At 32.7% G+C, this 57671-nt stretch carries 51 protein-coding genes (2 of these 51 only partly in view); 35 read left to right on the plus strand and 16 right to left on the minus strand.

Annotated features, from left to right (window positions below; all coding sequences use genetic code 11):
* The 3 genes from def to ruvX form a co-directional block, all read right to left on the minus strand.
* Positions 1-81 carry the 5' end (the start) of a peptide deformylase gene (gene def, locus DMZ43_RS09440; protein ID WP_129760429.1) on the minus strand. The gene continues 510 nt to the left of window position 1, outside the view, so 81 of the gene's 591 nt are visible here — the first part of the coding sequence; it begins with the start codon at positions 79-81; the stop codon falls past the left edge of the window.
* A gap of 112 nt (positions 82-193) precedes the next feature.
* Positions 194-790 carry a T9SS type A sorting domain-containing protein gene (locus DMZ43_RS09445; protein ID WP_131507731.1) on the minus strand — a complete coding sequence of 199 codons (597 nt, stop codon included), beginning with the start codon at positions 788-790 and terminating at the stop codon, positions 194-196.
* Positions 791-904: 114 nt separating this feature from the next.
* Entirely contained in the window at positions 905-1315 is a 411-nt protein-coding gene (gene ruvX / locus DMZ43_RS09450; protein WP_131507733.1) for a Holliday junction resolvase RuvX, read from the minus strand.
* Positions 1316-1545: 230 nt separating this feature from the next.
* Between ruvX and DMZ43_RS09455 the strand changes: the two genes are divergently transcribed.
* The gene (locus DMZ43_RS09455) at positions 1546-2361 is read left to right on the plus strand and encodes a 2,3,4,5-tetrahydropyridine-2,6-dicarboxylate N-succinyltransferase (RefSeq protein WP_129760426.1); all 816 of its coding nucleotides are present in this window, start codon (positions 1546-1548) and stop codon (positions 2359-2361) included.
* A gap of 50 nt (positions 2362-2411) precedes the next feature.
* Entirely contained in the window at positions 2412-3479 is a 1068-nt protein-coding gene (locus DMZ43_RS09460) for a glycosyltransferase family 9 protein (protein ID WP_131507735.1), read from the plus strand.
* On the opposite strand, the gene DMZ43_RS09465 is transcribed toward DMZ43_RS09460, so the two are convergent.
* A complete protein-coding gene (locus DMZ43_RS09465; RefSeq protein WP_131507737.1) occupies positions 3476-4297 on the minus strand; it encodes a glycosyltransferase family 2 protein in 822 nt (273 codons plus the stop codon). The genes DMZ43_RS09460 and DMZ43_RS09465 overlap by 4 nt on opposite strands.
* Before the next feature lie 145 nt (positions 4298-4442).
* Here DMZ43_RS09465 and DMZ43_RS09470 point away from each other — a divergent pair, with 145 nt between their 5' ends.
* Positions 4443-5204, plus strand: a complete 762-nt coding sequence (locus DMZ43_RS09470) for a glycosyltransferase family 2 protein (protein ID WP_131507739.1) — start codon at positions 4443-4445, stop codon at positions 5202-5204.
* Here the strand turns inward: DMZ43_RS09470 and DMZ43_RS09475 are convergent.
* Positions 5201-5974 (minus strand): lipopolysaccharide kinase InaA family protein, encoded by a 774-nt coding sequence (locus DMZ43_RS09475; protein WP_131507741.1) that lies wholly within the window; start codon positions 5972-5974, stop codon positions 5201-5203. The genes DMZ43_RS09470 and DMZ43_RS09475 overlap by 4 nt on opposite strands.
* Before the next feature lie 103 nt (positions 5975-6077).
* Here DMZ43_RS09475 and DMZ43_RS09480 point away from each other — a divergent pair, with 103 nt between their 5' ends.
* The 7 genes from DMZ43_RS09480 to DMZ43_RS09510 all read left to right on the plus strand — a co-directional run bounded on the left by DMZ43_RS09480 (position 6078) and on the right by DMZ43_RS09510 (position 12495).
* A complete protein-coding gene (locus DMZ43_RS09480; RefSeq protein ID WP_131507743.1) occupies positions 6078-6995 on the plus strand; it encodes a polysaccharide pyruvyl transferase family protein in 918 nt (305 codons plus the stop codon).
* 5 nt (positions 6996-7000) lie between these two features.
* A complete protein-coding gene (locus DMZ43_RS09485; RefSeq protein ID WP_131507745.1) occupies positions 7001-7858 on the plus strand; it encodes a glycosyltransferase in 858 nt (285 codons plus the stop codon).
* Position 7859: 1 nt separating this feature from the next.
* On the plus strand, positions 7860-8420 hold the full coding sequence (locus DMZ43_RS09490; protein WP_131507746.1) for an L-threonylcarbamoyladenylate synthase: 561 nt from the start codon (positions 7860-7862) through the stop codon (positions 8418-8420).
* A 43-nt stretch (positions 8421-8463) separates the two neighbouring features.
* Entirely contained in the window at positions 8464-9882 is a 1419-nt protein-coding gene (locus DMZ43_RS09495) for a CCA tRNA nucleotidyltransferase (protein WP_131507748.1), read from the plus strand.
* Complete coding sequence (locus tag DMZ43_RS09500; RefSeq protein ID WP_131507750.1) at positions 9879-10904, plus strand: heme A synthase; 1026 nt, start codon at positions 9879-9881, stop codon at positions 10902-10904. The genes DMZ43_RS09495 and DMZ43_RS09500 overlap by 4 nt, the downstream gene beginning before the upstream one ends.
* A gap of 31 nt (positions 10905-10935) precedes the next feature.
* On the plus strand, positions 10936-11451 hold the full coding sequence (locus tag DMZ43_RS09505) for a hypothetical protein (RefSeq protein ID WP_131507752.1): 516 nt from the start codon (positions 10936-10938) through the stop codon (positions 11449-11451).
* 78 nt (positions 11452-11529) lie between these two features.
* Complete coding sequence (locus DMZ43_RS09510) at positions 11530-12495, plus strand: hypothetical protein (protein ID WP_131507754.1); 966 nt, start codon at positions 11530-11532, stop codon at positions 12493-12495.
* Between the two features lie 55 nt (positions 12496-12550).
* Here DMZ43_RS09510 and DMZ43_RS09515 read toward each other — a convergent pair whose 3' ends face one another.
* Positions 12551-13627, minus strand: a complete 1077-nt coding sequence (locus tag DMZ43_RS09515; protein ID WP_370450272.1) for a hypothetical protein — start codon at positions 13625-13627, stop codon at positions 12551-12553.
* Positions 13628-13711: 84 nt separating this feature from the next.
* Here DMZ43_RS09515 and DMZ43_RS09520 point away from each other — a divergent pair, with 84 nt between their 5' ends.
* The 8 genes from DMZ43_RS09520 to uvrB all read left to right on the plus strand — a co-directional run bounded on the left by DMZ43_RS09520 (position 13712) and on the right by uvrB (position 31098).
* Positions 13712-14608, plus strand: coding sequence for an ABC transporter ATP-binding protein (locus DMZ43_RS09520; RefSeq protein ID WP_131507756.1), 897 nt, complete (start codon positions 13712-13714; stop codon positions 14606-14608).
* Positions 14609-14637: 29 nt separating this feature from the next.
* On the plus strand, positions 14638-15465 hold the full coding sequence (locus DMZ43_RS09525) for an ABC transporter permease (protein ID WP_129760413.1): 828 nt from the start codon (positions 14638-14640) through the stop codon (positions 15463-15465).
* Positions 15466-15588: 123 nt separating this feature from the next.
* A complete protein-coding gene (locus DMZ43_RS09530; protein ID WP_131507758.1) occupies positions 15589-18990 on the plus strand; it encodes a T9SS type B sorting domain-containing protein in 3402 nt (1133 codons plus the stop codon).
* A 36-nt stretch (positions 18991-19026) separates the two neighbouring features.
* A complete protein-coding gene (locus DMZ43_RS09535; protein ID WP_131507760.1) occupies positions 19027-20811 on the plus strand; it encodes a gliding motility-associated C-terminal domain-containing protein in 1785 nt (594 codons plus the stop codon).
* A 141-nt stretch (positions 20812-20952) separates the two neighbouring features.
* Positions 20953-25776, plus strand: a complete 4824-nt coding sequence (locus tag DMZ43_RS09540) for a T9SS type B sorting domain-containing protein (RefSeq protein WP_131507762.1) — start codon at positions 20953-20955, stop codon at positions 25774-25776.
* Between the two features lie 152 nt (positions 25777-25928).
* Positions 25929-26162, plus strand: coding sequence for an NTF2 fold immunity protein (locus DMZ43_RS09545; protein ID WP_161566747.1), 234 nt, complete (start codon positions 25929-25931; stop codon positions 26160-26162).
* 72 nt (positions 26163-26234) lie between these two features.
* Positions 26235-28577, plus strand: a complete 2343-nt coding sequence (locus DMZ43_RS09550; RefSeq protein WP_131507766.1) for a T9SS type B sorting domain-containing protein — start codon at positions 26235-26237, stop codon at positions 28575-28577.
* A gap of 514 nt (positions 28578-29091) precedes the next feature.
* Complete coding sequence (gene uvrB, locus DMZ43_RS09555; RefSeq protein WP_131507768.1) at positions 29092-31098, plus strand: excinuclease ABC subunit UvrB; 2007 nt, start codon at positions 29092-29094, stop codon at positions 31096-31098.
* A 42-nt stretch (positions 31099-31140) separates the two neighbouring features.
* On the opposite strand, the gene DMZ43_RS09560 is transcribed toward uvrB, so the two are convergent.
* Entirely contained in the window at positions 31141-31542 is a 402-nt protein-coding gene (locus tag DMZ43_RS09560) for a TerB family tellurite resistance protein (protein WP_129761634.1), read from the minus strand.
* Positions 31543-31857: 315 nt separating this feature from the next.
* Between DMZ43_RS09560 and DMZ43_RS09565 the strand changes: the two genes are divergently transcribed.
* Positions 31858-32115, plus strand: a complete 258-nt coding sequence (locus DMZ43_RS09565; RefSeq protein ID WP_129761633.1) for a DUF1456 family protein — start codon at positions 31858-31860, stop codon at positions 32113-32115.
* Between the two features lie 47 nt (positions 32116-32162).
* Here the strand turns inward: DMZ43_RS09565 and sucC are convergent, their stop codons facing one another.
* On the minus strand, positions 32163-33353 hold the full coding sequence (gene sucC / locus DMZ43_RS09570) for an ADP-forming succinate--CoA ligase subunit beta (protein WP_131507770.1): 1191 nt from the start codon (positions 33351-33353) through the stop codon (positions 32163-32165).
* Between the two features lie 237 nt (positions 33354-33590).
* Between sucC and lysA the strand changes: the two genes are divergently transcribed.
* From lysA to DMZ43_RS09650, 16 genes are all read left to right on the plus strand, one after another.
* Positions 33591-34796: a diaminopimelate decarboxylase gene (lysA, locus tag DMZ43_RS09575; protein WP_129761631.1), complete on the plus strand. Its 1206-nt coding sequence runs from the start codon at positions 33591-33593 to the stop codon at positions 34794-34796.
* A gap of 60 nt (positions 34797-34856) precedes the next feature.
* Positions 34857-36212 (plus strand): carboxypeptidase-like regulatory domain-containing protein, encoded by a 1356-nt coding sequence (locus DMZ43_RS09580; RefSeq protein ID WP_131507772.1) that lies wholly within the window; start codon positions 34857-34859, stop codon positions 36210-36212.
* Between the two features lie 71 nt (positions 36213-36283).
* A complete protein-coding gene (locus tag DMZ43_RS09585) occupies positions 36284-38167 on the plus strand; it encodes a sensor histidine kinase (protein ID WP_131507774.1) in 1884 nt (627 codons plus the stop codon).
* Positions 38167-38907, plus strand: coding sequence for a LytTR family DNA-binding domain-containing protein (locus tag DMZ43_RS09590; protein WP_131507776.1), 741 nt, complete (start codon positions 38167-38169; stop codon positions 38905-38907). Before DMZ43_RS09585 ends, DMZ43_RS09590 begins: the two co-directional genes overlap by 1 nt.
* A 149-nt stretch (positions 38908-39056) precedes the next feature.
* On the plus strand, positions 39057-39488 hold the full coding sequence (locus DMZ43_RS09595) for a hypothetical protein (RefSeq protein WP_131507778.1): 432 nt from the start codon (positions 39057-39059) through the stop codon (positions 39486-39488).
* Between the two features lie 17 nt (positions 39489-39505).
* Positions 39506-40282: a hypothetical protein gene (locus DMZ43_RS09600; protein WP_131507780.1), complete on the plus strand. Its 777-nt coding sequence runs from the start codon at positions 39506-39508 to the stop codon at positions 40280-40282.
* 11 nt (positions 40283-40293) lie between these two features.
* Positions 40294-40812: a nuclear transport factor 2 family protein gene (locus DMZ43_RS09605; RefSeq protein ID WP_131507782.1), complete on the plus strand. Its 519-nt coding sequence runs from the start codon at positions 40294-40296 to the stop codon at positions 40810-40812.
* A gap of 151 nt (positions 40813-40963) precedes the next feature.
* On the plus strand, positions 40964-41422 hold the full coding sequence (locus DMZ43_RS09610) for a hypothetical protein (RefSeq protein ID WP_131507784.1): 459 nt from the start codon (positions 40964-40966) through the stop codon (positions 41420-41422).
* The gene (locus DMZ43_RS09615) at positions 41379-41633 is read left to right on the plus strand and encodes a hypothetical protein (protein ID WP_131507786.1); all 255 of its coding nucleotides are present in this window, start codon (positions 41379-41381) and stop codon (positions 41631-41633) included. Before DMZ43_RS09610 ends, DMZ43_RS09615 begins: the two co-directional genes overlap by 44 nt.
* A 31-nt stretch (positions 41634-41664) precedes the next feature.
* Positions 41665-42999 (plus strand): MFS transporter, encoded by a 1335-nt coding sequence (locus DMZ43_RS09620; protein WP_131507788.1) that lies wholly within the window; start codon positions 41665-41667, stop codon positions 42997-42999.
* 193 nt (positions 43000-43192) lie between these two features.
* Positions 43193-44596, plus strand: coding sequence for a VWA domain-containing protein (locus DMZ43_RS09625; RefSeq protein WP_161566748.1), 1404 nt, complete (start codon positions 43193-43195; stop codon positions 44594-44596).
* Positions 44597-44598: 2 nt separating this feature from the next.
* Positions 44599-45570 (plus strand): hypothetical protein, encoded by a 972-nt coding sequence (locus tag DMZ43_RS09630; protein WP_131507792.1) that lies wholly within the window; start codon positions 44599-44601, stop codon positions 45568-45570.
* A 20-nt stretch (positions 45571-45590) separates the two neighbouring features.
* Entirely contained in the window at positions 45591-46835 is a 1245-nt protein-coding gene (locus tag DMZ43_RS09635) for a DUF418 domain-containing protein (protein WP_131507794.1), read from the plus strand.
* The gene (locus DMZ43_RS09640; protein ID WP_131507796.1) at positions 46832-48136 is read left to right on the plus strand and encodes an APC family permease; all 1305 of its coding nucleotides are present in this window, start codon (positions 46832-46834) and stop codon (positions 48134-48136) included. Before DMZ43_RS09635 ends, DMZ43_RS09640 begins: the two co-directional genes overlap by 4 nt.
* Before the next feature lie 134 nt (positions 48137-48270).
* The gene (locus DMZ43_RS09645; RefSeq protein WP_131507798.1) at positions 48271-49758 is read left to right on the plus strand and encodes a PAS domain-containing sensor histidine kinase; all 1488 of its coding nucleotides are present in this window, start codon (positions 48271-48273) and stop codon (positions 49756-49758) included.
* On the plus strand, positions 49745-50158 hold the full coding sequence (locus DMZ43_RS09650) for a response regulator (RefSeq protein WP_131507800.1): 414 nt from the start codon (positions 49745-49747) through the stop codon (positions 50156-50158). Before DMZ43_RS09645 ends, DMZ43_RS09650 begins: the two co-directional genes overlap by 14 nt.
* Here DMZ43_RS09650 and DMZ43_RS09655 read toward each other — a convergent pair.
* From DMZ43_RS09655 to dnaJ, 8 genes are all read right to left on the minus strand, one after another.
* On the minus strand, positions 50155-50730 hold the full coding sequence (locus DMZ43_RS09655) for a DinB family protein (protein ID WP_131507802.1): 576 nt from the start codon (positions 50728-50730) through the stop codon (positions 50155-50157). The two genes, DMZ43_RS09650 and DMZ43_RS09655, sit on opposite strands and share 4 nt — an antisense overlap.
* 5 nt (positions 50731-50735) lie before the next feature.
* On the minus strand, positions 50736-52139 hold the full coding sequence (locus tag DMZ43_RS09660) for a M20/M25/M40 family metallo-hydrolase (RefSeq protein ID WP_131507804.1): 1404 nt from the start codon (positions 52137-52139) through the stop codon (positions 50736-50738).
* Between the two features lie 72 nt (positions 52140-52211).
* Complete coding sequence (locus tag DMZ43_RS09665; RefSeq protein WP_131507806.1) at positions 52212-53093, minus strand: PPK2 family polyphosphate kinase; 882 nt, start codon at positions 53091-53093, stop codon at positions 52212-52214.
* 11 nt (positions 53094-53104) lie between these two features.
* A complete protein-coding gene (locus DMZ43_RS09670; protein ID WP_129761614.1) occupies positions 53105-54268 on the minus strand; it encodes a sigma-54 dependent transcriptional regulator in 1164 nt (387 codons plus the stop codon).
* A 3-nt stretch (positions 54269-54271) separates the two neighbouring features.
* A complete protein-coding gene (locus tag DMZ43_RS09675; protein WP_131507808.1) occupies positions 54272-55105 on the minus strand; it encodes a mechanosensitive ion channel family protein in 834 nt (277 codons plus the stop codon).
* Positions 55106-55109: 4 nt separating this feature from the next.
* On the minus strand, positions 55110-56423 hold the full coding sequence (locus DMZ43_RS09680) for an ABC transporter permease (protein ID WP_131507810.1): 1314 nt from the start codon (positions 56421-56423) through the stop codon (positions 55110-55112).
* A gap of 2 nt (positions 56424-56425) precedes the next feature.
* Positions 56426-57352 (minus strand): ABC transporter ATP-binding protein, encoded by a 927-nt coding sequence (locus DMZ43_RS09685; RefSeq protein ID WP_131507812.1) that lies wholly within the window; start codon positions 57350-57352, stop codon positions 56426-56428.
* Positions 57353-57574: 222 nt separating this feature from the next.
* Positions 57575-57671 carry the 3' end of a molecular chaperone DnaJ gene (gene dnaJ, locus DMZ43_RS09690; RefSeq protein ID WP_129761610.1) on the minus strand. It continues 1028 nt past the right edge of the window, so only the last 97 of its 1125 coding nucleotides appear in the window; its start codon lies beyond the right edge, outside the window; it ends in the stop codon at positions 57575-57577.

The raw sequence follows: 57671 nt of genomic DNA on the forward strand, positions 1-57671 counted from the left end.
AAGATTAGGATAATCTTTGGTAATCTCTTCTGCTTTTTTTCTTAAAACAGAATCGCCATAGGCAACAATAGGTAAAATCATAAATTCTTATTTTCGGATGCAAAAATACAATTCTTATGCCTTTTTTGAAGTTTTTAAGCACAAAAAAACTCCTTACATGGTAAGGAGTTTAATATTTGAGTTTGAATATTTTTTATCTCATTACTACAACCTTCTTTGAAATAGATAGATTGTTAGATGTAATTTGAACCATATAAATACCGTTAGGTAAATTAGAAATACTTAAAGGTTTTACACTTAAATTATCAGTATTTTCAGTTAAAACCAGTTTTCCTGTTACTGAATATATATTAATACTTGCCGAAACATTAGATTGAAACTTTACGTTTAATGTATTTCCACTAGTTACTGGGTTTGGAAACACTCTTAAAGAATTAAAAATTGCTTCAACTTGTTTTATCGATAATGTTTCGTTAGTAAGTGTTCCGTCAGTGTATTCGCAAGTTGCATAACCAAAATCAGCAGTAAAAGTGTTTGGTGGAGCAACTGGGTCTCCAGATGTTAATCCATAAATAGAATACTCGTCATCACAACTAGATAGTGTAAAAACACTAGCTCCTACATTTACAGTAGTTGGTCTGTTCTCACATAGAGAAGTTCCTGAGTCATAAAAGAAATACAATGAAGATCCATTAGAGAATCCTGTTGGAGGGCAAGATTGCGCGTTTACTTTATTAAAACCAAATAGGCCTATTATAAGTAATAAAAATAAATAGTAGTTGTTTTTCATAGTTTGGGGTTTTAAATAATTACCAAGCCAAACATATATCTCAGGAGCAAATGCCTAAAATAATTTAGTTGAAATACCTTAATTTACTGATAAAATACACTTTATGGCACTATTTTATCTCGAATACAGGTAACTTTGAAGTATTATTGTAGCACTAATTTCATCTACTAAGGCTTTATTTTTTCGTTGTTTTTTAGTCAACCCACTATCTATCATGGTTTGAAACGCCATTTTAGAAGTAAAACGTTCATCAACTCTTGTAAATGGTATATCAGGAAAAGTCTTCTTAAGCTTATCAATAAATGGTTTAATAGCTACCTCACTTTCAGAGGCTTCATTATTTAAACGCTTAGGCTCTCCAATAACAAATAGCTCTACAGATTCATTAGAGACATACTCTTTTAAAAAAGCAAACAAGTCCTTAGTTTCAACAGTTGTTAACCCAGAAGCTATAATTTGCAACTCATCAGTTACAGCTATTCCTGTTCTTTTAGTACCAAAATCTATTGCTAAAATTCTTGCCATATTGATTGCAAAGGTAACATAATAAAAAACTCTCCCTTTATAAAAGGAAGAGTTATTAAAATAATTAGCTATTAATTAACTGATGATTTAATTTCCCTCTAACTAAACAAAACCACTCATTAATCATTTTTAAGACACACACAAAACGGATAGGTCACATATTATTTTATTTTTTTCTCTTAAAATTATAGAACTATCTTTGTAGCTAGTTTAAAACTTAAATTATACCAATGACAGAATTACAAACCATTATTGAAAATGCTTGGGAAGACAGAGCACTTTTAAAAGACCAAAACACAATTGACAGCATTAGAAAAGTAGTTAACTTACTAGACGCTGGAGAATTAAGAGTTGCCGAACCTACCGCTAACGGTTGGCAAGTTAACGAATGGGTTAAAAAGGCTGTAGTATTGTATTTCCCTATTCAACAAATGGAAACGCTAGAAGTTGGTATTTTTGAGTATCATGATAAAATTCCTTTAAAACGCAACTACGCTGAAAAAGGTATAAGAGTAGTACCACATGCTGTAGCAAGACATGGTGCTTATATTTCATCAGGCACTATATTAATGCCTAGTTATGTAAACATTGGTGCTTATGTTGATGAAGGCACTATGGTTGACACCTGGGCAACAGTGGGTAGTTGCGCTCAAATAGGAAAAAACGTTCACCTTTCGGGTGGTGTTGGTATTGGTGGAGTTTTAGAACCTTTACAAGCTGCTCCTGTAATTATTGAAGATGGTGCATTTATTGGTAGTCGTTGTATAGTTGTTGAAGGTGTTCGTGTTGAAAAAGAAGCTGTACTTGGTGCTAATGTTGTTCTTACAATGAGTACAAAAATTATTGACGTTACAGGAGATGAACCTGTTGAAATGAAAGGTATTGTGCCAGCACGTTCAGTTGTTATTCCTGGAAGTTATACCAAAAAATTTGCTGCTGGCGAATACCAAGTGCCATGTGCATTGATAATTGGTAAGCGTAAAGAAAGTACTGACAAGAAAACTTCTCTTAATGATGCTTTAAGAGAATACGACGTTGCTGTGTAAATTTAAACTGAGTTAGTGTTTCTGCTAATGATTTTTAGAAAACTTAAAGTTTGAAAGTTTTAATCATTCAACAAAAAATGATAGGTGATGTTTTGGCAACAAGCATTTTGTTTGAGGCTATAAAGCAAAAATATCCTAATGCTGAAGTGCATTATGTTATTAACTCCCATACCTATCCTGTTGTTGAAAACCATCCTTTTATTGATAAGTTTCATTTTTTCACACCCGAACTTGAAAAAAGCAAGCTAAAACTATATCAATTTGCGAAACAGCTAAAAAAGGAACATTATGATGCTGTAATAGATGTTTACTCTAAAATATCTAGTAATATCATAAGTTATTTTACGAAAGCTAAAATCAGAATTTCATTAGACAAAGGTCCTAACGCATTAATTTACAATCATCTTTTTAAAAATAAATTGAAAGCCGATACTAATGCAGGATTAGCTATAGAAAACAGACTGCAATTATTAGCGCCTTTAGGAATTGACCCTTTACATATTGTTAGACCAAAAATTCACCTTACTGATTCTGAAAAGCAAAACGCTAAAGCCTTTTTACTTGGCCATGATATTAGTTTAGAGAAACCTTTATACATGATAGGTGTTTTGGGAAGTGGTAGCTCCAAAACATATCCTCTTGAGTATATGGCAAAAACGTTAGATACTATTGTTAATGAGCAACCTGAAGCTCAACTATTATTTAATTATATCCCTAAGCAAGAAGCTGAAGCCAAAGCTATTTATGAGTTGTGCAATGCACAAACCCAAACGCAAATCTATTTTGAAGTGTTTGGAAAAAGCTTGAGAGATTTTTTAGCAATAACATCTCATTGCGATGCTTTAATAGGTAACGAAGGTGGTGCAATTAACATGGCCAAAGCGTTACAAATTCCAACGTTTACTATATTTTCTCCATGGATAAAAAAAGAAGCTTGGAATATGTTTGACGATGGTAAAACCCATGTTTCGGTTCACTTAAAAGATTATAATCAAGAGCCTTATTTAAACATAAAACATCCTAAGGAATTAAAATCTAAAGCTGCAGAATTATACTCTCAATTTAAACCAACGTATTTTGATGAGGAATTAAAAACGTTTTTAAAACGTTTAAACTAACCTTTCTTAATTCCGTACTCTGTCCACTTTAAGTTTTCCTTTTTCACTTTAGCTCTAATAGCTAAATTACGGTCTAGCGACTCTTGTGTTTTATAACCTCTAGCATGATCTAAATGTAAACAAATAGCTTTGTAGCGTATTTGTTTTGTTTTAATTCCATTATTAACTAGGCGTTCTCCCAATTCTCTATCAGGCCCACCATACTGCATACGTTCGTCATAACCGTTAATGGCAATTAAATCGGTTTTCCAAGCAGAAGAATTACAGTTATTAAATGTTGCTCCTGTTGGTGTTATCTTATCCATAAAATCAGCATATCCATTTTTAGCAGAAAGCTTCAACTTGTTTTTCCAGTTAAGTTCTCCTTGAGATTTTAACCATTTTACTTCAAAACAACGTTTTGATTTAATATCATCTTCAGCTATGGTTTCGCTAATATCCATTGGTAATTTGCAATAACCACCAGATAAGAAATACCCTTCTTCAGCAAATTTAGCATGCGTTTCTACAAAGTCTTCTCTTGGAATACAATCACCATCAGTAAATAGGATATACTCGTTTTTTGCCATTACAATGGCTTCATTTAATATTTTTTGGCGTCTATATCCTTTATCTTCATGCCATGCATGAGTGATTTCTACAGGATAATCTGCTTTAAACCTATCAATAAGCTCTTTGGTTTCATTAGTAGAGCCATCATCAGCAATTATAATATCAAAATCCTTATAGGTTTGCACACTATAACCATAAAGTACTTTCTCTAACCAATCGGTTTTATTGTACGTAGCGATTATAACTGTTATTTTAGGAAATGCCATTTAATTGGGTTTTTCTTGTGTAATTAATTGGTGCAAATATAAGCAAATAGTATACATTATATTTTGAAAAAGGGGTTTTAAAACTATTGATATGGCTATTGAATAATTACAAAATACGTACTTTTACAACATCAATATTTTTTAAATGATAAAACTATCTGGTGTAATAATTACGTTTAACGAAGAACGCAAAATTGAAGAATGTCTTCAATCGTTAAGCAATGTAGTTGATGAAATAGTAGTTGTAGATTCGTTTTCGACTGATAACACTAAAGCTATTTGCGAAAAATTTAACGTAAGATTTATTGAACAGAAGTTTTTAGGCTATATCGAACAAAAAAACTTTGCTATTGCGCAAGCAAAACATGACTACATTGTTTCTCTTGATGGTGACGAAGCCCTATCTGATAAGTTGCAACAATCTATTTTAGATGTAAAATCGAATTGGAAATATGATGGATATTACAGCAACCGTTTAAATTGTTTTTGTGGTCAATGGATAAAGTACACAACATGGTATCCTGATAAAAAATTGCGTGTTTTTGACCGAAGAAAAGCAAAATGGTCTGGTATTAATCCGCATGATAGAATTGCTCTAACCGATAAAAACAATAAGGCAGGTTTTTTAAAAGGAGACATACTGCATTGGAATTATGACACCTACTCTGAGTACAATAAAAAAGTAGAATTATTTACCTCAATTTCGGCTGAAGCCTATTATAAATTAGGAAAAAAAGCACCTTTATATAAAATACTTTTTAATCCAACTTGGGCATTTTTTCAATCTTACTTTTTAAAACTTGGATTCTTAGATGGATTTAATGGTTTTTTCATTTCAGTACAAACCGCCAATACGCGTTTTTTAAAGTATTCAAAACTACGTAGCCTATACAAGCAAAATCGTTAGCGTTTTTTCTTCCTCCAAAAAAAGTATTTCTTTTTAAAAGCTTCTTTCTTTTTAAACCCTGAAGAAAATTTTTGAGAATAAAAGTACATGCGTTCTCTAACTTCATCACTAGGCTTATTCATTAATTTAGCATACTCATCACTTATTATATCTAACATATAATCTTTTGGAGACAAGCGTGCAAAATTAGCTAAACGTTCTTGATAGTTTAATGCTTTAAAATCCATTCGGTTAAGGTCTACTAAATAAAACTCATAACCAGAATTGGTCTTTTTTATAAGTGTATTTCCTGGAGAATGATCTAAAAAATGAATTCCCTTTTCGTGCAAGTCATAGGTAAATTGAGTAAATTGTCTTAATATGTTTTCGTAATCCTCATATTTAGGCTCATCAATAAGTTTTCTTATAGTGAAATCATATTTTAACTGCTCACTAATGTAATAGCTTCTTCCAAATGTAAAAATAGATTTATACTCTACAAATGCTACTGGAGTTGGTGTTAAAACACCCATTTTAAGCAAACGCTTCGCGTATAAAAAAGAACGTTCAGCTTTACTTTTTCTAAAAAAACGATAGACAATTTGGTTAACTACATTAGGGTTTTTAAAGGACTTAATATTGTACTCTGCATTATCAATTGTTATCTTTTTAATTTTATTTCTAGAACCGTAACCTATTAATTTCCCTTCGTGGTCAAAATTATCAATTGCCTTAAGAACTTTTTCCTTATTCAATTTTGAGTTATCTGCCAATACTATTGTAATTCCCATAAACCTGCTCAATAATTTCGTATTTTTATATAAGAGTATAAAAGTAACATATAATCATAAAGTGTTTAATACTTTTATATAATTTATTTACTTTGCCAATTGTATGAGCTACCTTAATTTTTTCAAGAAAAAACTATCACACTTTGAGAGAGCGCGCAATAAAAAAGAAGTTATTGAGCGAATAGTTTCCAATCCGTATCAACACAATAACGATGTTGTTAACCTACATAGATTAGACCCAAACAATGTTGGCGACTTTTACTGTGCACCTCATCATTACTTTGATGAACTAAAAGGAAAAGCTCTCGATTTGTTTGATTACAAAAATAACGACGATAGCGTTAGAGACAATTGGCACAAGACTATTTGTGATAATGCTCTTATTATTGGAGGAGGTGGATTGCTAAACCGACCAGGTTTTAACATGCACATGAATATGCTTGAAAAACTATCTCAAACTGATAAAAAAATTGTGTTTTGGGGAGTTGGTCATAATAGCAAAAGCTCAAAACTTTACGGAAAACAAATTAAATACAATATTACACCTAGCAATTATGGTTTAGTAGGTGTTAGAGATTATGGCAGGACTGAGGAATGGGTACCTTGTGTAAGTTGTATGCATCCTATTTTTGATACTTCGTTTGATGAAACTAGAGAAATTGGCATTGTTTTTCATCAAAAAACACTCAGAAACAAAAAGGTTATTTCAAAATTTTCAGACTTTGAAAGTATAGCAAACAACTCCACTTTTGAAGCAATGGTTGAGTTTATAGCTTCATCAAACATAGTTTTGACCGATAGCTACCATGCTATGTATTGGGCAATGTTGTTCAATAAAAAAGTTATGGTGTTTCCTAATTCAACCAAGTTTTACGATTTTAAATACCAACCTGTTATTTCAACCTTTTCAAACTATAAAGACGATTTAAACAAACTTCAATCCTATGATGAAGTTCTAGAAGAATGTCGAACAGTTAATAATGCATTTGCTGAAAAAGCATTTAATTACTTAAACTTATAATTCCAATGTTTGAGCATTTCTTAATCACAAGATTTAACCTTACTAATCCTGATTGGACCACAACAAAAAACAATGAGTTATTGCTCAATGACTCTTGGATGGAACAACGCATATGGTTGTTTAAAAGTTTTTGTCTACCATCAGTTGTTAATCAAACCAACAAAAACTTTACTTGGTTAATTTTTGCTGATACAGCAACAAAATCTGATTATAAAACTATACTGAATGATTTGGTTAAAGACCATGACTTTATTCGATTGGAATATATTGATGGTATGGCAAAATTTCAAAGTTCAATAAACGCTATAGTTTCTAAAATGTCGCAAGGCAAAAATCATATCATTTCAACCAGAATTGACAATGACGATGCTATACACAAAGATTTTATTAGTGAAATTCAAAGCCAATTTAATTCACAAAAATATCTTGTTATTGATGTTATTAAAGGGTACTCCTTACAAATAAAACCTCAAATAATGCTCGGAAAAAAGGAGCATATTTTCAATCCTTTTTTAAGCTTAATTGAAGAAAACAACAACCCTAAAACCATTTGGCATAATAGTCATACCGATTGGAAAAATGAAACACGCATTAAGTACTATACAAAAAAGCGCTTGTGGATAGCTATCATACACGACAAAAACAAAATAAACAACTTTAATGGTTATGGGAATATAAGCTGGAAAAACCTATCAAAGGAGTTTATTCTTTCTGATGAAATGAGCAACACTATATTAAATAATGCCATTGATAAAAGCCAATGGAGAAAATTGAGCTTAAAAAACCGCATTATCGTAAAGTACAAAGTGTTAAGCAAAATTTTCAAAAAGAGTATTGGCGTTTATAAACTAAAATCTAAGTAACATGACTGATGAAATTAACTCAGCACTAAAAGTTTTAAAACAAGGAGGTATTATCCTTTATCCTACAGATACGGTTTGGGGAATTGGTTGCGATGCTACCAATTACGAGGCAGTTGAAAAAGTTTTTAAACTTAAACAACGTACCGAAAGTAAGGCTATGATTTGTTTGGTTAACGATTTTAAGATGCTCAATCAATATATCGAAGATGTACCAGAAGTAGCTTATGATATTTTAAAATACGCTGCAAAACCTACTACAATTATTTATGACAGACCATTACGTGTTGCTGAAAATTTAATTCCAAAAGACAACACACTAGCCATAAGAGTTGTTCGTAAAGGGTTTGCCAATGCATTGGTTAAAAAACTTAGAAGACCTATTGTTTCAACATCTGCTAATATTAGTGGACAACCTACACCAAAATCGTTTAAAGAAATAAGCGAAGACATTTTAAAAGGTGTGGACTATGTTGTAAATTTGCAAAATGTAAAATCAGCATCAAAACCATCTGCAATTATTAAATTAAGTAACGATGGTGCTGTAGAAGTTATAAGAAAATAATTTTCTACAAATAACAGCATTTGGTGTTTGAGATTATATGAGTATGAATTACAAGCAAGCACTTCAACACCCAATATTCGAGATTGTTTCCCAATCGGCTAAAGAACTTAATTTAGATAGCTACGTTATTGGTGGTTATGTACGAGATTTTCTACTTAAAAGAGATTCAAAAAAAGATATTGACATTGTAGCTATTGGAAGCGGAATAGAACTTGCTAAACAAGTTGCTAAAAACCTTCCTAACAACCCAAAAGTACAGGTTTTTAAAACCTATGGTACTGCCATGTTGCGTTATGACGATATTGAAGTTGAATTTGTAGGAGCTCGTAAAGAAAGTTATAACGAAGACAGTAGAAATCCTGTTGTTGAAAATGGTACCTTGCAAGACGACCAAAATCGTCGTGATTTTACCATTAATGCTTTAGCGCTTAATTTAAATAAAGAACATTTTGGTGAATTACTAGATCCTTTTAATGGTGTAACCGATTTAGAGAAGAAGTGTATAAAAACACCTTTAGATCCTGATATTACTTATAGTGACGACCCTTTAAGAATGATGCGTGCCATACGTTTTGCAACTCAATTAGATTTTGAAATTGAAAAAAAATCTTTGCAAGCCATTTCTAAAAACAGTCATAGAATACAAATTATAACCAACGAGCGCATTACTGTTGAGCTGAACAAAATTTTGGAAAGCAAAACACCTTCTATCGGTTTTTTACTTTTAGAAAAAACAGGATTGTTAGAGCGTATTCTACCTGAACTAACCGCTTTAAAAGGCATTGACGAAGTTGAAGGACAACGTCATAAAGATAATTTTTACCACACTCTAGAGGTTGTTGATAATATTAGCAAATATACCGACAACCTATGGTTACGTTGGGCTGCATTATTACACGACATAGGAAAAGCACCTACCAAACGCTTTAGTAAAAAAGTGGGTTGGACTTTTCATGGTCACGAGTTTGAAGGTTCAAAAATGGTGTATCATTTATTTAAAAGACTTAAAATGCCATTAAATGACAAAATGAAATTTGTTCAAAAAATGGTATTAATGAGCTCTAGACCTATTGTGTTGGCAAATGAAGAAGTTACCGATTCGGCAGTACGTCGTTTGGTATTTGATGCTGGTGATTATGTAGACGATTTAATGACGCTTTGTGAAGCTGATATTACTACCAAAAACCCTAAAAAGTTTAAAAAATATCACAACAATTTTAAAATTGTTCGTCAAAAGATAGTTGAAGTTGAAGAACGCGACCATATAAGAAATTTTCAACCTCCTATTTCAGGAGAAGAAATCATGCAAACTTTCAACTTAAAGCCTTCTAAAGAAATAGGAATGATTAAAGAAACCATTAAAGAAGCTATTCTTGATGGTAAAATTCCTAATGAATATGAAGCAGCTTATCAATTAATGTTAGATAGAGGTGTACAGTTAGGTTTAACAATTCAAAAATGAAAACACATTTCAATACTATAGCAAAAGTAACCTTAGTCCTAACCTATTTAGTTATAATAGCAGGAGCTGTTGTACGTATGACAGGTAGCGGAATGGGTTGTCCTGATTGGCCTAAATGTTTTGGATACTACATTCCTCCTACTGAAAAGGTTCAACTAGAATGGCATGCTAACCACGATTACAAAAAAGGTCAAGTTATTATTGTTGACGAAACCTTACAAGTGGCTAAAAGTAGCTTTACATCTTCCAATGAGTTTATAAAAACCAATTGGGACACCTATACAAAACATGATTATGCAGTATTTAATCCAACACACACATGGGTTGAATACATTAATAGATTATTTGGTGCACTTGCAGGTTTAGCAACTTTAGTCATGGCATTTGCATCTTTAAAGTATTGGAAACGCAACAAAAGCATTACGCTCCTATCGTTTTTTACTGTTTTTGCAATGGGCTTTCAAGCTTGGTTAGGAAAAACCGTAGTCGATTCAAACTTAGCGCCTTTAAAAATTACTATTCACATGGTAATGGCATTAGCAATAGTAGCTGTAATGCTCTACATAATCTTTAAAACCAAACAAAGTAACACATCCTTTACATTCAACATACAATTTAAAAACGCATTAATTGTAGCGTTAGCTTTAACTTGTATTCAGGTAGTTTTAGGAACTCAGGTAAGAGAATTTGTAGACCATCAAATAAAAGCTCTAGGAGAAGGCAATGCCTCTAATTGGTTAAACAATCCTACCACAAGTTTTTATATTCACAGGTCATTTTCTATACTTGTATTATTAGTTAATGGCTACTTATTGTTACTACTTAAAAAACACCAATTGCATTACAAAAAAGTATATTGGGTATTAGGTATTTTATTGGTTGAAATTGCTTCAGGAATTGCCATGGCAAACTTTAGCTTTCCATTTGGTTCCCAAACCTTACACCTTATATTAGCTAGTATATTATTCGGAATTCAATTCTACTTAATATTAGAAGCTACAAACGCTAAAAACAAAGCCTAAACTTTGTAACTTTGCACATTATTGAACATTTATGATTTACAGATTTAGAATAATACTTGACAACGATACAGAAGACGACGTATTTCGTGATTTAGAAATTCGTGAAGATGACACACTAGAAGACCTTCATAACATTATAACCCAATCTTTTGGTTTTGATGGCTCTGAAATGGCTTCTTTTTACCTAAGTAACGATACTTGGGAACAAGGTGAAGAAATCTCTTTGTTTGATATGAGCGATGGTGTAAACCCAGTAAAATTAATGAACACAACATTAATTAACGATGTGGTACACGAAGCGCAAACCAAATTGATTTACGTCTATGACTTTTTGAGTATGTGGACCTTTTTTGTAGAGCTTGCTGAAATAGTTGATGAAGCTGAAGGTTTTGACTACCCTAACCTTATGTTTGTACATGGACAAATCCCTGACCAAGCACCTGACAAAAACTTTGAAGCTGAGGATTTTGATGACTTTAATGAGTTTGATGACGACCTTGATATTGACGACTACGAGAGTCTAGATTTTGATGAAAACTGGAATTAATTTTCCAATTTCCTAAATTTTTTACGCAACCATTCTGTTACTTTTTCATCTAAAGAGTATAACTCTAAATCATTTATTATGAAAAAGCAACCTATTTTTAAATTAGTATTACTAGTATGTATTGGTGTATTGGCACTTAACTGTACCAATGATGATGACAACCAAAACAACATTCCTGCTGATACCTACACATCACTCTCTAGTTTAGTTGAAGCTTTAAAAGAAGAACCTCAATCTCATGACATTACAGACCCATCTGTTGCTACAGTAATTACTGGAGACGATGGTACAATATTCAACATTGGACCAAATGCATTTACTGATGATGATAACAATGTTATTACTACTCCTGTTGTAGCTAAATTAACAGAGTATCTTACATTAGATAAAATGTTTCTTAACAATGCGCAAACCTCAAGCAACGGTCAGTTATTGATTACTGGAGGAAGTTTTAACTTAACCTTTGAAGATGAAAACGGAAACCCTGTAAATGCAAATCCGTTTAACATTCAAGCACAAATGACTATCCAAACAGACACTACTGGTTTAGGATTAACTAATATGGATTACTACGTAGGATCTGTCGTTACACAAGATGGTAGAGAAGTTGTAAACTGGGATTTAAACCAACAAAACGAAAACTGGTTTAATGATGGTTATTTTAATATTCTTGGACTAGAACAAGGTCTATCAAACTGTGATGTACTTTATGATATGGCTGGTGAAACGGCAACTCAGTTTGAAGTTTCAGTGTCTGATGTTACTGATTACTCTCAAACTACAGTATGGATGTTTATTGAAGACTTTCCTTCAGTTGTTATGATTACAAGTTTAAATGATGCTGAAACAGCTTTAGAAACTTATGCTGGCTCAATTCCTCTTGGTTTAAATGCAACTTTACTTGCAATTACTATTGATGAAAACAGCTATTTAAAGTTCGGTAGTTTACCTATTACCGTTGAAGGTGATGACACTTTTAACGTTACTGTTGACTATGGTACAACTGAAGAACTTACACAATTGGTAAGCTCTATTGTAAACTAATATAAGTATTGAAAAACATAAATTTAAAAGCATCCTCTTTGGGATGCTTTTTTTGTTAGAAAAAGTTTTTCATGTTCATTCCTTGATAGTTTCGTTTTACAAAGGCTAGAGCATTTTTCATAATGTCTCCCATTGTTTTACTCTTCTTAAATTCAATATCTAGTGTATAATCATAAATTTGCTCTCGAAGCAGTTTTATATGCTCAGGAATTGATATTGTGTCGTCTTGCATACAATCTAGCAACTCCACTATTCTATCATGATAACTAATCATTCGACGTGCAACAATTGAGCGTTCTTCAATTTTATACTGCTCAATAGATTCTTTTTGAATTTTCTCGCGCACCAACTCTACCATTTTAAAATTCTCTTTAAAAAATTGAGGCCTGTACACATTAAACTTACCTTCATAACTCTGTTGGTCAAAATCGATAGCTCTAATTTTAAAAACCACATGATCAAAATCGTGTGTTGGTACAATTACATAGTTGTATGATCTCATATCACCAAGTAATCTAATCATACAACGTTCGTTAAACTTTACAAACTCTTTAGCTATTTGCGATTTTTCAGAAGCAGTACATTCTGGCAACATGTTTTTAATAAACTCATCACCAGGAATACCAGCAATATGCTCTTCTATCAATGTGTTTTTATAAACTAAAAAGTTAAGGTTATAAGGAGAAAGCATATGCTCAAACTCTAGTCCATACACCCGAGAAGCATCGGCTTTTTTCACATAAAAATAGGTGTAGTTATCGTTGAGTATATTTCTAATTTTTACTCTAAAAGGCTTTGAGTTCCCGAAGGTGCAAAAATCAATAGCATCAACACTTAGGTACTTAAAAATACTTTCATTACCATCAGAAATTAAAATAGAATACACTCGCTTTAAGCTCAAATCTATTTCTTCGCGTTCAAACTCGTTATAGTACACACGAATCCAAAGTGTGTCTTCGTCATTCTTATCATAAACCACTACCGAACCTTGAAAACGCAATAGGTCTTCATAAAAAATAGGTAAGCGAATATTCCTGTTATAGTCTTGTAAATAGTTATGTAACTTACTATTTATTGGGTAAGATGGTTTCTTTTTCGATATCTTTAAGTCGTCCATAGCATTTAAAATCATTACTAATTTAATGTTTTATAAAATACTATGTAACAATAAGCGGTAATACTCGTCATATTTTTAACTAATCAATCATATTATATTTTGGAACAAATATTAACAATCAACAATCTCACCAAGAAATTTGGCTATTTAACTGCTGTAAAAGACCTTTCTTTTACCATAAATAAAGGTAATGTTTACGGAATTTTAGGACCTAACGGAAGTGGAAAATCAACCACTCTAGGTATTGTACTTAACGTAGTTAATAGAACTTCAGGACAATTTAGCTGGTTTGATGGTAAAACATCTACACACGAAGCACTTAAAAAAGTAGGCGCTATTATTGAGCGTCCTAATTTTTACCCTTATATGACTGCACAACAAAACCTAAAACTGGTGTGTAAAATTAAAGGTGTTGACTATGCAAAAATTGACGAAAAGCTTGAAATTGTTGGTTTACTAGACAGAAAAGACCATAAATTTAGAACCTACTCTTTGGGTATGAAGCAACGTTTGGCAATCGCATCAGCATTGTTAAACGATCCTGAAATATTAATACTAGATGAACCTACTAACGGTCTTGACCCTCAAGGAATTCATCAAATTAGAGAGATTATAAAAAAAATTGCTGCTAATGGTACTACAATTCTTTTAGCATCTCACCTTTTAGATGAAGTTGAAAAAGTGTGCTCTCATGTAGTAGTACTTAGAAAAGGTGAAAAACTATACTCTGGTCGTGTTGACGAAATGATTAACAGTCATGGCTTTTTTGAGTTGAAGACAGATAAAGAAGATGAATTGGTTAAACTACTTGAAAGCGATACTTCTTTTGGTAAACTAAAGATTGATAACGGATTAATTACTGCGTTTTTAAACCAACCAATGGATGCCTCGTCCTTTAACAAACTCATGTTTGAAAAAGGAATTGTGTTATCACACTTGGTAAAACGTAAAGAAAGTTTGGAAGAACAGTTCTTACAATTAACAGACAACAACTAATCAAAATCAATCAAAAAAACACAGTATCCATGTTACGACTTATAAATTTAGAATTACAGAAACTTTGGCTAAACCGAACAAGCAAAGTATTAATTTTTGTATCGTTCATCCTGCCATTTACAGTACTCGTATTATCTTCAATTAAAATAAACTTTTTCGGATTTTTCACTTTAGAATTAGGTGAACTTGGAATCTTTAATTTCCCTATCATTTGGCACATTACCACATTTTTTGCATCGCAATTCAAGTTTTTCTTTGCAATAGTTGTGGTAAGTATGATAGGTAATGAATACAGCAACAAAACCATAAAACAAAACCTTATTGATGGACTCAGTAAAAAAGAGTTTATCTTATCAAAGTTCTACACTATTGTATTCTTTTCTCTAGTAGCAACATTACTTATTGGTTTAGCGTCGTTTTGTATAGGTATGTACTACTCTAGCTATACTGAAGCATCTATTGTTTTTAGAGAAACTGAATTTTTACTCGCTTATTTTGTAAAGTTAGTAGGATTCTTTAGTCTATGTTTATTCTTTGGTATGCTAGTAAAACGCTCAGCTTTTGCTTTAGGGTTTTTATTTGTACTCTATATTGTTGAATGGTTAATTTTTTGGGGAGCTTATGAAGTTTTAGGAACAGCAGATTCAGCATTTAAAGTAAAAAACTTTTTACCGCTAGAGTCTATGTACAAACTTATTGACCAACCTGTACAGCGTATAGTAATGACAAAGTTTCCTGAAAAAACAGAAATCGCTTATGACTATGCAGTGCATTGGTATGAAATTGTTACTGTAATAGGTTGGACTGCTCTATTTGTCTTTTTATCGTACAGATTATTAAAAAAGCGAGATTTGTAATATCTTTAGTGATTCAGTATTTGTATATACTTCTTGTTAACTTAACTTTAAATTTCTAAAGTTTTAATAGGATTTTCAGTTTTTAACTTGTTGTATATACAAACGCTTTATCACTAATATTTCATGAAAAAGAACATCTTATTACTCTGCTTTAGCATTTACTGTACATTAAATATGTACTCCCAAAACGAAGCTGCAAATTGGTATTTTGGAAAAAATGCAGGTTTAAGATTTAACACAACTACTGGTACTGTTACAGCTATTACCGATGGACAATTAAACACTTTAGAAGGTTGTACATCCATTTCTGATACTGATGGTAATTTACTGTTTTACTCTGATGGTAGAACCATTTGGAATGCCAATCATATACCAATGCCCAACGCAAGTGAAGCATTTGGAACAGGACTTAAAGGTGACGACTCTAGTACGTCTTCTGGATTGATAGTACCAAAACCTCAAGATTTAAATCAGTACTATATTTTTACTGTTGATGAACCTCATCATTTTAATTCATCAGCATTTCCTAACCAACAAGATGGAGATGGTGTAAATGATGGTTTAATGTATTCTTTAGTTGATATGACTTTAGAAGGAGGTTTAGGTGATGTCGATCCTTTAGAAAAAAACGTTCCTCTAATTACCTATGACACTACAAACCAAACCGAATCTGAATTTAAATGTTCTGAAAAAATAACCGCTGTAAAAGCTGATGATTGCTTCTCCTTTTGGGTAATTACTCATTTTGTAGATAAATTTTATGCTTTTAAAGTAGACCAAAATGGTGTTGACACTACTCCAGTAGTATCCACTGTAGGGCCTGTAGTTCCTGCCGAAGGTTATAGAAGAAATGCTTTAGGTTACTTAAAAGCGTCTCCTGATGGTACAAAACTAGCAGTGGCACATCATGGATTTGCTACTGTACTTCAAGGCGAAACAGGTGGTGGTGTTTACTTATTCGATTTTGATAATGACACAGGTGTGGTTTCTAACCCACTAACACTTTTTGGTCAAGAAAATAATGATAGTCCTTATGGTGTTGAGTTTTCGGCTGAAAATAGAAAAGTATATGCAACCATTAGCGATGGTATTGCTGGTAATGGCTCTAGCCATGTATTACAATGGGATCTTGAAAGCACAGATATTCCTGGTTCAATGACAGTTATTCATTCGTCAAATTCTTTTAGTGCTGGCGCATTACAACTTGGGTTAGATAAAAGAATTTATAGAGCTCAAGTCAGTTTTGCTAATATAAATGGAACTGGAAGACATATTGGAGTGATTCAAAACCCTGAAGCTGATGGAAACGCAGCTGGTTATAACGAAACAGGTGTTTTACTAGATATTAATGGCAGCTTTCAGAACTTAAGTCGCATAGGCTTGCCACCTTTTATTCAATCGCTTTTTAATAGTCAAATAGATATTATCCAAAATGGAATAAGCACTACAGAACTTTTACTCTGCGATGGTGATAGTTACACGCTTATTGCCGAAGATATTGCTGGAGCAACCTATAATTGGTCTAAAGATGGTGTACCGCTTACCGAGACCACTTTTGAGCTTTTTGTAGATACACCAGGTTTTTATGAAGTATTTATTGAACCTAACAATGGTGAATGCCCTATTGAAGGTGAAGCTATTGTAAGCTATCATGACATTCCGTTTGCAAGCCAACCAGATGATATGGTGATGTGTGACATTACTGAAACCTCAACTTTTGACTTCACACAACAAGATGCACAAGCATTAGATACACAAGATGCTACTGAATATAATGTACACTATTATGCTTCTCAAGAAGATGCTGATAATAATGAAAATGAAATTATAGGTGTGTACAACAACACTTCTAATCCGCAAGAAATTTTTGTCCGTGTTGATAATGCATCTAATCCTAATTGTTATGCAACCTCTTCGTTTTTTATAGAAGTATTTATTACACCACAAATAGAAACTTTAGAAGATATTACAGTTTGTGATGAAGATTTTGGAGGAAATGTAATGGATGGTATAACAACTTTCGATTTATCAACATTGTACACTGACATTTATGGTAGTCAAGATCCAGCTTTATACACCATAACATTTCATTCCTCGCAATTAGATGCTGACGACAACTCAGACGCTTTAAATACAGACTACACTAACACAACGCCTTACAGTGAAACTATTTTTGTTAGAATTGAAAATAACATCAATCCTGATTGTTACAGTACTGGAAGTTTTACTTTTATGGTAAACGATGCTCCAGAAGCTGTTAATTCAACCATAATCCAATGTGACGAAGATGGTATTCCTGAAGGATTTACAATCTTTAATATTAATCAGATTTTTGATGATATTACTGCTGGAGCAGCAAACCGAACTATAAATTACTATCTTTCAATGAATGATGCTCAAGGCAATACAAATGAAATTGATGGTAATGCGTTTGAAAACTTTTTCAACCCTCAATTGGTATACGCCAAAGTAACCGATGAAATTACTGGTTGCTATAACATTGCTGAAGTTACATTAGAAGTCAGCACAACTTCAGCAAACAACACTACAATAGAGGCATGTGATGACGATGGAACTGAAGATGGTTTTTATGCTTTTTCATTAAACGATGCCAATGATGCTGTCTTAAGTGGTTTACCTGATGACTTGGAACTTAACTATTACGAAACCTATGAAGATGCGTTGCTAGAAACAAATGTACTATCAAATACATTTACTAATACTATAGCTTATTCTCAAACAATTTATGCTAGAGTTGAAAATTCAAATGCTTGCTATGGAATAAGTGAAGTAGAATTGGTGGTTTTTGAACTTCCAAATATTGAAACCGAAGCTGAAACTATATATTGTCTTAATTTTTACCCTGAAACCATAACATTAACAGGTGGTCTTATTGATGATTTACCTAATAATTATTACTACGAGTGGTCAACAGGTGAAACCACCACTACAATTGAAGTTAACGAACCTGGAACTTATACTGTACGTGTTATAAATACTGATGGATGTTATAAAGATAGAACCATTACTGTACTACCATCAAACATTGCTTCTTTTGACAATATAGAAGTTATTGATGCCACACAAAACAACATGGTTACTGTTTTTGTATCTGGTGAAGGCGATTATGAATATGCAATAGATAATCCTGAAGGTCCTTACCAAGACAGCAATGTATTTGATAATGTAGCTGCTGGTTTACATACCATATATGTAAGAGATAAAAACGAATGTGGTATTGTAGATGAGCTTATTTCGGTAATAGGGTTTCCAAAGTTTTTCACACCAAATAATGATGGTTACCACGATTATTGGCAAGTTTATGGTCTTTCAGAAGAATTTCAGCCTCAAAGTGTTATTTATATTTTTGATCGTTATGGTAAATTGTTGAAAGAGCTAGACCCTGTTAGTCCTGGTTGGGACGGAACATATAATGGGTTTCCTTTGCCTTCAAGCGATTATTGGTTTCATGTTACCTTAGAGGATGGAAGAGTGTTTAAAAGCCATTTCACTTTAAAACGTTAAATCCGATTGAGCCAGTTAATGTTCAAAAAAGTCATGATGATAAGGGTAACCCAACTCATATTACTTTTCTTTCTTTTTTATAATCCTACTACTGTTTTGGGTCAAGATGTTGAGCTGTACCAACAGTTCAATGGTAGGTACGATTACACTGCAATAGGAAACACATTAAACTTAGCTGAAAATGGAACAGGAGCTGATTGTATAATTTCAACAGAATCTTCAGCTACTTTATCTTTAAACGCAAATCAAACTATTGTTGCTGCTTACTTGTATTGGGCTGGTTCAGATACTGGTGATTTTAATGTATCTCTAAATAACAATCCTGTTACTGCTGAACGCACTTTTAGTGACGCTTTAGATGCCAACAGACTGTTTTTTGCTGCATTTGCTGATGTAACTACTTTAGTACAAAGTATTGGTTCTGATGAGTATACTTTGTCAGATTTAGACATACAATCTATAATTTCACCATATTGTCCTACAGGAACTAACTTCGCAGGTTGGGCAATTACTATTATTTATGAAGACGATAATCTACCTTTGAACCAATTGAATGTGTATGATGGTTTACAAAGTGTACCTGATATATTAACTATTACTTTAGACAACCTAAATGTATTGGATAATGAAAATGCCAAAATTGGTTTCATTGCTTGGGAAGGTGACCGCTCATTAGCTGTTAATGAAAAACTAACTATTAATGGAAATATTATAGGAAATCCGCCACTCAATCCTATCAATAATGCTTTTAATGGTACGAACAGTTTTACTGGAGCGTCAGACCTATACAATATGGATATTGATGTTTACAATATTCAAAACAACATATCTATTGGTGATACTTCGGCAACTATTCAACTTACGTCTGGTCAGGATTTTGTTATGATAAACAACATCATTACGGTTTTAAACAGTCAGCTACCTGATGCAACAATAAGTCTTGACAATTATATCGTGGAATGTGGCAATAGAAACATTGAAATTGAATACACTGTAAATAATTTCAACAGTACAGACGTACTTCCCAACAACACTCCTATTACATTTTATGCTAACGGAATAGTTGTTGGGCAAACCACAACCTTAAATACTATTGAAATTAACGAATCGGAAACCAACTCCATAGTTTTGACCATTCCTGAAACGGTTGGAGAGGATTTTATTTTAACGCTTTCAGTAGATGATATTGGTGACAACTCAGGTATTGTAATTGAAATCAATGAAAATAATAACATGTTTGAGCAAACCATCAATTTACTTGTTGCTCCTCCTATTGAAACTTTGCCTGAAACCTTGCTCTGCGACGAAGGGTTTAATTCAGCAACATTTAATCTCAATGAAATTTTTCAGCAATCAACAAACATTAATGATAATGTAGCGTTTTACACTAGTCTTTCAGATTTACAAAACCAAGAGAACGAAATTTTTGACCCAACAGCTTACAACAATACTACAAATCCTGAAACTATTTATGCCAGAGTTGAAAGCGACCCTTGTTATGATAGTTACCAATTTAATATACTAGTAGAAAACTGTCCACCATACATTCCTGATGGGTTTTCACCAAATAATGATGGTCCTAACGATTGGTTTAATATACAAGGTCTGTATGATATTTTTGAAAATCACAAACTACTCATCTACAATCGTTATGGCACTTTAATATTTGAAGGAGATAATTCCAAACCTTGGGATGGAAAAGCAAACAGAGGAATTAATAATTTAGGTAAACTATTACCTGTCGGCACATATTACTATGTGCTTCATTTAAACGACCCAAACTACAAATCTATGGCAGGTTGGGTCTATTTGAACTACTAAATGTTAATATTTTGTGTATTTCGTCGTATTTTTTTGCATTTCATCCTTGATTGATTTAGTTTTCACAGCAAAATAAAAGAATCACTATTCAACATGTCCCAAAACCATGTGTCGCTGTGAGTAAAACTTAACCTATTGATAATGAAAACCATCAAAATTTCCCTCCTTGTATTTGCATGTTTTTTATGTAACCAAGTATTCTCTCAACAAATTACTGTTGATAATACACTAACTGAACAACAACTTATTGAAAACACCCTTACTGAAGGTTGTGTAGAGATTACTAATATCAATTCGCAAGTTAATGGTAGCGTGAATGGATTTGGAAGTTTTGGTTATTTTGAAAGTGCGTCTTCAAACTTTCCTTTTGAAAATGGAATTATTCTTTCAACAGGTAATGCAGCTTCTGCAGGAAACACACAAAACAACGACATACTTAATGAAGGTGAAGACAATTGGCTTACCGATACCGATCTTGAAACCGCTTTAGGAATTACTGGGACATTAAACGCAACTTCTATTGAATTTGATTTTATTTCAATTTCAAACCAAGTGCAATTCAATTATATTTTAGCATCCGAAGAATATTTTGGTAATTTCCCATGTGAATATTCTGATGGGTTTGCATTTCTTATTAGAGAAGCAGGAACCAATGATCCTTACACAAATATTGCAGTAATTCCTGGAACATCTACTCCTGTCAACACAAACACTATCCATGATGAAATTGCTGGGTTTTGTGCTGCTGAAAATGACGAGTATTTTGAAGGCTATAGTATTGGAGATACAAACTTCAATGGTCGAACTACTGTAATGACTGCTACTGCAACTATTACGCCTTATGTACAATATCATATAAAAATGATTATTGCCGACCAAACTGATGAAAACTATGATTCAGCTGTTTTTATTGAAGGAAACAGTTTTGATGCTGTTGTAGATTTAGGTGAAGACATTTCAACTTGTGCTGAATCTTTAACCCTTAATGGAGATATCCAAAATGCTCAGGCTACTTACAGTTGGTATTTAAACAACACCTTAATTAATGGTGAAACTCAACCTGAACTTCATGTAACGCAATCTGGAACCTATACAGTTCAAATTGAAATTCCTATTTCAAACACAACTTGTATTATGGAAGATAGTGTTGACATTAGTTTAAGCTCTACACAATCTGCCGATCCAATTTCAGATTATGAAATTTGTGATGATTTAAGTGGTGATGGTATTGAAACTTTTGATTTATCAACTAAAGACGCTGAAGTTTTAGCATCTGTACCAAACTCAACCTACAATTACTCGTATCATTTAACAAATGATGACGCCATAAACAATACAAATGCTATTACAACACCTATACAAAACACCTCTAACCCACAAACTATTTTTGTAAGAATTGAAGATGTCAATAACGGTTGTTTAGCTTTTAGTACGTTCAACTTAATAGTTAACGAACTTCCTAATATTACAACTCCTACAGATTTAGATGTTTGTGATGATGATACTGCTGATGGTTTAACTTTAATTGATTTAAGTGAAAAGGATGATGAAATTACTTCCGGACAAACTATTCTTGATGTTACCTATCACTTTACACAAGCCGATGCTGACTCAGGAGCAAATCCAATTGCTTTACCATATAGCAATACCAGTCAAACAGAACAGTTATTTGTAAGAGTTACTAATTCGCAAACGGGTTGTGCATCAACTACAACATTAACTTTTAATGTGTTGGATAATCCTGTTATCAATACCGAAGACCTTTACATTGATGCCTGCGACCCAGAACATGATGGTTTTGCAACTTTTGACCTCAACACAATAACTGACGAGGTTTTAAATGGAATTACTGGAGTTTCAACTTCATTCCATGAAACATACGAAGATGCATTAACATTAAGTAATCCAATAGCAAACCCTACTAGTTACGACAATACTACGTTTGAAGAACAAACATTATATATAAGTGTTGTAGATGATGTTTCAGGATGTATTTCGGTTGCACCTTTTGAAATTCATGCAAACCTTTTACTAACAGGAACTACAATTAGAAATTTTTCGTTGTGCGACCAAGATAATGATGGTGAAGAAGCTTTCGACTTAGAAAATATAGCTATTTCCATTATCAATGACATCCCAAACGTAACAGTATCTTTTTATGAAACTGAAAGCGACAGAGACAATCAAATAAATGAAATAGATGTTACTGTTGCGTATGTACCTGATGAAATTCCGCATACATTATATATCGCATTACATAGCGACACTTGCACTGAATATGAAGACATTGAACTTAATCTAAACCCAATTATCGAATTCAACTCTATTGGAAGTGTTAATTATTGTGATGACGACCAAGATGGTTTCACACTTGTTGATCTTTCTATTTTTGACAGTATGGTTACTGAAGGACAATCGGGTTTTACAGTAAGCTATTACGAATCTGAAAATGATGCCAATGCCAATATAAATGTATTGCCAACTATGTACAGTAACATTTCTAATCCGCAAACACTTTACACTAGGATTAGATATGACCAAACTGGTTGTGCTGATGTTAACTCGTTTGAGTTAAATATTATTCCTGCTCCTATTACAACAACACCAAGTGATGTTGTAATTTGTGACGACAATCAAGATGGTATTTACATCATAGATTTAAATTCTAAAATTTCTGAATTGGTTTCAGATACAGCAAACAGAACATTTTCGTTCCACACCAGCTTATCTGATGCTGAAGCTAGTGCCAACGCAATTACTAACCCTGTAGCATACCCAAGTAATACTCAAACAATTTTCGCAAGGGTTGAAAATGCTACAACAGGATGCCATACTATTGAGTCTTTTGAAGTTATTGTAAACACACTTCCTACTTTTATAAACATAAGCAACTATAGTATTTGTGAGCAAAACAGCGACGGTTTTGGTGATTTTACATTCAATACAAAAGATGCTGAAATTCTCAACGGACAAGCAGGTAAAGACGTGCTTTATTTTGAATCACAAAACGATGCAGACAACCGCACAAACGCGATTGATAAAACTGTAGCTTATCAAAACTTAAGCAACCCACAAACCATTTTTGTAAGGATTGAAAACACAACAGATCAAGATTGTTATGGCACTGCATCATTTACTATTGAAATGGGAAGCAATCCAGAGTTCAATGCACCAACCGATTGGTTTGTTTGTGACGATATTTCAAATGATGGCAGCGAAGTATTCGATCTAAACGAAAAAATAACTGAAATCTCACAAGGCATTCCTGAGAATTTAGACATTACATTTTACACCTCTTTGGTAGATTCTGAAAATGGTACAAACCCTATCGCTTTAAACTATGCCAATACTTCAAATCCGCAAACTATTTATGTGAGAATTAATAATGGTACAATTTGTAATTCATTAACCGCTTTTGAGGTAAATGTTATTCCTGCTCCTGAAGCTAGTCCTTCAGAACCATTAGTGTCCTGTGATGTGGATTATGATGGTATCGTAACTTTTGATTTAACCGATGCAGAAGTTGATATTTTTGATGTAAGACAAGACGATATTGTTATTGCTTACTACGAAACGATTAACGATTTAGAAAACGAAACCAACCCAATTGCAGACCCTGAAAACTATAACAACATTTCAAACCCACAAACCGTTTATGTAAGAATTACAAATACGGTTTCTAACTGCTATTTAGGATTACCGTTAGAGCTAATTGTAAACCTACCTCCTACTATAAACGATTTTGAGTCAGTTAGTATTTGTGATAATGTAGACAACTACTACAATCTTAATGAAGTGAATACTTTAATAACTTCTGAAACTGATGCTGCAATCACCTATTACCTAAATACTAATGATGCCTTAACCGCAAATAATGCAATCGCAACAGACTACACGTATCAAACCGACAATGACACAATACACATTAGAATTGAAAATAGTACAACAGGTTGCTTTACTACCTATGCTTTTCAATTAGAGGTAAACCCATTACCTGTTGCATATCAACCAAGTGATTTGGAAGATTGCGACGATGATTTTGACGGATTTTTAACCTATGATTTATCACAACAAAACGCTACAATTTTAGGAACACAAAGTCCTAATAACTTTACTGTAACATATCACAACAGTGAAGCCGATGCAAATACAGGAGACAACAGTTTACCAGACTTGTATGATGCTATTGATGGAGAAATCATTTACGTGAGAGTTGAAAACAATACAACAGGATGTTACATAACCACTCAATTTACAACTCATGTTTATGCAAGACCTATTGTTGATATTGATGACCAAACCTTGTGCTTAAACAATTCTCCTTTATACGTAAGTGCTGAAACAAATAATCCTGGAGACGAATACATTTGGTCCACAAACCAAACCACTCCAGATATTGAAATTACTGAAATTGGTTCGTACTGGGTTACTGTAATCACGCCTTTTGGATGCTCTACAACCAGTGAGTTTGAAGTCATAGAATCTGAAACTGCAATTATAGAGTTTACTGAAACTTTAGATTTTTCTGACCCAAATTCTATTACTATTAATGTAAGCGGAATTGGTGACTATCTGTATATTTTAGATAATGGTGTACCACAAGAATCTAACTTTTTCAACAATGTTACTTTAGGATACCATACCATTACTGTAATGGATATTAATGGTTGTGCTGAAGCTACTAGAGAAGTTGTAGTGGTTGATGCACCTAAATTCTTCACACCAAATAACGATGGTTATTTTGATACTTGGCATATATCTGGTATAGAAACCTTACCTGGTTCCATAGTATATATTTACGACCGTTATGGCAAACTTATTAAGCAATTAACCTCAAACTCTGCTGGATGGAATGGTTTTTATAATGGAAACCGAATGCCTACAAGCGACTACTGGTTTGTTGCTAAAATAATAAGTGATGATGGAGAGTTTGAAGTTAAAGGACATTTTACGTTGAAGATATAATTTCTATATCTTTGATTTCGAAATAAATTTGAAATCAAATGAAACGAACTTTGTTTTTGATTTCTCTACTTTTCCTAAACTGTTCTAGTCATAAAAAAGATTCAAAACTCGAGCATGTAACATTTCCTTTAGTAGAAAGATATGGAATTGACTTGATAAGATCGGAAGAATTAGCCTCAAAAATTGCCGAAGCTATTTGGACAGAAAAGTATATAAATGATGACATTCAGTTATACAAACCATTTACTGTAAAATTAATTAATGATGGTAAAATTTGGGAAGTCATTGGAAATAGTCCTTTAAAAGGAAATGTCCACAAAAGAGAATATCATATGCTAATCAACAAAAACACCGGTGAAGTCTTGAGAAACTATGTGATTAAGTAATGCTTTTCTTTAACATTTCTTCAACGAAATACATTAAAGCATTATGTATCTTTGCAATCGGAAAAATTGCAAATGAACAAAGTAGTTATTATAGTATTGTTGTGTATGTGTACGTTTACCTATGGCCAAAACATTCAGGTAGACAGTCAAACTTATACACCTCAACAACTCATTGAAGACATTCTAATTGACAGCAACTGTATTGATAACGTTGTGGTGACCAATGTTTCTGGTGGCGATTTTGGAAACACCGACCAAAGTTACGGCTATTTCGATGCTGCTGGAACAACTTTTCCCTTACAAAGTGGTATTGTGCTTAGTACAGGACGTTTATCAAATGTACCTGGACCTAACACTTCATTAAGTGATGATGATGCTCCAAACTGGCTTGGAGATTCTGACCTTGAAAATGCATTAAACGAGTCTAACACTACTAATGCTACTATTATTGAATTTGAATTTTCTTCAGTAGCTTCACAAGTAAGTTTTAGATACTTATTTGCTTCAGAAGAATACCAAGAAGGCAACTCTAATACCTGTCAGTATTCTGATTTGTTTGGGTTTTTAATCAAACCTGCAAACCAACAACAATATACTAACATTGCTCTAATACCTAACACGCAAACGCCTGTAAAAGTAACTACAGTACATTCAGGAATTCCTGGAAGTTGCGCTCCTATTAACGAAACGTATTTTGGAAGTTGGAATGGTGCTAACACACCTATTAATTTTAATGGTCAAACTACTGTTTTAACTGCAACTGCTAACATAGTTCCTAATGAAACGTATCATGTAAAACTTGTCATTGCCGACGAGCAAAACTACAGGTACGACTCTGCTGTATTTTTAGAAGCTGGAAGTTTTGAGCTTTCAACAAACTTAGGTCCTGACAGATTATTAGCCAACAACAATGCTGTTTGCGAAGGAGAAACCTTAGAATTAAATGCTTACCAAAATGGACAAAACACCTACGAGTGGTATAGAGATGGTGTATTAGTTCAAGGTGCTCAAACAGGTTGTGGAACCTGTGGAACATATACTGTTTCTCAACCAGGTACATACACAGTAGAAGTAGGATTGGCTAATAGTTGTATTTCTTATGGTGAAGTGGTTGTTGAATACTCACCCAACCCAATAGTTTTTGATTCGGTATTAATTGAATGTGACCAAAATCAAGATGGTATTACTTATTACAACTTGTTTGATGCCTCACAAGATGTTACTAATAATGACGCTTCACTTCTTGTTACTAATTTTTACCTTTCGGAAAATGACGCGCTCAATGAGGTCAACGAAATACCAAATGCTAGCAATTTTCAAAATAGTAATCCTTTTCAAACAGTTTATGCTCGTGTAGAAAATGAAAACCGATGCTCTAACATTGCTGCTGTAGAATTACAAATATCCAATAACACCTTATCTATACCTAATGCCGAAGCTTGTGATGGCGAAATTATTGATGGCTTTGGAGAATTTGATTTAACCGAAATTTCAACCTCCTTTGAAGATCAAATTCCAACTGGAGCAACAGTTCAATACTACGAAACTGAAGCTGATGCCTTTAGTGAAACCAATGCGTTGAGCTCTCCTTATCAAAATAGCACAGCATACAATCAAACGCTTTTTGTTAAAGTAACAACAGCCAACAACCAATGTTATAGCATTGACACTGTAGCTTTAGAAGTACTTTATACGCCTACTCTTTTAGAAGACGAAACGTTTATTTACTGTCTCAACACCTATCCTGAAACTTTAACATTATATGGAGGTGTTCTTAACGATTCTCCAAGTAATTACTATTATGAATGGTTATTTAATGGAAATTCAACAACAGTAAATACCTCTTTTAACAACATTAACGAAGTTGGCACCTACACTGTTATTGTAACTGACCCTAATGGATGCTTTGCATCAAGAACCATTACGGTTGAAGCTTCAAATATAGCTACCATAGAAAATATTACTATTGAAGAAGGCACATTTAACAACACAATATCTGTAACCGTTAGTGGTGAAGGCATGTATGAATATGCTTTAGATAATGGTGCTTATCAAGACGAATCTGTATTTTATGATGTTCTTCCTGGATTTCACACCGTTTATGTTAAAGACAAAAATGATTGTGGAGTTGCTGAACAACTTATTTCAGTACTTGGTTTTCCTAAATTTTTCTCACCAAATGGTGATACCATAAAAGACACATGGAAAGTATATGGAACCAATGAGCAATTTAACCGAGGTATTGATATAAAAATATTTAATCGCTATGGTAAGTTATTAGCTTCAAGAAATCACCTTACTAATGGTTGGGATGGTACTTTTAAAGGTAAGGCTTTACCAAGTGACGACTATTGGTATCTTGTGACTTTACCTGACGGAAGAACTTACCGAGGACATTTTGCATTGCTTAGGTAGTTTCGTATTATAATTAATGTCAACATAAGTAGAAATGATAATGCTGAAACAAAAACACATCTACTTTTCAATAGTCATTAGTGGAATAATAAATGCTATAATTGGAGGAATATTAATTTATTACTCATTTATAGGACACTCAGATTAATCTCTGGAGCATTAATACCTTTAGCTGCCTTATCATTTTATGGAGATGGTTACTCAAAGTACAAAAATTTCGAGATTACAATTGATCTCTTAAAAAAAGTTTTTAAGCCAACTATTAAAATTATCTATAATTTTTTGGTATTAAATATTATTTTAATGAGTTGGGTTGGATTTTTAAATAGTGAAATCCCTATGAATTCTGAAAATTTATTATTTCTTATAATTATCCTATTAATTTTTGTTTTACCAAATTTAGTCCTTCAAATTGGATTTTATAATTATTTAAAAAAGAGGTTAAGTAAAACTAATTCTTAAAATAACTTAACTTTAAACTTTACAAAGCACAAACAGCATTACTTCTAAGAATATGAAATTTAAAGTCAAATCAGAATTTAAACCTACAGGAGACCAACCCAAAGCTATAAAACAATTAGCTACTGGTATAGAAAGTAATGAAAAATACCAAACGCTTCTTGGTGTTACAGGTTCAGGTAAGACATTTACTGTTGCCAATGTTGTTCAAGAAGTGCAAAGACCAACTTTGGTTTTAGCGCATAACAAAACATTAGCAGCACAATTATACAGTGAGTTCAAGCAGTTTTTTCCTGACAATGCTGTAGAGTATTTTGTGTCTTATTATGACTACTACCAACCAGAAGCTTACATTCCTGTATCTGGTGTTTACATTGAAAAGGACTTATCAATAAACGAAGAAATTGAGAAGATGCGTTTAAGTACAACCTCTTCTCTGCTGTCTGGTCGTAGAGATGTTTTGGTAGTTGCTTCAGTGTCTTGCTTGTATGGTATTGGAAACCCTATTGAATTTCAAAAGAATGTAATTTCTATTGAAGTTGACCAAACTATTTCCCGAACCAAACTGCTACATCAACTTGTGCAAAGTTTGTATTCGCGTACTGAAGCCGATTTTAACCATGGTAATTTCAGAATAAAAGGTGATACAGTAGATATTTTCCCTGGTTATGCAGATAATGCATTCAGAATTCATTTCTTTGGAGACGAAATTGAAGAGATTGAAGCGTTCAACCCAATGAGTAATGAAATTATTGAACGTTATGAAAAGCTCAACATCTATCCTGCAAATATGTTTGTAACCTCTCCTGAAGTCTTACAAAATGCAATAAAAGACATTCAAGATGATTTAGTAAAACAACATGATTATTTCAAAGAAATTGGCAAACATTTGGAAGCTAAACGTCTTAAAGAACGTACCGAATTTGACCTTGAAATGATTCGCGAACTTGGGTATTGCTCAGGTATTGAAAACTATTCGAGATACCTAGATGGTAGAGCTCCAGGAACGCGACCGTTCTGTTTGCTAGATTATTTCCCTGATGATTTTCTTATGGTTGTAGATGAAAGTCATGTAACCATATCGCAAGTGCATGCTATGTATGGAGGTGACAGAAGCCGAAAAGAAAACCTGGTTGAATACGGTTTTAGGTTGCCTGCAGCTATGGATAATAGACCTTTAAAGTTTGAAGAATTTGAAGCTTTACAAAACCAGGTAATTTACGTAAGTGCAACTCCTGCAGATTATGAACTTCAAAAAACTGACGGTATTTATGTAGAGCAAGTGATTAGACCTACAGGTCTTTTAGACCCTGAAATTGAAGTTAGACCGAGTTTAAATCAAATTGATGATTTAATAGAAGAAATTCAGCAACGTGTTGAAAAAGATGAGCGCACACTAGTTACTACACTTACCAAACGTATGGCTGAAGAGCTTACCAAATATCTGGAGCGCATACAAATTCGTTGTCGTTACATTCATAGTGATGTAGATACTTTGGAACGTGTTGAGATTATGCAAGATTTAAGAAAAGGCTTGTTTGATGTACTTGTAGGTGTCAACTTGCTTCGTGAAGGGTTAGATTTACCTGAAGTGTCTTTAGTTGCTATTTTAGATGCTGATAAAGAAGGTTTTTTACGTTCAGCACGTTCATTAACCCAAACTGTTGGTAGAGCTGCGCGTAATCTTAACGGTAAAGCCATTATGTATGCTGATAAAATTACCAATAGTATGCAAAAAACCATTGATGAAACTAATTACAGACGTGAAAAACAAATTGCTTATAACACAGCTAACAATATTACACCAAAAGCGTTAAACAAAAGTTTGGATAATGCCTTAGCAAAAAACTCAGTGAGTACTTATAGCTATGAATTAGAAGCTTTAAAAGCTGCAGAACCTGAAAGTGAATATTTAACAAAAGGTGAATTAGAAAAGAAAATACGCGAAAAACGCAAATCAATGGAACAAGCTGCCAAAGCCTTAGACTTTATTGTTGCTGCTCAATTAAGGGATGAAATTAAAGTCTATCAAGAGAAGTTAGAAAAACTAAAAGTAAAGTGATTTGTGTTTAACATCTAGAACAACTGCTAACTGCTTACAAATCTAATTATATTGTACTTTAAAGATGTCAATTAAAAAATCTGGTGGTACAATTTTGTTTGGGAAACTTTCCATTAAATCCAACACTCTATTTATAGATTCATGGCTTAAACCCATCCTCAATCCAAAATTATGTAACCTTACAAGTTCTTTTGAAGTAAATTCCTTATCCAAATTCATTAACAACACCAATCTATGGAATTGTACAATGCGTTCGCTGTGCGATTTTAAATGCACATAATGTACTGGAGACTTAAATAAATAATCAAAATCTTCTTTAGATATTTCTAATTGTTTAGCAATGCCTAAAAGAAAATTGTATTCAATGGATTTAATATTCTCATCTTTCATAGCGAATGCTATCATCTCGGATAACAGACTCAACTTTTCAACACGATTTATCATACCTGAGGGAGTAATTATTACTTTTTATAAAGTTAAATAGATAAATACTTTTATTGTCGTAGATATTTCGTCGCTTATCGAAAAAAAAGATGTCATTCATCGTAGTTTTCTTACGTTCGTACATTTATTTGATTTAAAATATTGAAAATCAACACATTAACAATACATGCGCATTTCGTCGATTTTATAGACTTAAAAAAACAAGTTCGATGAAATGCACATTAGGAAATCGTTAAATTTATTGTACTTTGGTTTTTTATTAATGCTTTCAAAAAATTCAGAGAAAAATCACCCTCTCAATTAAGTTAACAGACTATGACAAACAACGATATATTTAAAAAATTACGAGTAGCTCATAAATTAAGAGACGATGAAATTGTTGAAATTTTAGCTTTGGTTGATTTTAGAATTTCAAAAAGTGAACTTGGTGCTTTTTTCAGAAAAGAAGACCATCCTAAATATATGGAATGTGGCGACCAAATTTTACGTAACTTTTTAAATGGCCTTATCATTCATTTACGTGGTCCGATGCCTAAAAAGGAAAATTCAAATAAACCACAAAAAAAGAGTTGAAACTTTAAAGCTTCAACTCTCTTATCTATTTTGTATTTATAATATCCTTAAGCCAGTACCTGCTGTACTTTATCTGCAGCTTCCTGGAACTCAGTAGCACTTAGTACATCTAATCCTGAATTATCAATTAATTCTTTAGCGATATCAGCATTAGTACCTTGTAAACGTACAATAATTGGCACGTTTATAGTTCCCATGTTTTTATAGGCATCAATGACACCTTGTGCAACACGATCACAACGAACAATACCACCAAAGATGTTAATTAAAATAGCTTTTACATTAGGATCTTTTAAGATAATTTTAAACGCAGCCTCTACACGAGCAGCATCAGCAGTACCACCAACATCTAAGAAGTTAGCTGGCTCTCCACCTGCTTGCTTAATTAAATCCATAGTTGCCATTGCTAAACCAGCTCCATTTACCATACAACCAACGTTTCCGTCAAGGTCAACATAGTTAAGTCCAACTTCTTTAGCTTCAACTTCAATAGGGTTTTCTTCGCGTAAATCTCTTAAATCTATATAGTCTTTGTGACGGTAAAGTGCATTGTCATCAATAGTCACTTTAGCATCAACAGCCATAATTTTGTCATCACTTGTTTTTAAAACAGGATTAATCTCAAAAAGAGAAGAATCAGACTTTACATAAGCAGTATATAATGAAGAAACAAATTTTGTCATTTCTTTAAAAGCTACTCCACTCAACCCTAAGTTAAATGCAATACGTCTTGCTTGAAAAGGCATTAAACCTACAGCAGGATCAACTTCTTCATGAAAAATTAAGTGTGGTGTTTCTTCAGCAACAGTTTCTATATCCATTCCACCTTCAGTAGAATACATAATCATATTTTTACCTGTACCACGATTTAAAAGCACAGACATGTAAAACTCGTCTGGTTCACTATCACCTGGATAATACACATCCTCAGCAACTAACACTTGGTGTACTTTTTTACCCTCAGCAGAAGTTTGAGGTGTAACCAAATTCATTCCTATGATTTGACCTGCTATACTTTCTACTTCTTGAAGATTTTTGGCTAGTTTAACTCCTCCTCCTTTTCCGCGTCCACCTGCATGAACTTGAGCTTTTATAACATGCCAACCTGTTCCAGTTTCTTCAGTTAATTGCTTAGCAGCTGCTACTGCTTCTTGAGCGTTTTGGGCTACAATACCACGTTGTACGCGAACTCCAAAACCTGCTAATATGTCTTTTCCTTGATATTCGTGTAAATTCATAATTCGCTATAAAGTTTAAGTGGCACAAATGTAATTAATAGAGATTACTTACCCTAATATTTACTCGATAATTGAAATTTTAATCCTCGAAAAAAACACAGCCACAAAAGTCTTTTATTCTAGACAAAAATTATTTGTTAATTATTTAACACAATGTTTAAATTGTGTGATATTTTAAATCTTAAATTTCAATTTAAAGGGAATAAAATACCTTTGGAAAAAATTTGCACCAATATAATGTTAGAAAAGCAACTACTTAATATCGCTCAAGAATTCGGGAGTCCTGTTTATGTATATGATTCTGAAAAAATAACATCTCAATACAAGAGATTAACCAATGCTTTTAATAAAGTAAAACATCTTAAAATCAATTATGCTGCTAAAGCATTGTCAAACATTTCAGTATTAAAATTATTAAAAGGATTAGGTTCAGGACTCGATACTGTTTCTATTCAAGAAGTTCAATTAGGTTTAGCTGCTGGTTTTTCACCTGAGACTATTATTTATACGCCTAATGGTGTATCATTAGAAGAAATTGAAACTGCAGCAAAACTTGGTGTGCAAATAAATATTGACAACCTTTCTATTTTAGAGCAGTTTGGGACAAAGTACCCTAAAGTTCCTGTTTGCATTAGAATAAATCCGCATGTCATGGCTGGCGGAAACACTAACATTTCTGTTGGACATATTGATAGTAAATTTGGTATTTCCATTCACCAAATTCCGCATATACTTCGTATTGTAGAAAACACCAAAATGACTATTAATGGTATACACATGCACACAGGTAGTGATATTTTGGATATTGATGTGTTTTTATATGCCAGCGAAATATTATTTGACACTGCTAAGCATTTTAAAAACTTAGAATTTTTAGATTTTGGTTCAGGATTTAAAGTTCCTTATAAAGAAGGTGATATTGAAACCAACATTGAAGAGTTTGGTAAAAAACTGACGAAACGATTTAATACATTTTGCAAAGAATATGGTAAAGAGCTCACTTTAGCTTTTGAACCAGGAAAATTTTTAGTGAGTGAAGCTGGTTACTTTTTAGCTAAAGTAAATGTTGTAAAACAAACTACCTCAACGGTTTTTGCTCAAATAGATTCTGGCTTTAATCATTTAATAAGGCCAATGCTTTATGGTTCTCAGCACGAAATAGTCAACATTTCGAACCCAAAAGGAAGAGAACGCTTTTACTCGGTTGTAGGCTACATTTGTGAAACCGACACCTTTGCCAATAACCGACGAATAAATGAAATTGCTGAAGGTGATATTCTTGCGTTTAAAAACGCTGGAGCCTACTGCTACTCTATGTCTTCAAACTACAACTCACGTTATCGTCCTGCTGAAGTATTATGGCACAAAGGACAAGCGCAATTGATTAGAAAACGAGAAACTTTTGAGGATATTTTAAAAAATCAGGTAGAGATAGACATTTAATTTTTATTGACTGCATTTAAAATCTATATTTTTTAATTTTATTGCAAACTATACTATAATTTGCAAAAAATTGCTCTAATACTGTTTTTGTTATCTCTTTCAGTACATGGTCAAACCATTGAAGGTGTAGTTTTAGATTTTGACACAAAAACTCCATTAGAAAGTGTTAGTGTTATTTTTAAAGATAGAAAAACAGGAACTGCAACTAATTCTTCAGGAAAGTTTAGGTTAAAACTCAAAGCCAAACCTTCAAACAAAGACAGCATCACCTTTTCAGCGATTGGTTATTCTACAATAAAAGTGAGTGTTGAAGATTTTCATAAAAACCAAAGCACCATACTTTTAAAGAGCAAAATAGAAGCTCTGGATAAAGTTACAGTCACTTCAAACATAAAATTAAAACCTAAAATATCTTATGAAAAGATTGAACCTTTAAGTAAAGGTGTTTATGCTTCTAGCTCTATAATTATCAATAACAATGTATATATAGTTGGTGGTGATGTATCACATATTGAAGATATAAACAAAAGAGTATTTAAACAGGTAAGTGAAATACCTGAAGCTAGCCTTAGTGATTTTTTAAAGGCATTGAGAAGTAATTATACTTGGGAAAAATACACTGATAACATTCAAGTTTATAATCTTGATAACGAAACATTGACTACTCTACCTTCACAACTCCAAGAAAGAGCATATCATAAAATAGTTTCAGTTAATGATTCCATATATGTTTTAGGAGGAAAAAGTCTTTCAATAAATAGAAAGCGTGAATACCTAAAAAACACAATTGAGGTTATTGATTTAAACACCAGAAAAATTATTGAAGATGAAACTTTTCCGCATCAAGCAATAAATTTTACTGCAATTGCCTATGACAGAAATATAGTAATAATGGGAGGCTCAACTAAACTTAAAAAAAATGGAGACAAAATTTTTACTAATGAATCTCATATATACAACTTAGATTCTGGTCTTTGGTATGAATTGAAAAACCTCACAAAGCCTAAAGAAACACAAGGCATCATCATTGGAAACACAATTTACTTAATTGGCGGATTCAATGGTAAAGCATTAAAAGAAATTGAATCTTATAACTTAACCTTTGGAGAATGGACTCATGAAGCTGATTTATTTTTTGGTATTGAAAGACCTTCTCTCTGTAATTCCAACGACACAATTTATATTTTTGACGACGACAATATATTTACTTACAACACTACCGCAAAGACTCTAAAACAGTTTAAAATAGATTTACATTTAAAGGAATCTGAAATGCATTATTACAAAAATGCACTTTATATTTTTGGAGGCTATCATGTAGATGAATTTTCAAAAGTACCTTCAAAAAAAGTGTATAAAATTAGTCTAAAAGCATTTTCATCTACAAAACCTATTGAAACTAAGATTTTCAAATAAAAGCTTTATATTTCTTTTTTTATTACCTTTAGCTTACCCTAAAGTCTTAATTAATAGCTTATTTAAGGCTTATGAAACAACTAACCATTTTTTTTGCATTACTATTTGCAATCACCTGTTCTGCACAACATTCTAATTCTCAAAAATTAGATTCGCTGCTCAATTGGTTAGATAATCACATCCATAATTCAAAAGATTCTACGCATATTTCAAAAAATGCGCATAAAGCCATTGCACTATCAAATACTACCAAAAATTCTGATGCGCTTGCCAAATCATACAGCTTTTTAATCACCTATCATAAAGACTATTCTAAACTAGATTCAGCTTTTATTTATCTTGAAAAAGCTAAAGACATCTATACTCAACAAGAAAACAATAATGCTTTAGCCAATGTATATCTAAAACACAAAGAACTTTTAATGGTAAAAGCTGATTATGCTCAGGCAACAAAAAAAACCTATGAAGCTCTGGAGTTATATGAGAAAACAAACAATAAAAAAGGGATTGCTCAATGCTATGCAGCTATTTGCGACCTAAAATATTACGAACGTAGTTATGCTGAAGGAGTTGAATGGTGTGACAAAGCCATTGCTATATTAGAACAGCTTGACGATGCAAAAGTTGAACTAGCTGAAACCTATCGTTTTAAGGCTTTTGATCAATTATTTTCTACTTCAAACCTAGAAGAAGCACTTGAAAGCATTAACACTTCAATTGACTTATACAAGGAATTGAACGAATACGGAATTCCTATGATGGCTTCCGTAAATTGGCGAGGAAATATTTACAAATACATGGAACGCTACGATGAAGCCATTGCAGATTATCAAGCTAATTATGACAATTCAACCAAGCTAGGTTTAGAGCGTTATCTCATCCCATCACTTGCAAATACTGGTCATGTATATTATATGCAAGGTAGATATCAAGAAGCATTACCCTATAATCTCAAAGCCATTGAGCTTATAAAAAAAACAGGTAGAGTTAGAAATCTTTGGGAAAACTATATGCATGTATCTAACATTTACGAGTCATTAGGCAACTACGAATCCGCATTGCATTACCATCATTTATATGCTCAAACTTTAGAAGAATTTAAAGACAATGTCATTTTTGGGTTAGAATCTGAAGCTCAAGCAAAATATGAAACTGGTCAAAAAAATGCGACTATCTATTTTCAAGACGAAAAAATCGCGCAACAAAAGCGCACACAAATACTCTACATTATACTTGCTAGTTTATTAGCATTTATTCTCTTTGGGTTGTTTTACAATTACCGAAAACGTCAAAAGCGAAATCAAGAACTTCAAATCTTAAATAAAGAACTCGACACCAAAAACAAACAAAACGAATTACTACTCAGAGAAATTCACCATCGTGTAAAAAACAATCTCGAGATGGTTAAAAGTCTCATCAGTTTACAATCTGCTCAATTACATGATTCTGAAACTAAAGAAGCTATGATAGCAAGTCAAAACAGAGTACAATCTATGGGAATTATCCATCAAAAACTCTATCAAGGCGAAAATTTAGGAGCCATAGAAATGAAAGACTATTTTATAAACTTAGGCGACGGTATTTTAGACTCTTTTAATGCTGAAAATAAAGTAAAAATAGAATGTGCTATGGAAAATCTAGAACTAGACGTAGACACAGCTGTACCTATTGGCCTTATAGTAAACGAACTACTCACAAATGCAATAAAATATGCTTTTCCTGATGATGCAAAAGGGATTATAAACATTAGTCTTAAAAAAGATAACGACACTACGCTTACATTAAAAGTCAAAGACAATGGCATTGGCAAAGTAAAAAATGCACCAGCAAAAGGCACAGGATTTGGCTCACAGCTTATTCAATTATTAACGCTTCAGCTTAATGGAAAAATGCAAGAAATCATTGATAAAGGAACAGCGGTTTTATTTCAATTCAAACTTAATACATCAACCTAATGTCGCAACCATCAAAAATATTAATTGTAGAAGACGAAATGGTTATTGGAGCTAATATTTCGTTACAACTCTCATCTTTGGGTTATGAAATTACTGGTGTTATTCCTCGTGGTGAAGAAGCTATTATTAATGTAAAACAAGACACTCCTGATATTATTTTAATGGATATTAATTTAAAAGGAGCTCTCGATGGCGTAGAAACCGTAAAACTGATTCAAAAAGAGTTTGATATCCCAATCATTTACCTAACGGCAAATGCTGATGACATCCACTTTAACAAAGCAAAAGCTACCAATCCTCATGCGTTTATATCAAAACCTTTTAAAAAACTAGACCTTCAGCATGCTATTGAACTTGTAATTGCTAAACAAGACCTTAAACAAAACACTACAAAAACTGTAGAAGACAACCCTTCTCCTTTTATTTTAAGCGATTCTATATTTGTGCGCCATCATGAAAAAATGGTAAAGGTGGATATTAAAGACATTCTTTACATAGAAGCCGAACGCAACTATTGTAGGATTCACTCCAAAAGCAAAGAGTACCTATTGGTTATCACTTTAAAGGATTTAGATGAAAAACTTCCAGAAATGCATTTTTTACGTATTCACAGATCATTTATCATTAATATTTCGCACATAGATGAAGTTGCCACAAACCATGTGGTTATTGCTAAAAAAGCGATTCCTGTTAGTAAAACTTTAAAAGAAGAATTACTAAAAAGACTACATACTATTTAATTTTTTCTGCTTAGAAAACTATAACCTACCCTTCGGACAGTATTTATATCCATTCGTCCTAAACCACTTCTTTCAATCATTGATTATTAGTTATTTAGATACCAAATCAAAAATAAATCACTATTAATTAACCATTAAAACTATTAATCATGAAAATTTTAAAAACTACGTTAGTATTAGCTTTATTATTAATACTTGCACCAACAAACGCAAGTGCTCAAGACAATACTGTATTTACAGTTACCACTTGGAAAATTACAATTCCAGAAAATGGCTCACAAGCCGAATTAGCTTCATTATTAGAAGAGTTCCAAAAAAAGGTTGTTCTGCCTAATGACAAAATCATAAGCGAGCGTGCAATGAGACATCTTTCAGGTAGCGATTCTAGAGATTTAGTATTCGTTACAGAGTATGCCAACTGGAATGATGTTGAAGCTGCAAGTGTAAAGCAAGGAGAGTTAATTAATTCTGCTTGGAAAACTGAAAATGATAGAGATGCATTTTTCAAAAAGTTTGATAAATACTTTTTAATGCATACAGACGAACTGTTTTCAGGGTTACCTCAATTAGACAAAAAATAATTCAAACACTATTAATCATGAAAATTTTAAAGACAATCAGTGCCTCAAACACATTGAAATCTAAACTATTGCTTTTGGCTCTACTTGTACTGCCTTTAGTAACAGTAGCTCAAGTACAAGCTTATCTTGTTCATGAAGACCAAGTTAAACCTTCAAAGCACAATGACTATATTGAAGTTTCTAAAGAGTTTAAAGCGCTTTGTGAAAAGCATAATTTTTCAGAATCCTGGAGTGTTGCACAAATGGATGATGGTACATTTTTAACTATTACTCCTGTTGAAAAATTTGCAGATTTAGATGAAGATCCAATGGAAGATTTTGCTAAAACCGTAGGTGAAGAAAAATTCACCTCTTACTTTGAGCGTTTTAACGAATGCTACGACAAACACGGTAGCTACATTACATTACTAAATGAAAACCTGTCTTACATGCCAGATGGGATGAGTACAACTCAAGAAGGGCAAAACTACCGAAGATGGATTTTTATGGATGTTGCAGCCAAAAACGTAAGTAAAACCAGAGAAGCAATAAAAGCTATTAAAGATTTGTTTGCACAAAAAAATTCCAAAATGCACTATCGCATTTACCAAAACGGTTTTGGGCATGTTGGAGATAGATTTGTTGTGGTTATTTCAGCTAAAAGCGCTTTGGATTATGAACAAGTTTCTGAAGACAATTGGAAACTCTTAGGTGAAGAAGCTAGACCGCTTTTTGACAATTTAAATAGTCTTATTTCAAGTTACAGTGAAATATCTGGCTGGATGCGACCTGATTTAAGCTACAGTAAACAATAAAACCTAAACCAATGAAAAAGCTATTTATTTTAAGTATTGTACTCGTTTTATTTACAGCTTGCCAAGAACAAAGCAAACGCTACACACAACAGTCGCCTGAAATTGAAACAGTAAAAAAAGCGATACAGCAATACAATGCCAAGAATTATGATACCAGCTTTTATGCTGACACTTGTAAAACTTACTTCAACTCTGATAAGTTTATGACTGTAGAAGAAACCATGTCGTTTCATAAAGCTAATGAAAATTACTACTCTAGCAGAGGGTTTACCGACAATGATCCAGAATATGAAATGGTAGTAACTGACGATGGCGAAACTTGGGTAAACTGTTGGCTAGAATGGAAAGGTACAATGAAAGAAACTGGTAAAGAAATTACAATGCCTGTTCATCTTACCTATAGATTTGCTGATGGTAAAATTGTAAGACAATTAGGTTACTGGGATCCAACAGAGGTTATCTTAGAACTTCAAGCTATTGAAGCTAGTAAAAAAGAATTGTCGAAAGAAGAAGCTGAAGCTTCTAAATAACCAACTCACAAAAAGGTAGATTTTAGTTTTGGTGGAGATGACTAAATTAATGGTTATAAGTAAAACATCTTTAAAGTTTAGTGTTAAATATTTATAGAGCTGATCTTATAACCATTGCATCTACCTTAAATAATACAAAATCACAAAAATCATGGGTAAAATAATTCTATACTCAGCTTTACTGTTACTATCAAACTTTGGGTTTTCTCAATCAACAATAAACAATAAAGACTTAAACTCCATAACACAGTATTACAACTCGTTACAAGAAAACAAACAAACATCAATTCATTTACAAACTCTAGAACAGTTAATGAGTTGGGAGTTTTTGAGAACTGAGACTGAAAACCTAAATAACAGAAACTTTATAACGCTAGAAGCTGTTTTAATCAACCAATGGACACAAATTGAAATCACTAATCTAGAGTTAAAAATTGTTAGTGAAAATAAAATAATAGCTTCAGGTATTTTATCAGGTCGTCAACCAACAGAATGCGATTACATCTCTACAAGTTTTGAACATCTTTGGATTAAAAAAAGTAGAACATTAAACCAAATAACCCAACATGAAAATAGTAGGTATCATAGGTGGTTCAGGATACATAGATGACAATGTTGTATCCCTATTTTTAAATCAAAATTTTGATGTGAAAATTTCAACTTTAGACATAAAAAAGAAAGAAAACTATCATCATTTAATGGAACTAGAACATGCTGAAAACCTTCATGTATGTGAATTGGACACTTCAATAAAATCTGAATTGAAAAATTTTACCAAAGATTGTGATGTGGTGATATTCATAGATCCTACCAACATTTAATCTAGGGTTTTTAACTGTTAATACCTGAAGAATGAAATCACAAAATATAAAACCACATAAAACCCTAAGTAACAATGTCATTACGAGATATGTTTCGTTTTCGATATTGTATTTGGCGCAGGGCATTCCAGAAGGCATTACATTTTATGCCATACCTGCTTGGTTAGCTATGAATGGAAAATCTCCAGCTGAAATTGCCACTTTTATAAGTATTGCTTTAATTCCATGGAGTTTTAAAATAGTGGTTGCACCTCTAATGGATCGTTACACATTTTTAAGCATGGGCAGAAAACGACCTTGGGTAATTTTAGGGCAATTAGGGTTAATCTTAAGTTTTTTGGCTTATGGTATTGTACCTGACCCTCTTAATAACATAACAGGACTTATGGTTGCAGGATTCTGCGTCAACTTTTTTGGTGCTTTTCAAGATGTTGCAACCGATGGTATGGCTATAGATATGGTTCCTGTCAAAGAACAAGCAAGGGCTAATGGGCTTATGTGGGGAACGAAGATAATAGGTACTTCCCTATCATTACTAGTTGGTACATTCTTGATTAATACTATTGGGTTTTCATTAGCTATCTCTTCAGTAGCTATTACTGTAGCATTAATAATTTTAGTTCCTATTTTCATAAAAGAGCGACCTGGTGAAAAACTACTACCATGGACTAAAGGCAAAATATCTTCAGAATCTCTAAATAAACAAAGTAGAAATTGGAAACAACTATTGAATAACTTACTTAAAGTGGTAAAACAACCTACAAGTATGTTGTTTTTAATTGCTGTATTTGTAGTCAGCAATTTGTTTGGTGTGGTAGATGCCTTATTTCCGATTTTTACGGTACAGGAGTTAGGTTGGACTAACACGAGTTTTTCTCAAGTTTTCTCAACAGTCAATATTATTTCTGGTATTGTTGGGATGCTTATTGGTGGTTATTTGGTGGATAAACATGGAAAATTAAAAATGATTAACCACTATCTTATTTTGATAATCATTTCAATACTTATCTTTTCTTTCTTAGTAAATTCATGGAGTAGTAAAATAGTTGTTTATGGTTTTATGTTTCTTTACGGTTGTTTATATGTTTCTTTAACCATAGCTATTTTTGCTGCAGCAATGCATCTTTGCTGGAAAACCGTAGCAGCCAGTCAATTTACTTTATACATGACTATTTCCAACTTAGGAAGATCTACAGGTGCTGCTCTATTGGGAATGCTTAAATCTTATTTTAGTTGGGAAGTTCTATTTTTACTAATCACTCTTATCCCATTACTTACTATTGTAATTTTGAAATTCACCAACTTTAAAAAACATCAAGAAAAAGTAAAAAGCTTTAAAAACATAAACATTAGTTATAGCGATTAAACATAAATTGATTTTATTCAAAAGTTAAAACTAATCAAACAAAACACTATATTTATAAACAATTGTTCCTCAAGTCTTTTGATTAATAGCACTCATTTAAAAGACTTTTATGCTTATTTTAAAACGCAACAATTTAACCCGTTCCCATTTTACTTTTAAGAGATTCATCTACTTCTTATTAAATTTTTTAAAAATGAAACGTTTAGTTATTCTTTTCTCTTTGTTTGGATTCGTTATTCAAACCTATTCACAAGAACAAAAAGCTCCTTCGCCAATTTTATTTATTTACGACGCAAGTGGTTCAATGTGGGGACAACTTGATGGAAAAACCAAAAAAGAAATTGCTTCCGAAGTAATGTCAACAACCGTAAACAACCTACCCGAAAACCAACATGTTGGGCTTATTGCTTATGGACATAGAACCAAAGGTGACTGTGACGATATTGAGTACATGGCAGACATAACCAATACTTCTAAATCAAAAATCACTGAAACTGTAAAAACTATTAATCCCTTAGGGAAAACACCATTAGCACGATCTGCAACTTTAGCTATAAACTCTTTAAAAGAAAACAATGTAAAAGCCACTATAATCTTAGTGACCGATGGAATTGAGTCGTGTGATGGCAATCTCTGTGATATTGTAGCACAAGCTAAAGCAAGTGGCATTGATTTTAAATTGCACATTGTTGGTTTTGGTTTAAAAGAAAATGAAACCGAACAGCTTAAATGTGCTGCTGATGCTGGAGGCGGAAGGTATTATGACGCTTCAAACGCTAGTGCATTAGGAGAAGGTCTTACTGAAGCAACATCAGCAACAGTAGATAAACCCGAAGGCAATTTTTCTATTTATGCAACAAAAAACGGAGAACCTGTAGATGCATGGGTAAAAGCAACAGAAGCTGGAACCAATGAAGCTGTTGATGGATCAAGAACTTATCGAGATTCCGCTTGGGTACATTTACCTCCTGGAAAATACGACATTGCCATTAGACCTCTTGAAGGTTTAGACATTCCTGGAACTTCAATTACAGTTGAGATCAAAGAAGGGGAAACAAAACACGAAACAATCAGTTTTGATGGAGGCACACTAGAAGTTACAGCTACTAATAATGGCGAAGGTTGGGATGCTGTGGTAAAAATGTTTGACTCAAATGGGAAAGTAGCCTCTAATACTCGAACTTATGGTCGTTCTAAAACCATGGAAGTACCAGCTGGAAAATATAAAGTTACTTTTCAGGGCCTTGTAATGAAAGGTATCAACACCTACTTTGAGATAGATAATGTTGAAGTAAAATCGAACACCACAACTCCAATAACCCATAATTTTGACACTGGAAAAGTGATGGTTGGTGTACAAACTTCAAGTGGCGAATTAATTGATGCTACTGTTAACTTCCATGAAGTAGATGCCAATAAAAATGTGGCAGCCTCAAGAACCTATACATCTAGCAGTAGCAACCCTAGAGAATTTTTATTAAGCACAGGAACTTATAAAGTTAAAGTTGTAACCCTTGGAGTGCATAAAGGAAAAACCGAAACATTTACAATTGAAGTGAAAAAAGGCGAAACTGTTACTAAAACAATAACCTATTAATTATGGCACATCAAGCGGTTAAACCTTATAGCTTATTAATGTATTTTTTATCAATAATTGCCTTTTTCTTTTTAGGGTTAATTTATGCAGGTATTACCGAAGCTGGTAAAGGACAAATGCTAGCTGGTGGTGCAATTGTATTGGGTTATGGTGTTATTGGAGCCTTTATTGGGTTACTCTTATCAATACTTACAGCTATAAAATCTAAACGAAATCTAATCATTAAAATCAATATTTTTTTAACGCTCATTGTTATTGCCTCATTTACATATTTCACAATAAAATACCAAAAACGACAACAAGAGAAATTAAAAGATGAGCTCCCTAAAAAGGAACAACCTACTACTCCAACTTTAGATGCTAAACCTATGGCGATGTTAACACGCACAAACGTTGAAAAACAACTTAAAAATGAAATGGGTTTAGGTATGTTCTCTCCTAACTTTTATGAGCACAAAACGCTCTATTTCTATGGAAATTTAACTCATAGGAAATCTGTTCAAGAACATATACCTGTTGATAGCATAACATTTAAACAACGAGAATATGGAGGTTTTGATATAGCAACTGCTCCTTCTTGGTTAATGCCAGAGCATTTGAAACTGGATTATGACATGCTGTATTTCAAAGTAAAATCCATATCACATGATTTTATTGAAGTAGTTGTAAATACTAGAATCAACCAAACTGCTTTTGTAGACAGATACGCTGGAAAACTTCAATATTGGCCAGAGTTTTTATTGGGTGTTCATAGTGTTGAGTTTCGAGAACCTTCTGCCTATAAAGTATATATAAAACCTTTAGAGCATGCTGAAACAGTAACTATACCATATAGCTTTATGCGACCTATAAAAATTCAAAATGAATGGTTGTATGTTGAATTACAAGATAATAATTATAAAACCCTAGGAACTGGTTGGATTCGATGGCGGAAAGATGATAATCTTTTAATAAAATACTCTCTTCTTAATTAAAAATTTAAAAAACTAACCTTATGCAAAACCAAACCATTAACCCTGTTGTAAAAAATAATCGCATAGAATATTTAGATATTCTAAGAGGCATCGCTATTATGTTTATTTTCACTGCAAATATTCCGTTTTTTTCTGGACTTTGGTTTGTCAATGCAGATAGCAACTTAAGAGAAATAAATTGGGCTACCGATGAAATTTTCAACTATATAATGTATGTGCTTGTAGATGGAAAATTCTATTCTATTTTCTCATTACTTTTTGGCATAGGTTGTACTATCCAGTTTAACAATGTCACTTCACACAACAAGGCATTTGCTCGTTTTTTTAGGAGACGTATGTTTTGGCTCTTAGTGTTTGGATTAATACACTTGTTTCTTTTATGGCCTGGTGATATTTTAACACTCTATGCGCTTTTGGGCTTTTTCTTGATTTGGTTTATTAAAAAATCAAATAAAACACTTTTAGTTACTGCCATAATCTTAATTTTAGCCCCTATTGTAAATTGGGCATTTATATACTTTACTGGAATATTTTATCCTGGAACTTACTTTCAACTAAGTACAAATATATATCAACATTTTGGAATGCCAGTTATAGAAATGAATGGCCACTTACAACCTAACATTGTAGCTTTTTTAACCAACACAAACCTTCCTGATTTTTTTAAAATGAGTTTAGGAAATGCATTTATTAGGATAGGTATGATTTTAGAAGAAGGTCGCATTTTTAAAGTTTTTGGTATTTTCTTAATAGGCATTTGGGCTGGAAGAAAAATTTTAAATGAAAATTTATTAAACAATATTCCATTTTTAAGGAAGAGCTTACTTATTGGAATTCTACTAGGTTTACCAATGAACTTCATAAGAGGTTATATAGAATTTTTTAGCGTAAAAAATGTGTCACTAGAAATCTTACATATACTAACTTATGCCTTTGGCACTGTACCATTAGCTATGGCTTTTGCTGCAGGAATTGCTTTACTATGCAAAAGAAAAGTAAGTTTTTTAAACTGGTTTAAGCCTGTTGGAAAAATGGCATTAACATGCTACCTCACACAAACCATTATTTCAATAATTATTTTTTACGGTTTTGGATTCAATCAAACTGGAAAATATGGTTTTACTATTGTGATGCTAATTGCCTTAACTATTTTTGTTCTTCAAGTTATTCTTAGCAAACTATGGCTTAACTATTTTAAATTTGGCCCAATGGAATGGATTTGGAGACAATTAACTTATGGTAAAAAACTAACACTTAAAAGATGATAAAAAAAGATGAAGGTTTAAAACGCTCCATTGGTGTTTTTGGACTATCTGCCAATATAATGAACATCATGATTGGAGCTGGAATTTTTGCTCTTCCTGCTGTAATTGCTGGCATTATGGGTTCAGCAAGTATTTTTTCTTACATCTTTTGTGGAATTCTTATTGCATTAATAGTACTCTGTTTTGCTGAAGCAGGAAGTAAAGTAAATAATACTGGAGGTCCTTACACATACATTGAAACCGCTTTTGGTGATTATGCAGGTTTTCTTGCAGGTATTTTTGCTTCAGGTAGTAATATACTTGCATCTGCAGCAGTAGCTAATGCGCTATTAAATATTATAGCAACATTCAATCCTTTGTTTGAATTAACTTCTTACAGAGTTCTTTCGTTACTTATAGTATATGTATTACTGGTTACAATTAATGTAAGAGGTATAAAACAAGGTATTGGTTTGGTGAAAATCAACACACTTTTAAAAGTTATTCCTTTAATTATTTTAGTGGTTTTAGGGTTTAAAAACATATCAGTGTCTAATTTGCATATTGAGACATTACCTACCTTAGGTCAACTTGGTGAGTCCTCATTAATTCTCTTTTTTGCTTTTTTAGGTTGTGAAACTGGGTTAATTGTTGGTGGAGAAATTAAGAATCCTAAACGTACAATACCTCGTTCAATTTTTTTAAGCATAGGCTCTGTAGTAGTATTATATATTCTTATTCAAACGGTGTCGCAAGGTGTTCTTGGAACTGATTTAGTAAACCACAAAGCAACACCTCTAGCTGAAACCGCAAAAATATCAATGGGAACATTTGGTTATGTTTTACTTACCATTGGAGCCGCTGTTTCAATGTTTGGTATGGTTAGTGGCGACTTGCTAAACTCACCAAGAGTAATGTATGCTTTAGCTAGAGATAAAGTTATTCCTATAAAACCACTAGCTAAAATCCACCCTAAATTTGCTACACCATACATTGCAATTATTGTACATGGTTTTTTGGTGTTTTTATTTGCATCTACAGGAAGTTTTGAACAACTTGTAATTATTGCTACTAGCTCTATTCTTTTACTTTACTTGGGTGTAGCACTTTCAGTTATAAAACTTAGGAAAACTAAAAAATCTGAGGCTGGTGAATTTAAAATTCCTGGTGGACTAACTGTTCCAATTCTATCAATTGGCATTATTATATATTTCTTATCTAATCTTTCTAATAAAGAAATGATAGCTACAGTTGTTTTTATAGGTTTACTAAGTGCTATTTTCTTTGTTATAAGATTTATTAAACGTAAAAAGACCGATTAAATGTTTAAGAAGCATACTCAAACATTGTTAAGTAATCAAAATCATTAAGTTATTAGTAACGGTATAATTGCAAATTTCATTTCAAATTGTATATTTGAATTATCCCAATAATACCTTAAAACTAATAGCTATATATGCAATTCAATGTAAACGACTCTCAGCAAGTTCTCGATTTTATTCAGAAAGCTGCAAAAATTGGTACATGGCAAGTATTACTAGAACCTTATGAAATTCAATGGAGTGATATAACTAGAGAAATTCATGATGTTGGAAAATCCTATAATATAGAACTTGAAAAAGCACTAGATTTTTACAAAGAAGGCTACTCTAGAGATAAAATAACTTACTATTTCAATAGATGTATTGAGCAAGGAGAACCTTATGACGTAGAATTAGAACTTGTAAGTGCTAAAGGTCGAGAAAAATGGGTTCGCGCTATTGGTTTTCCTGTATTAGAGAATGAAAAATGCGTAAAAGTTCAAGGACTATTTCAAGACATTACTGAGAAAAATAAAACTCAAAAAAAGGTTGCACTTAGAGAACAACAGTTTAGAAAAACTTTTGACAGTGCCTCCATTGGAATGGCTATTGTAAGTTTAGAGGGTAAATTCATTAGGGTAAACCAAAGCTTAAGAAACATACTAGGTTATACTACTGATGAGTTTAAAACTTTTAATTTTAAAGATATAACTCACAAAGATGACACTACTTTAGGAGATAAAAAATTTGCAAAATTATTAAGTAATGAAATCTCAAATTTTCAGATAGAAAAAAGATATCTTCATAAAAATGGAAGTATAATTTGGGCTAGTCTTAATGTATCTTTAGTTAGTAATGAAGATGACACACCTCTTCACCTAGTCGCTCAAATAAATGATATTACTAAACGAAAAGAATCTGAGAAAAAAGTTAACACCCTTTTAGAAATCACTAAAGACCAAAATTCAAGGTTATTAAACTTTGCTCACATAGTTTCGCATAATTTGCGTTCACATTCTGGTAACTTAGAAATGTTACTAGACTTGATGAAACACGAAGAACCTGAAGCTACAGATAATAGCTATTTTCCTCTAGTTGACACTGCAGTTAATAATTTAAGTGAAACTGTGGAAAACCTTAACCAAGTTGCTATTTTAAACACAAAACTGCATGAAGATTTAACACCAACCAATCTTTATGAAGCCATAAACAAAACAAAAGAAAGCTTAAAAGCACACATCTTAGAAAATGATGGAAGCATAATCAATAATGTACCAAAACATCTTATCATTGATACTGTACCTGCTTATTTAGACAGTATTCTTTTAAATTTTATAAGTAATAGTATAAAGTATAAAAAGCCTGATGTTGCTCCAAAAATTAATATTAGTACTAGTTTTACTGACGATAACCAATATCTTATTTTAAAAATTGAAGACAATGGAATGGGTATCGATTTAAACAGACACAGAAAAAAATTATTTGGGATGTACAAAACCTTTCACAAACACAAAGATTCTAGAGGTCTTGGGTTATTTATAACCAAAAATCAGGTAGAAGCTATAGGTGGAAAAATAGAAGTTGAAAGTGAAGTAGGTATTGGTACAACATTTTTACTACATTTAAAACATGAAATCAATTAACACCCTATACATAATAGACGACGATCCTATTTTTGTTTTTACAACAAAAAAGATGTTCGATAAGGAAAAAATCTGTCAAAACATTTTAGTATTTCCTAATGGAGAAGATGCCATAAATCATTTAACGCCATTAATTGATGCTAATAATGAAGAAGAACTTCCCGAACTTATTTTACTGGATTTGAATATGCCTATTATGGATGGATGGCAGTTTCTTGATGAGTTTGTAAAACACAAAACCAAAAAGAAAATTATCATTTTTATTGTTAGTTCCTCAATTGATCCTAACGATATTCAAAAGGCTAATGAGTACCAAAACGTTTCAAACTACATTATTAAACCTATTACTCGCGAAAAAATAAAACATATAGCTAGTGAAATTACAGCCTTAGTAAACTAATTACTTTTCACAGTACCTGTAAAATGATTAATATCAGAATTTATTGGGTTTCCTGAAGTTCTTCTATAAGATGCTATTTGTCCTGAATGCCATATTGCATCGGCAATTGGGCCATTAATAGCATTCCAAAAAGGATTTTCTCTTTCTCCAAAAACAATGACAAATTTTGATACATCATCACTAGCTCTTAAAATATCAGCAGCTGTTTTTAAATTGATTAATGTTTGTTTACGTTTTTCTTCAAAACTTAATTGTGAGGTGTCTTTTTTATCATATGGTTGATGTAAAGCTGCACTTAAAATCACATAAGAAAGTGTTAAAACATGATCAACGGTTTCTCCTGTAGAGCGTGAGCCACCAATAGGTTTATAACTTAAATCCTCTTCTGTCAATCCATCTGTAGCCCAATAAAACCTAAACCCTAAACCATCTATCATTCTTGCGGCTACAGTTCCTGCTGTGTAAGTATCTGAATATTCAGGGATTTCGTAATAAGGTAAATTATCATCATTATTTTGAGCCACAATGGATAGCGTAAAAAATAAGGATAACGCTGAACATACTTTTTTCATACCTATTAATCTTTTAACTGTTGTTCTGTAGTTATTGTTTCAGTACCATATTTATCAAACAAATATACCAAAGCAGTCATTGTTGCAGCACCAAGCTCTAGCTCTCTTTTATTAACATGCTCAAAAGTATCATTAGCTGCATGATGGTGATCAAAATAACGTTGAGAATCTGGTCTTAAACCTGCTAATACAATATTATCATCTTTTAAAGGTCCAATGTCTGCTCCACTTCCTCCTTTTTCAAAATAATGAATTAAGTAGGGCTTAAAGAGTTCTTTCCAACCTAAAACTTTATTATAAACCGCATCACTGCAATCAAAAGTAAATCCTCTAGGTGTAAATCCACCCGAATCACTTTCTAAAGCAAAAACGTGCTTCTCGCCTTTTGCCTTTGCAACTTCAGCATATTTTCGTCCTCCTCTAAGTCCGTTTTCTTCATTCATAAACAACACCACACGAATACTACGCTTTGGTTTTATACCACTTTCTTTTAACAGTCGTAACACATCCATAGATTGCACACAACCTGCTCCATCATCGTGAGAACCATCACCTAAATCCCATGAATCTAAATGACCACCAACAATAATATATTCGTTAGGAAATTCACTACCTGTAATTTCTCCAATAACATTATAAGACTGCACATCTTTTAATTGTTGACAATGCTGACTGAAGTAAAACTTAATATCTTTATTTAAACCTAGCATATTACTAAGCAACTCAGCATCGTTAGTGCTTATTGCTGCTGAAGGAATACGTTGTGAGTTAGGTAAATCGCCATAACTCATGCTTCCTGTATGCGGATAATCGTCTAACCTTAAATTAACTGAACGTACAATTACACCAACAGCTCCAAACTTTCCTGCTTCTCTTGCTCCAGCATATCTTTGGTCTACACAACCTCCATAAGCTTCAAAAGTATTGATTAAGTCGGCTTGCATTGGTCTATTAAAAAATACGATCTTACCTTCTATTTTTTCTTTGCCTAGAGTCTCTAATTCATCCAAACTTTTAACTTCAACTACATTAGCTTTTATGCCTCCACTTGGAGTTGCTATCGAGCCTCCTAATGCACAAATATTTACACTGGTAGTCTTTCCTGGAGAGGTTTCAATATATGCAAACTCAGGCGCGCCTCTTACCCATCTTGGTACCATAACTGGTTGCAACCATACTTTGTCTAAACCTAATTTTTCTAGTTCTTCTTTAGTATATTCAACTGCTTTTTCAGCATTTAAAGAACCTGAAAGTCGACCTCCAATTTGGTTGGATAAATGGTCTAACCATTCGTAGCTTTTTCCGTTGGTTAATGATGTTGAGTATATTTTTTTAATGTTATCAGCATCTTCTTGTGCAGTTACTGAAATGGATACAAGAATACTGAGTAGAAATAAAATGTTTCTCATAGATGGTTAATGTTTTAAAAAGCTAAAGATAAGTTTTAAATGACATTAAACTCTAAAAGAAAACTTAAAAACTTATTCATTTTCTAATTGCTGTTTGTAAATATGAAGGTTTTCTTTTACGTCATCATCTAATTCAGGCTCCTTGATATCGTCATACTGCTTCAGTGTATTGTATAAAATTTTGGCTACAATATAACGTGCTGTAGGTTTATCATCAGCAGGAATAGTGTACCAAGGTGCATGTGCTTTAGACGTTCTATTAATAGCATCTTCATAGCACTCTTGGTAGTTGTCCCAAAGTTTGCGCTCTTTTAAATCGCCTGGAGAAAATTTCCAGTTCTTTTCTTGTTTTTCCAACCTACGAAGTAATCGGTTTTTCTGTTCTTCTTTTGATAGGTGTAAAAAGAATTTGAAGATAATGGTTCCATTATCAGCAATGTGCTTTTCAAAATTATTGATTTGCTCAAAACGTTTATCCCAAAAGGCTTCGTTAACATCCTCTACCGAATGAACATCAGGCAAGTTTTCATTTAAAATATAATTAGGATGCACTCTTGTTACCAATACATTTTCGTAATGCGTACGATTAAAAACTCCAAACTTTCCACGAGCAGGTAAAGCAATGTAATGCCTCCAAAGGTAATCGTGTTTAAGCTCTAATTCGGTTGGAACTTTAAAGCTATGCACCACAACACCTCTTGCGTTTAACTCCTTAAAAACCTCGCGTATCATACTGTCTTTTCCTGCTGTATCCATACCTTGAATACAAATTAAAACAGCATATTTACCATGCGCATACATTGCATTTTGAATATCAGCAAGGTCTTCGCACACCTCTTCCATTTCATCTTCAATCTTATCTTTATCTGCTTCAAGGTCATAGGTAGTACTTACATTTTTTAAAGAAATGTTTTGAGTTACCTTAAAATCGTTAATATCAATGTTCTTTTTCATACGGTTAGGTTTTATTTTGAAGCAAACAACTTCACGTCATTTTCGCTCACTATTTTTTCTCCAAGAATAATTAAACGTTCTACTACGTTTCTTAACTCTCTAATGTTACCTGTCCAATCATATTCTTGTAACAGTTTTATAGCCTTATCAGAGAACTCCTTTTTGGTTGAACCTTGTTCTGTTGCTATTTTATTGGCAAAGAAATCTACCAATAACGGAATGTCTTCTCTCCTATCATTTAAGGCAGGAACTTGAATTAATATTACCGCTAACCTATGATACAAATCTTCTCTAAACTTTCCGTCAGCGATTTCCTTTTTCAAGTCTTTGTTAGTTGCAGCAACAACTCTTACATCTACTTTTATGTCTTTATCGTTACCTACACGCTGAATTTTATTTTCCTGTAATGCTCTAAGAACTTTAGCTTGAGCAGACAAACTCATATCACCAATTTCATCAAGAAAAATAGTACCTCCATTAGCTGCTTCAAACTTACCTGCTCTGTCTTTAACAGCACTAGTAAACGCACCTTTTACATGGCCAAATAATTCACTCTCGATAAGTTCTGACGGAATTGCAGCACAGTTTACCTCAATTAAAGGACCTTTAGAACGATCACTTTTTTGATGTAACCAATGCGCTACGAGCTCTTTTCCTGTTCCGTTTGGTCCAGTAATAAGTACACGAGCGTCTGTAGCAGACACTTTTTCTATCATTTCTTTAATATGAAGAATCGCCTTACTCTCACCTATCATCTCGTAGTTTTTGCTCACTTTCTTTTTAAGTCTAGTGTTCTCAACTACAAGTTCTTTTCTATCTAAAGCAATACGAACAGTATTCAGCAACCTATTAAGATCTGGTGGTTTTGAAATATAATCAAACGCACCAAGTCGCATTGTATTTACAGCAGTATCAAGATCTCCATGACCAGAAATCATAACCATAGGAGTTTCAGGTTTTAACTTTTTAACAGCTTCTAAAACCTCAACACCATCCATTTTTGGCATTTTTATATCGCAAAGTACTAAGTCAAAATCGTCTTTTTTAATCTTTTCAATTCCAACAAGACCATCTTCAGCTTCAAAAACCTCATAAGTATCATTTTCTTCTGAAAGTATTTTAACCAATACTCTTCTAATAGCTGCTTCGTCTTCTATAATTAATATTTTAGGCATGTTTTATTCTTTAGGTTTTGATATAATGTGAATATCTCTTTGCGGAAATGGTATAGATATATTATGCTCTCTAAATAATCGGTCAATTTCAAAACGAATATCGCTTCTAGGAAATTGACCTTTAAAACTATCATTAAGCGTAAAAACCACTTTAAAGTTAAGCGAACTATCGCCAAAATCGGTAAAAACAACAGCTGTTTCTGGTTCACTTAAAGTATCAGGATGCGAATTTGCAGCTTGTAACAACAGCTTTTTAACCAACTGTACATCACTTCCATAAGCAACACCAACTGACACACTATCTCTAGTTATAGTTCCGTTTTGAGTCCAATTGTATAAAGTATTGGTTAAGTACAAGTGATTAGGAATAATTAACACTTTATTATCTATAGTTACTGCTCGAGTTGTTCTTAATTTAATTTCTTCTACACGTCCTACTTTTCCATCTATTTCAATAATGTCTCCAACGTGTACTGTTTGATCTATAAGTATAAAAACACCTGAAATAATATCTTGAAACAGGGTTTGTAGCGCAAGACCAATACCAATTAAAAGTGCTGCAGATGCTGCAAAAATACCAGTAACATTTACACCTAAAGTATGCAGCGTTATTAGCATTATTACAACATATATAAACCATCTTCCGTAGGAAAAAACTACTTTAAATTTTTGCTTGTCAGAATACGGTAGATTTCTGGTAATTAGCTTACGAATAAGTCTTAATATTACACTTGCAATAACCAAGACTACAACCAATATAATAACATCCATGATGCTTATGGAGATATTATCAGTAATCTTGTAAGATTCTTTTAAAGCTTTTAAAAAATCTTTCATGCAATTAGTATTTCAACCATTTATAAAGCTCTTTGTAGCTTGGTTTTTTACCATACATTAAAATACCTACTCTGTAAATTTTTGCTGCAAACCAAACCGTAAACATAAATGTACCAATTAATAATGCCAATGACAACAGTTGTTGCCAAATTGGTACTCCAAAAGGAATACGCATAAGCATAACCACAGGAGAGGTTAACGGAATAAATGAGAATACTGTTGAAACGGTTCCGTGTGGATCTTCAATTACTGTGAATACACCAACATATACTGCCAAAATTAAAGGCATTAAAATAGGCATCATAAACTGTTGTGTATCTGTTTCGTTATCTACTGCTGCTCCAATAGCTGCATATAGAGAACTGTACAGTAAATAGCCTCCAACAAAGAAAAAGATGAATGCGAGTATAAGGTTAGCTATTGGTAAGTTTTGAAATGCTGCAAAAGCAAGTTTGAGTTGCGATTCAAACTCAGGACTTTCCATAGCTTGTTGCATTAGCTGTTGTTGAGAGGATTGCATCTCACTGAAATCAATTCCGAAAATTGTAGAGACAATAAGCATCATTAAACCTCCTAAAATCACCCAAATTACAAATTGAGTAATTCCTGCTAAGGATGTTCCAATAATCTTACCCATCATAAGCTGAATAGGCTTTACTGAAGAAATGATGACTTCAATTATTCTACTGGTTTTTTCCTCGATTACGCTTCTCATAATCATGTTTCCATAAATAATGATAAACATGAACAGTAAGTAACCAGCTATACCACCAAAAGCTAATTTTAATACATTATCAATTTTTGAAGTGGTTTCTCCTGAAAAGCTTTCCTGCGAAATATCAACACTTGTTTTTGAAGATTTTATCTTCTCTAAGTCTACTCCATCTCTTTCCAATTTTATATCCTGAAATTTCTTTTCGAGTTTGTTTTCTAAAGAAGATATTACAGTTAAAGATGGTGTGTCTTCTGAGTAAAACGTAACATTGTTATAAAACTGAGTGGTATCTGCACTTTTGGTGATGTACAATAAACCATAAGTTTCATTAGTTTTTACGTTTTCTTTAGCGGCTTCAAGAGTAGTATTAGTTAAAACTTTGTAAGTGGTATGTTCTGTATCTTTAAAAATATCGCTTACCAGTCCTGACTCGTCTAAAATTGCAATAGTACGTTCTTTATTATTGTTAAGCTGAGTCAAATAAGCCACCACAGCAATAAGAGCAATCATAATCAACGGACTTAAAATTGTCATGATTATGAATGATTTATTCTTAACTTTTGTAAGGTATTCTCTTTTTATTATAAGTGATAAATGATTCATTCTTAATTATTTTTTACAGTTTGAATAAAAATATCATTAGCACTTGGCACAACTTCAACAAAGTGGTGAACTTCTGCTTTAGATGTTAAAAACGATAGTAGATCGTTAGAGGTGTCGTTTGTGTTCAGTTTAATGTTCAGCTTTAAATCATCATTAAGATTTTTAAACGTAGCTGGAAACACTTCAAACTTATCTTTTATTAATTTAGTCACCTCATCAATGTTATCTGTTTGTAGCCCAACCTCAAAAGTATTGGTTTTAAACTGACGCTTAATATCTGTTAATTTACCATCCAATATTTTATTAGACTCGTGTATTAACGCAATGTGGTCGCACAACTCTTCAACCGATTCCATTCGATGTGTTGAGAAGATAACAGTTGCTCCTTCATCTCTCAATTGTAAAATCTCGTCTTTAATCAAGTTGGCATTTATAGGGTCAAAGCCTGAAAATGGTTCATCAAAAATCAACAGTTTAGGTTGATGCAAAACCGTGACTATAAATTGAATTTTTTGAGCTTGTCCTTTACTGAGTTCTTGTATTTTTTTATTCCACCAATCACCAATATCTAATTTATCAAACCAGTATTTTAGACGCTCTTTAGCAACAGATTTTGATAATCCTTTCAGTTGTGCCAAGTATAATGCTTGTTCACCGACTTTCATGGATTTGTATAGTCCACGTTCTTCAGGTAAATAACCAATATCCTGAATATGGTGAGGTTGTAATGCATCTCCATCTAACATTACGCTACCTTCATCTGGCATTGTAATTTGATTGATAATTCTAATAAGTGTTGTTTTCCCTGCTCCATTAGGTCCAAGAAGACCAAATATACTTCCTGTAGGTACAGAAATGGAAACATTGTTTAGTGCTTTAAAGTTTCCAAAACTTTTAGAAACAGAATTAGCCACTAATAAATTGCTCATATATGTTGTTTTGTGAAATATATTTATTTGTTGCGTAAAGATATTAAATGTTACACAAGTAGCCTTTTTATAGGCATTTAAATATCAACAATTGTGTCTAAAAAACAAAACCCACCCTTAAAAAATTAAGGATGGGAAAAAATTGCTATGAAAAAGAAAAATTACCACTAAAGTTAATTAGTGATATTCAAATATAGTGTTTTTTATTAAATTAAGAGTTTTTTAAGAAAACATATCTTTAACTTTTTCAAAAAATGACTTGTCACTGCTTTCTGGTTTTGGAGCAAAGTGTTCATCTTCTCTCATGTTTTCAAAAAAT

It is taken from the genome of Meridianimaribacter sp. CL38 (genome assembly GCF_004328055.1).
GTDB classification, from domain to species: Bacteria; Bacteroidota; Bacteroidia; order Flavobacteriales; family Flavobacteriaceae; genus Gaetbulibacter_B; species Gaetbulibacter_B jejuensis.

Excerpts from the sequence above, each read along its gene's own strand:
- DMZ43_RS09445 (WP_131507731.1), bottom strand. The coding sequence starts at position 790 with ATGAAAAACAACTACTATTTATTTTTATTACTTATAATAGGCCTATTT.
- ruvX (WP_131507733.1), bottom strand. The coding sequence starts at position 1,315 with ATGGCAAGAATTTTAGCAATAGATTTTGGTACTAAAAGAACAGGAATA.
- DMZ43_RS09455 (WP_129760426.1), top strand. The coding sequence starts at position 1,546 with ATGACAGAATTACAAACCATTATTGAAAATGCTTGGGAAGACAGAGCA.
- DMZ43_RS09465 (WP_131507737.1), bottom strand. The coding sequence starts at position 4,297 with ATGGCATTTCCTAAAATAACAGTTATAATCGCTACGTACAATAAAACC.
- DMZ43_RS09470 (WP_131507739.1), top strand. The coding sequence starts at position 4,443 with ATGATAAAACTATCTGGTGTAATAATTACGTTTAACGAAGAACGCAAA.
- DMZ43_RS09475 (WP_131507741.1), bottom strand. The coding sequence starts at position 5,974 with ATGGGAATTACAATAGTATTGGCAGATAACTCAAAATTGAATAAGGAA.
- DMZ43_RS09480 (WP_131507743.1), top strand. The coding sequence starts at position 6,078 with ATGAGCTACCTTAATTTTTTCAAGAAAAAACTATCACACTTTGAGAGA.
- DMZ43_RS09485 (WP_131507745.1), top strand. The coding sequence starts at position 7,001 with ATGTTTGAGCATTTCTTAATCACAAGATTTAACCTTACTAATCCTGAT.
- DMZ43_RS09490 (WP_131507746.1), top strand. The coding sequence starts at position 7,860 with ATGACTGATGAAATTAACTCAGCACTAAAAGTTTTAAAACAAGGAGGT.
- DMZ43_RS09495 (WP_131507748.1), top strand. The coding sequence starts at position 8,464 with ATGAATTACAAGCAAGCACTTCAACACCCAATATTCGAGATTGTTTCC.
- DMZ43_RS09500 (WP_131507750.1), top strand. The coding sequence starts at position 9,879 with ATGAAAACACATTTCAATACTATAGCAAAAGTAACCTTAGTCCTAACC.
- DMZ43_RS09505 (WP_131507752.1), top strand. The coding sequence starts at position 10,936 with ATGATTTACAGATTTAGAATAATACTTGACAACGATACAGAAGACGAC.
- DMZ43_RS09510 (WP_131507754.1), top strand. The coding sequence starts at position 11,530 with ATGAAAAAGCAACCTATTTTTAAATTAGTATTACTAGTATGTATTGGT.
- DMZ43_RS09515 (WP_370450272.1), bottom strand. The coding sequence starts at position 13,627 with ATGATTTTAAATGCTATGGACGACTTAAAGATATCGAAAAAGAAACCA.
- DMZ43_RS09525 (WP_129760413.1), top strand. The coding sequence starts at position 14,638 with ATGTTACGACTTATAAATTTAGAATTACAGAAACTTTGGCTAAACCGA.
- DMZ43_RS09530 (WP_131507758.1), top strand. The coding sequence starts at position 15,589 with ATGAAAAAGAACATCTTATTACTCTGCTTTAGCATTTACTGTACATTA.
- DMZ43_RS09535 (WP_131507760.1), top strand. The coding sequence starts at position 19,027 with ATGATAAGGGTAACCCAACTCATATTACTTTTCTTTCTTTTTTATAAT.
- DMZ43_RS09540 (WP_131507762.1), top strand. The coding sequence starts at position 20,953 with ATGAAAACCATCAAAATTTCCCTCCTTGTATTTGCATGTTTTTTATGT.
- DMZ43_RS09550 (WP_131507766.1), top strand. The coding sequence starts at position 26,235 with ATGAACAAAGTAGTTATTATAGTATTGTTGTGTATGTGTACGTTTACC.
- uvrB (WP_131507768.1), top strand. The coding sequence starts at position 29,092 with ATGAAATTTAAAGTCAAATCAGAATTTAAACCTACAGGAGACCAACCC.
- DMZ43_RS09560 (WP_129761634.1), bottom strand. The coding sequence starts at position 31,542 with ATGATAAATCGTGTTGAAAAGTTGAGTCTGTTATCCGAGATGATAGCA.
- DMZ43_RS09565 (WP_129761633.1), top strand. The coding sequence starts at position 31,858 with ATGACAAACAACGATATATTTAAAAAATTACGAGTAGCTCATAAATTA.
- sucC (WP_131507770.1), bottom strand. The coding sequence starts at position 33,353 with ATGAATTTACACGAATATCAAGGAAAAGACATATTAGCAGGTTTTGGA.
- lysA (WP_129761631.1), top strand. The coding sequence starts at position 33,591 with ATGTTAGAAAAGCAACTACTTAATATCGCTCAAGAATTCGGGAGTCCT.
- DMZ43_RS09585 (WP_131507774.1), top strand. The coding sequence starts at position 36,284 with ATGAAACAACTAACCATTTTTTTTGCATTACTATTTGCAATCACCTGT.
- DMZ43_RS09590 (WP_131507776.1), top strand. The coding sequence starts at position 38,167 with ATGTCGCAACCATCAAAAATATTAATTGTAGAAGACGAAATGGTTATT.
- DMZ43_RS09595 (WP_131507778.1), top strand. The coding sequence starts at position 39,057 with ATGAAAATTTTAAAAACTACGTTAGTATTAGCTTTATTATTAATACTT.
- DMZ43_RS09600 (WP_131507780.1), top strand. The coding sequence starts at position 39,506 with ATGAAAATTTTAAAGACAATCAGTGCCTCAAACACATTGAAATCTAAA.
- DMZ43_RS09605 (WP_131507782.1), top strand. The coding sequence starts at position 40,294 with ATGAAAAAGCTATTTATTTTAAGTATTGTACTCGTTTTATTTACAGCT.
- DMZ43_RS09610 (WP_131507784.1), top strand. The coding sequence starts at position 40,964 with ATGGGTAAAATAATTCTATACTCAGCTTTACTGTTACTATCAAACTTT.
- DMZ43_RS09615 (WP_131507786.1), top strand. The coding sequence starts at position 41,379 with ATGAAAATAGTAGGTATCATAGGTGGTTCAGGATACATAGATGACAAT.
- DMZ43_RS09620 (WP_131507788.1), top strand. The coding sequence starts at position 41,665 with ATGAAATCACAAAATATAAAACCACATAAAACCCTAAGTAACAATGTC.
- DMZ43_RS09625 (WP_161566748.1), top strand. The coding sequence starts at position 43,193 with ATGAAACGTTTAGTTATTCTTTTCTCTTTGTTTGGATTCGTTATTCAA.
- DMZ43_RS09630 (WP_131507792.1), top strand. The coding sequence starts at position 44,599 with ATGGCACATCAAGCGGTTAAACCTTATAGCTTATTAATGTATTTTTTA.
- DMZ43_RS09635 (WP_131507794.1), top strand. The coding sequence starts at position 45,591 with ATGCAAAACCAAACCATTAACCCTGTTGTAAAAAATAATCGCATAGAA.
- DMZ43_RS09640 (WP_131507796.1), top strand. The coding sequence starts at position 46,832 with ATGATAAAAAAAGATGAAGGTTTAAAACGCTCCATTGGTGTTTTTGGA.
- DMZ43_RS09645 (WP_131507798.1), top strand. The coding sequence starts at position 48,271 with ATGCAATTCAATGTAAACGACTCTCAGCAAGTTCTCGATTTTATTCAG.
- DMZ43_RS09650 (WP_131507800.1), top strand. The coding sequence starts at position 49,745 with ATGAAATCAATTAACACCCTATACATAATAGACGACGATCCTATTTTT.
- DMZ43_RS09655 (WP_131507802.1), bottom strand. The coding sequence starts at position 50,730 with ATGAAAAAAGTATGTTCAGCGTTATCCTTATTTTTTACGCTATCCATT.
- DMZ43_RS09660 (WP_131507804.1), bottom strand. The coding sequence starts at position 52,139 with ATGAGAAACATTTTATTTCTACTCAGTATTCTTGTATCCATTTCAGTA.
- DMZ43_RS09665 (WP_131507806.1), bottom strand. The coding sequence starts at position 53,093 with ATGAAAAAGAACATTGATATTAACGATTTTAAGGTAACTCAAAACATT.
- DMZ43_RS09670 (WP_129761614.1), bottom strand. The coding sequence starts at position 54,268 with ATGCCTAAAATATTAATTATAGAAGACGAAGCAGCTATTAGAAGAGTA.
- DMZ43_RS09675 (WP_131507808.1), bottom strand. The coding sequence starts at position 55,105 with ATGAAAGATTTTTTAAAAGCTTTAAAAGAATCTTACAAGATTACTGAT.
- DMZ43_RS09680 (WP_131507810.1), bottom strand. The coding sequence starts at position 56,423 with ATGAATCATTTATCACTTATAATAAAAAGAGAATACCTTACAAAAGTT.
- DMZ43_RS09685 (WP_131507812.1), bottom strand. The coding sequence starts at position 57,352 with ATGAGCAATTTATTAGTGGCTAATTCTGTTTCTAAAAGTTTTGGAAAC.